General features: G+C 44.1%; 46 protein-coding genes (1 of these 46 running past the window's edge). 34 read left to right on the top strand and 12 right to left on the bottom strand.

Annotation, left to right across the window (positions count from 1 at the left end; genetic code table 11):
- The first annotated feature begins 187 nt into the window (after positions 1–187).
- The 5 genes from NRIC_RS15710 (at position 188) to NRIC_RS15730 (ending at position 8,913) form a co-directional block, all read left to right on the top strand.
- Positions 188–949 carry a winged helix-turn-helix domain-containing protein gene (locus tag NRIC_RS15710; RefSeq protein ID WP_175580132.1) on the top strand — a complete coding sequence of 254 codons (762 nt, stop codon included), beginning with the start codon at positions 188–190 and terminating at the stop codon, positions 947–949.
- 78 nt (positions 950–1,027) lie between these two features.
- Complete coding sequence (locus NRIC_RS15715) at positions 1,028–2,722, top strand: SpaH/EbpB family LPXTG-anchored major pilin (protein ID WP_146623660.1); 1,695 nt, start codon at positions 1,028–1,030, stop codon at positions 2,720–2,722.
- A gap of 55 nt (positions 2,723–2,777) precedes the next feature.
- Positions 2,778–3,596, top strand: coding sequence for a class C sortase (locus NRIC_RS15720; RefSeq protein WP_146623661.1), 819 nt, complete (start codon positions 2,778–2,780; stop codon positions 3,594–3,596).
- Positions 3,597–3,649: 53 nt separating this feature from the next.
- Positions 3,650–4,909 (top strand): pilin N-terminal domain-containing protein, encoded by a 1,260-nt coding sequence (locus tag NRIC_RS15725; RefSeq protein WP_146623662.1) that lies wholly within the window; start codon positions 3,650–3,652, stop codon positions 4,907–4,909.
- A 56-nt stretch (positions 4,910–4,965) separates the two neighbouring features.
- A complete protein-coding gene (locus tag NRIC_RS15730; protein WP_146623663.1) occupies positions 4,966–8,913 on the top strand; it encodes a SpaA isopeptide-forming pilin-related protein in 3,948 nt (1,315 codons plus the stop codon).
- Positions 8,914–8,965: 52 nt separating this feature from the next.
- On the opposite strand, the gene NRIC_RS15735 is transcribed toward NRIC_RS15730, so the two are convergent.
- Positions 8,966–9,763 (bottom strand): alpha/beta hydrolase, encoded by a 798-nt coding sequence (locus NRIC_RS15735; RefSeq protein WP_146623664.1) that lies wholly within the window; start codon positions 9,761–9,763, stop codon positions 8,966–8,968.
- Positions 9,741–11,336 carry a PucR family transcriptional regulator gene (locus NRIC_RS15740; RefSeq protein WP_146623665.1) on the bottom strand — a complete coding sequence of 532 codons (1,596 nt, stop codon included), beginning with the start codon at positions 11,334–11,336 and terminating at the stop codon, positions 9,741–9,743. Before NRIC_RS15740 ends, NRIC_RS15735 begins: the two co-directional genes overlap by 23 nt.
- A gap of 123 nt (positions 11,337–11,459) precedes the next feature.
- Here NRIC_RS15740 and NRIC_RS15745 point away from each other — a divergent pair, with 123 nt between their 5' ends.
- The 6 genes from NRIC_RS15745 (at position 11,460) to allD (ending at position 19,825) form a co-directional block, all read left to right on the top strand.
- A complete protein-coding gene (locus NRIC_RS15745) occupies positions 11,460–14,465 on the top strand; it encodes a bifunctional FdrA/YlbE family protein (RefSeq protein ID WP_146623666.1) in 3,006 nt (1,001 codons plus the stop codon).
- Positions 14,455–15,267: an oxamate carbamoyltransferase subunit AllH family protein gene (locus NRIC_RS15750; RefSeq protein ID WP_175580133.1), complete on the top strand. Its 813-nt coding sequence runs from the start codon at positions 14,455–14,457 to the stop codon at positions 15,265–15,267. The genes NRIC_RS15745 and NRIC_RS15750 overlap by 11 nt, the downstream gene beginning before the upstream one ends.
- 66 nt (positions 15,268–15,333) lie before the next feature.
- Positions 15,334–16,578, top strand: coding sequence for an MFS transporter (locus tag NRIC_RS15755; protein ID WP_146623668.1), 1,245 nt, complete (start codon positions 15,334–15,336; stop codon positions 16,576–16,578).
- Between the two features lie 5 nt (positions 16,579–16,583).
- Positions 16,584–17,516, top strand: coding sequence for a carbamate kinase (gene arcC / locus NRIC_RS15760; protein ID WP_146623669.1), 933 nt, complete (start codon positions 16,584–16,586; stop codon positions 17,514–17,516).
- A 19-nt stretch (positions 17,517–17,535) separates the two neighbouring features.
- Positions 17,536–18,771 carry a dicarboxylate/amino acid:cation symporter gene (locus NRIC_RS15765; protein WP_146623670.1) on the top strand — a complete coding sequence of 412 codons (1,236 nt, stop codon included), beginning with the start codon at positions 17,536–17,538 and terminating at the stop codon, positions 18,769–18,771.
- Positions 18,761–19,825, top strand: coding sequence for an ureidoglycolate dehydrogenase (gene allD, locus NRIC_RS15770; protein ID WP_146623671.1), 1,065 nt, complete (start codon positions 18,761–18,763; stop codon positions 19,823–19,825). The genes NRIC_RS15765 and allD overlap by 11 nt, the downstream gene beginning before the upstream one ends.
- 116 nt (positions 19,826–19,941) lie before the next feature.
- On the opposite strand, the gene ndk is transcribed toward allD, so the two are convergent.
- Together ndk and NRIC_RS15780 are read right to left on the bottom strand one after the other, a co-directional pair.
- Positions 19,942–20,346 carry a nucleoside-diphosphate kinase gene (gene ndk, locus NRIC_RS15775; RefSeq protein WP_146623672.1) on the bottom strand — a complete coding sequence of 135 codons (405 nt, stop codon included), beginning with the start codon at positions 20,344–20,346 and terminating at the stop codon, positions 19,942–19,944.
- Between the two features lie 63 nt (positions 20,347–20,409).
- A complete protein-coding gene (locus tag NRIC_RS15780; RefSeq protein WP_146623673.1) occupies positions 20,410–22,791 on the bottom strand; it encodes a phosphoketolase family protein in 2,382 nt (793 codons plus the stop codon).
- Positions 22,792–23,262: 471 nt separating this feature from the next.
- On the opposite strand from NRIC_RS15780, the gene NRIC_RS15785 reads away from it, so the two are divergent.
- From NRIC_RS15785 to NRIC_RS15845, 13 genes are all read left to right on the top strand, one after another.
- A complete protein-coding gene (locus NRIC_RS15785; protein WP_146623674.1) occupies positions 23,263–23,937 on the top strand; it encodes a hypothetical protein in 675 nt (224 codons plus the stop codon).
- A gap of 53 nt (positions 23,938–23,990) precedes the next feature.
- Positions 23,991–24,935, top strand: a complete 945-nt coding sequence (locus tag NRIC_RS15790) for a sugar-binding transcriptional regulator (RefSeq protein WP_146623675.1) — start codon at positions 23,991–23,993, stop codon at positions 24,933–24,935.
- Between the two features lie 182 nt (positions 24,936–25,117).
- Positions 25,118–26,260 carry a tRNA epoxyqueuosine(34) reductase QueG gene (gene queG, locus NRIC_RS15795; RefSeq protein ID WP_146623676.1) on the top strand — a complete coding sequence of 381 codons (1,143 nt, stop codon included), beginning with the start codon at positions 25,118–25,120 and terminating at the stop codon, positions 26,258–26,260.
- A gap of 535 nt (positions 26,261–26,795) precedes the next feature.
- Entirely contained in the window at positions 26,796–27,632 is an 837-nt protein-coding gene (locus NRIC_RS15800; protein WP_146623677.1) for a class II aldolase, read from the top strand.
- A 29-nt stretch (positions 27,633–27,661) separates the two neighbouring features.
- On the top strand, positions 27,662–29,563 hold the full coding sequence (locus tag NRIC_RS15805; protein ID WP_146623678.1) for a BglG family transcription antiterminator: 1,902 nt from the start codon (positions 27,662–27,664) through the stop codon (positions 29,561–29,563).
- Between the two features lie 20 nt (positions 29,564–29,583).
- A complete protein-coding gene (locus NRIC_RS15810) occupies positions 29,584–30,006 on the top strand; it encodes a PTS sugar transporter subunit IIA (protein WP_146623679.1) in 423 nt (140 codons plus the stop codon).
- A 22-nt stretch (positions 30,007–30,028) separates the two neighbouring features.
- Positions 30,029–30,505 carry a PTS sugar transporter subunit IIB gene (locus NRIC_RS15815; protein ID WP_146623680.1) on the top strand — a complete coding sequence of 159 codons (477 nt, stop codon included), beginning with the start codon at positions 30,029–30,031 and terminating at the stop codon, positions 30,503–30,505.
- A 25-nt stretch (positions 30,506–30,530) separates the two neighbouring features.
- Complete coding sequence (locus NRIC_RS15820; protein WP_146623681.1) at positions 30,531–31,295, top strand: PTS mannose/fructose/sorbose/N-acetylgalactosamine transporter subunit IIC; 765 nt, start codon at positions 30,531–30,533, stop codon at positions 31,293–31,295.
- Entirely contained in the window at positions 31,288–32,118 is an 831-nt protein-coding gene (locus tag NRIC_RS15825; RefSeq protein ID WP_146623682.1) for a PTS system mannose/fructose/sorbose family transporter subunit IID, read from the top strand. The genes NRIC_RS15820 and NRIC_RS15825 overlap by 8 nt, the downstream gene beginning before the upstream one ends.
- Positions 32,119–32,134: 16 nt before the next feature.
- Positions 32,135–33,178, top strand: coding sequence for a zinc-dependent alcohol dehydrogenase (locus tag NRIC_RS15830; RefSeq protein ID WP_146623683.1), 1,044 nt, complete (start codon positions 32,135–32,137; stop codon positions 33,176–33,178).
- Positions 33,179–33,195: 17 nt separating this feature from the next.
- A complete protein-coding gene (locus NRIC_RS15835) occupies positions 33,196–34,659 on the top strand; it encodes a xylulokinase (RefSeq protein ID WP_146623684.1) in 1,464 nt (487 codons plus the stop codon).
- Position 34,660: 1 nt separating this feature from the next.
- A complete protein-coding gene (locus NRIC_RS15840; RefSeq protein ID WP_146623685.1) occupies positions 34,661–35,212 on the top strand; it encodes a DUF4428 domain-containing protein in 552 nt (183 codons plus the stop codon).
- A complete protein-coding gene (locus NRIC_RS15845) occupies positions 35,206–36,084 on the top strand; it encodes a class II fructose-bisphosphate aldolase (protein WP_146623686.1) in 879 nt (292 codons plus the stop codon). Before NRIC_RS15840 ends, NRIC_RS15845 begins: the two co-directional genes overlap by 7 nt.
- A 61-nt stretch (positions 36,085–36,145) precedes the next feature.
- On the opposite strand, the gene NRIC_RS15850 is transcribed toward NRIC_RS15845, so the two are convergent.
- From NRIC_RS15850 to NRIC_RS15875, 6 genes are all read right to left on the bottom strand, one after another.
- A complete protein-coding gene (locus NRIC_RS15850) occupies positions 36,146–37,762 on the bottom strand; it encodes a BCCT family transporter (protein ID WP_146623687.1) in 1,617 nt (538 codons plus the stop codon).
- 204 nt (positions 37,763–37,966) lie between these two features.
- Positions 37,967–38,773 carry a pyrroline-5-carboxylate reductase family protein gene (locus tag NRIC_RS15855; RefSeq protein ID WP_146623688.1) on the bottom strand — a complete coding sequence of 269 codons (807 nt, stop codon included), beginning with the start codon at positions 38,771–38,773 and terminating at the stop codon, positions 37,967–37,969.
- Between the two features lie 58 nt (positions 38,774–38,831).
- Positions 38,832–40,217, bottom strand: coding sequence for an MFS transporter (locus NRIC_RS15860; protein ID WP_146623689.1), 1,386 nt, complete (start codon positions 40,215–40,217; stop codon positions 38,832–38,834).
- 45 nt (positions 40,218–40,262) lie between these two features.
- The gene (locus tag NRIC_RS15865; RefSeq protein ID WP_146623690.1) at positions 40,263–41,063 is read right to left on the bottom strand and encodes a glycyl-radical enzyme activating protein; all 801 of its coding nucleotides are present in this window, start codon (positions 41,061–41,063) and stop codon (positions 40,263–40,265) included.
- A gap of 23 nt (positions 41,064–41,086) precedes the next feature.
- On the bottom strand, positions 41,087–43,465 hold the full coding sequence (locus tag NRIC_RS15870; protein WP_227873829.1) for a glycyl radical protein: 2,379 nt from the start codon (positions 43,463–43,465) through the stop codon (positions 41,087–41,089).
- A 111-nt stretch (positions 43,466–43,576) separates the two neighbouring features.
- Positions 43,577–44,482 (bottom strand): sugar phosphate isomerase/epimerase family protein, encoded by a 906-nt coding sequence (locus NRIC_RS15875; protein ID WP_227873830.1) that lies wholly within the window; start codon positions 44,480–44,482, stop codon positions 43,577–43,579.
- Positions 44,483–45,021: 539 nt separating this feature from the next.
- Here NRIC_RS15875 and NRIC_RS15880 point away from each other — a divergent pair.
- The 3 genes from NRIC_RS15880 (at position 45,022) to NRIC_RS15890 (ending at position 48,138) form a co-directional block, all read left to right on the top strand.
- On the top strand, positions 45,022–46,761 hold the full coding sequence (locus tag NRIC_RS15880; protein ID WP_146623692.1) for a sigma-54 interaction domain-containing protein: 1,740 nt from the start codon (positions 45,022–45,024) through the stop codon (positions 46,759–46,761).
- A gap of 338 nt (positions 46,762–47,099) precedes the next feature.
- Positions 47,100–47,414, top strand: coding sequence for a PTS sugar transporter subunit IIA (locus NRIC_RS15885; RefSeq protein ID WP_146623693.1), 315 nt, complete (start codon positions 47,100–47,102; stop codon positions 47,412–47,414).
- A gap of 73 nt (positions 47,415–47,487) precedes the next feature.
- Positions 47,488–48,138, top strand: a complete 651-nt coding sequence (locus tag NRIC_RS15890; protein WP_146623694.1) for a GNAT family N-acetyltransferase — start codon at positions 47,488–47,490, stop codon at positions 48,136–48,138.
- A gap of 296 nt (positions 48,139–48,434) precedes the next feature.
- Here the strand turns inward: NRIC_RS15890 and NRIC_RS15895 are convergent, their stop codons facing one another.
- Entirely contained in the window at positions 48,435–49,412 is a 978-nt protein-coding gene (locus NRIC_RS15895; protein WP_146623695.1) for an AraC family transcriptional regulator, read from the bottom strand.
- Positions 49,413–49,540: 128 nt separating this feature from the next.
- On the opposite strand from NRIC_RS15895, the gene NRIC_RS15900 reads away from it, so the two are divergent.
- From NRIC_RS15900 to msrA, 7 genes are all read left to right on the top strand, one after another.
- Positions 49,541–51,259, top strand: coding sequence for a purine-cytosine permease family protein (locus NRIC_RS15900; protein ID WP_146623696.1), 1,719 nt, complete (start codon positions 49,541–49,543; stop codon positions 51,257–51,259).
- Between the two features lie 11 nt (positions 51,260–51,270).
- A complete protein-coding gene (rhaB, locus tag NRIC_RS15905; RefSeq protein ID WP_175580134.1) occupies positions 51,271–52,725 on the top strand; it encodes a rhamnulokinase in 1,455 nt (484 codons plus the stop codon).
- Between the two features lie 12 nt (positions 52,726–52,737).
- The gene (rhaA, locus tag NRIC_RS15910; protein ID WP_146623697.1) at positions 52,738–53,997 is read left to right on the top strand and encodes an L-rhamnose isomerase; all 1,260 of its coding nucleotides are present in this window, start codon (positions 52,738–52,740) and stop codon (positions 53,995–53,997) included.
- A 21-nt stretch (positions 53,998–54,018) separates the two neighbouring features.
- On the top strand, positions 54,019–54,855 hold the full coding sequence (gene rhaD, locus NRIC_RS15915) for a rhamnulose-1-phosphate aldolase (RefSeq protein ID WP_227873831.1): 837 nt from the start codon (positions 54,019–54,021) through the stop codon (positions 54,853–54,855).
- Positions 54,852–55,163 carry an L-rhamnose mutarotase gene (gene rhaM / locus NRIC_RS15920; protein ID WP_146623699.1) on the top strand — a complete coding sequence of 104 codons (312 nt, stop codon included), beginning with the start codon at positions 54,852–54,854 and terminating at the stop codon, positions 55,161–55,163. Before rhaD ends, rhaM begins: the two co-directional genes overlap by 4 nt.
- Positions 55,164–55,313: 150 nt before the next feature.
- Positions 55,314–56,471 (top strand): lactaldehyde reductase, encoded by a 1,158-nt coding sequence (gene fucO, locus NRIC_RS15925; protein ID WP_146623700.1) that lies wholly within the window; start codon positions 55,314–55,316, stop codon positions 56,469–56,471.
- A 210-nt stretch (positions 56,472–56,681) separates the two neighbouring features.
- On the top strand, positions 56,682–57,497 hold the full coding sequence (msrA, locus tag NRIC_RS15930) for a peptide-methionine (S)-S-oxide reductase MsrA (protein WP_146623701.1): 816 nt from the start codon (positions 56,682–56,684) through the stop codon (positions 57,495–57,497).
- 38 nt (positions 57,498–57,535) lie between these two features.
- On the opposite strand, the gene NRIC_RS15935 is transcribed toward msrA, so the two are convergent.
- Positions 57,536–57,671 carry the 3' portion of a helix-turn-helix domain-containing protein gene (locus tag NRIC_RS15935; protein ID WP_146623702.1) on the bottom strand. The gene runs 1,322 nt beyond the window's last position, so only the last 136 of its 1,458 coding nucleotides appear in the window; its start codon lies beyond the right edge, outside the window; the stop codon is at positions 57,536–57,538.

A 57,671-nucleotide genomic window follows, 5' to 3' on the forward strand; every position in this document is an offset into this window, starting at 1 on the left:
TGTTTTTCAAAAGAACAAGTAAGACAGAGCTTGTTCTTCAGCTTAAAAAGGATCGTCAATCTTAAGTGTATCTGGGAGTGTCTATCAGATGAACAAATAACTGTTTTTTATTAGTGAAATTTAATTTGATTTTTTGAATGGTTAACCAAAGAAAATGAAACGCCTGGATGACGGAAGGAGACGAGGTATGAAAATCATCATTTTAACGAAAAATATTTTAGCCGAACAACTCTTGCAAGAGAAACTTCAACGCTTGAATTACGAAGTATTTGTTTCTAGTCATTTGTTTCAACCGGGGAATTCGCAAGAAACGGTGACTGCCATGATCGAGTATTTTCCTTTCATCATCTTTAGCGAAACCTTATCTGATGCAGAAACGTTAAGTATACTTTCCTTGATCGAGGTGCAAAAGCATAAGATCTACCGCAAGGGAGCGAAGGGTCTCAAGCGTGTCGATCAAGAATATTGGCAAGAAAAAGGGATTCATGGCTGGCTTTTGCAGAGCTTTGAGATCGAAGAGATTCGAGAGCTTTTTTCACAAGCAATTGCCAAACAACAAACGTTGCAATTGTTAAAACCGCTAAGCACAGAGCGAGTCGTTCCATCGTCTAAAATCAGACGGCCGCAACGCGAGAAAGATCCGATGCGCTTGGACGAATGCGGATTCAGAAATAATGAACGTAAAATTATCGAGGCTCTAGCCAGCGAACGAGGACAGATCGTTTCTCGGGAAAAGCTGTGCCTCATTTTATGGGACAAGGAGGCGACCAATTCCAAATTGGCTCAGCTATCCTATTTAGTCAAAGGCATTAAGCAACGCTTTAATGACCTGGGGATTCATATCGAGTTGCTTCAGACCAGCTGGGGAAAAGGGTATTCCCTAACCAGTACGTTTTATGACTATTTCTCACTAGAGGAAGTTCAAAAGACGGAAGAAGCACTTTATTAATCGGTACCACCATTTCATTCGGTATAGATTTGTCAAAGACAAATTTATCAAAATAAAAAGAGGAAAGAGGGAAAAGAAATGAGAAAGCTAGGCAAGCTATTAGCGGTTGCTGCGTTGATGCTCACGACACTAGGCAGTGGCGTAAGCGCATTGGCTGCTGATCACGATGCTATTCAACCAGTTTCTGGAGACTTAACCATCCATAAACATTGGGCAGAAGATAGCAGTCAAATTGGGGATGAAGGAGACGGTACGGAACTTACCGGAGCGGATGCAATTACCAACCCGCCTGTCCAACACGTGCAGTTTAATGTGTACAAGTTAACACCAAAAACAGCAGGGACAGATCCAGTCGTACCTCCTTCAGAAAAAGATGGCGCTGTTTACACGAAAAATTCGTCATCGACTGAATTATCTGTTGCGTATAACGGAAATACGTATGTTTACACAATGACTAAAGAAGCAGGCGTTGCGAAAACGGATGCAAACGGGGTCGTGAAACTGACTGGTTTGAAAGGCTTCTATTACGTAGAAGAAGATTTGGCTGCCAGCCAATCACCTAAGCCAACGATTCCAGATGGTTCAGGCGGCACCAAAGAGGTTCAAATCGCTTCACCAGTAAAACCATTTGTGATCTCAGTACCAATGACGACAACTACAGAAGACAGCTGGAATACGGATGTCCATGTCTATCCGAAGAACCAAGGGCAAACACCAACGAAGGATATGGATGGCGCAAGCAAAAACTCTGTCAATGTCGGCGACAGCGTAAACTACGATATTCGAGTGAATATTCCTGGGGATATTGAAGACTATACGGTTTACAAAATCAACGATAAGTTAGATCCTGCACTAACGTACACAGCAAGTTCTGCAAAAGCATATGTCTATAAAGATGACGGTGCTGGCGGATGGACAAAAGTGGAAATTCCAAACGTTGGAAATGTAAATTACACGGTAACGAACCCAGACCCAACACCGACAACTGGTAATGAGAATACTTTGACAGTTGACTTTACTGCTGCAGGTCGTGATGCCTTGCAAGCGTATATGGATCCAGCAAATGGAGGATACACGCACGTAGGCATCGAATTCACCGTTACGGTCAATGAAAAGGTCAAAGACAAACCAAATTACACCGTGAAGAACAAAGGGGAAATCGAGTTCAACAACGGCTTGTCATCTGAAAACGACAAAGTTCCGACAACTGAAACAGAAACCAACGTCGGTGAAGTTATTATTGATAAAAAAGATCAAAAGGGCAACGCATTAGCAGGCTCTGAATTCCAAATCGCAAAAGACAATACTGCGGCTAAAGCAGGCGACTTTATCAAAGTGAAAGTCGATGCAAATGGAGACATTACAGATCTTGTATACCCTGGTGAAGCAGACTATGCCACAGCATTAGACTGGATCATTCGTCCAGGCGAAACAGACGCTTCGAAATTAGGCGTAATCAGCGGCAAGTATTATGCAGCAACCTTCAAGAATCTGCAAACACATTCAGGTGTGGATGACGCACGTGTGGCATTGAAATACTATGTTGTGGAAACTCTGGCACCAGACGGCTACAACCTTCTAGGTGAACCAGTGGAGATCGACTTTGCCAATGAAAATACGACGACTCACGTTGTCACAAAAGAAGTAGTCAACTCAAGAGGCTTCAAACTTCCAGCAACTGGTGGAATGGGTCTAATCTTGATCACGATCGCAGGTATTGCCTTGATCGGTCTTGCAGTAATGGTAGTTTTACCAAAAAGACGCCATTCGTAAGAACTAATTAGTGGGGGAGCCTTTCCCCCACTCATTTTTTGAAGGGAAGACAGGCATGAAACGGATTATTTTGGCAGTATTCATTTTGCTTATCGGAGTAGGTGTATTAGGGTATCCTGCTTTGAGCAATTATCTTTCTGAAAAAAATGGGAGTTATGCACTAGACACGTATGAAAAAGAAGTTAAAAAGCAAGACAAGGAAAAACTAGAAACGGAATGGAAAAAGGCGCAGGCCTTTAATGAAACCCTCGCAGGGAATCCGGTCCATGACCCGTTTATTGAAGGGTCTGGCTATGCGATTCAGAGCAATTATTTCGACTTATTGAATGTGAACGATACGATGGGAAAATTAGAAGTCCCGAAGATCAATGTAGAAATGCCGATTTATCATGGTACGAGTGAGAAAACCTTAGAGCGCGGCATTGGTCATTTGGAAGGCTCCTCCTTACCAGTTGGCGGACCTAACACCCATAGTGTTTTAACTGGACATACCGGGATGACCACTGGAAAAATGTTGACTAATTTGACGGAAATGAAAAAGGGTGATTTGTTTTATGTTACCGTCCTCAACAAAGTATTGGCTTATAAGGTGGACAAGATCCAAGTCGTCTTGCCGGAACAAACCGACGCCTTGAAGCTGATCAAAGGAGAAGACCATTGTACGCTGTTGACTTGCACGCCCTACGGTGTCAATTCACATCGATTGTTGGTCAGAGGGGTTCGCACGAAGTATGTACCAGAAGAAAAAGCGAAAATAAAACCAATTGAAAAAACCTTCGAAAACCGTAAGGTGATGATCGCTGCGATTGCAACATCTGCGGTGATGTTGATTTTAATTGGGATTCGAATATATGTTGTTTACAAAAAAAGATAAAAATGATCGCTCACATCATTAGAGGATAGACGTGAAAGGGGGAAAATGAAACGATGCAAAAGAAACTGGGCAAATTTGTTCTTTTTGTTTGTCTGTTGCTGCCGTTAGTCTCGATACTGACCGGAATGAAGGGAACAGCGGCTGAAAACGACGTTCAGATAGTAATCCATAAACGAGTATTGCGAGATGCCGATCTGCCAGAGTTTACACCTCATCAAAATGACGGACATGAAGCCAGCCAAGAGACAGATATCCTTTCAAAAACGTCGTCATTGGATGGAGCCATTTTTGACGTATACGATGTCACCCGGCTGTATCAAGAAAGCGGGCTGGAGGAGCAGGCTTTTTTAGAGCAGTTCAATGAAATGAGCTGCAAGTTCGCGGCTGACTTTTTGCGACAGCGCAATGTGACACCGATCTATCAAGGTTTGAAGACGGATTCTGAAGCAGCAGACGGTGGGGTACTGAGATTCAACGTGGCCAGCTACAATCAGGAAATGTCTGCGAATGCAGTCTATCTGATCGTAGAGACTGGAGTGGACCCAGCCGCTGGTGTGACTGTTGATCTCAATCAAACGACACCACTGGTAGTGATGCTGCCAGTCTTGGATCCATTAACCAATCAGGCCATGCAAACCATCCACATCTATCCCAAAAACATCAGTTACCTGCGCAGTCCCTATTTCTTCAAAATCGGAAGAAAGACAGATGGTACAGAGCTTCCATTAGCCGGTGCGGTTTTTGTGTTGTACCGAACGAACAGTGAAGGCAACAGAGAGTATCTGGACATGAGCCCAACAGCTGAGTTGAAAAACAAGTGGATTCCTTCAAGTGATCCAGCCAGCGATCCGGCCATCAGTCGATACACATCTAATTCGGATGGATTGGTCGAAATGAAGGATCATTACTTGCCAGCAGGAACCTATTATTTAGAAGAGATCCAAGGCGTCGAAGGGTACAAGATAACCGAGGAACAGATTCCTTTAGTGATTCCGGAATCTGAGAAGGACGCCGAGGGGAATGCCCAGTTTGTCATGATCAATGGGCAGCAGATGGAGGAAAAGGTGAACGACAGGGTGCCAGAGAGTGCAATGACGAAAAAGGAACCGCGGATTTACAACGACGAGGTACCGAAAAAGGAACTGCCGAACACGAAAGGCGATCCGCCGTCCACCCCAACCTCGACCACCTCAACGTCGAAATTCTTACCAAGAACAGGGGAACAACGAACACTGCTATTAACCGGAATAGGGATGCTTTTATTGTTTATTGTGGGGGTCTACCAACGAAAGCAAAAACGTTCTAAACAATAACCGTATCCAATAAATAATTTAGCTAGGTACAGAGGGAAAGATCGCGGGGTGATATTTTGGACAACAAAAAATGGCTAAAAAGAAGTAGTTGGTTAATAGTTGCATTCGTTTGTCTGGTCTATATTTTTACGTTTCCAAGAGGGACGGTTTTAAGGGCCGAGGACACTTCTACAGGAACAGCAGAAACCGTCCGAACAACGCAAACGACAAAAGCAAAGAAAGCAGCAAAAACAGCCGCATCAACAAGTACAAAGGAAAGCAGCAAAAGCAAAGAAACCCGAAAATCAAAGTCTTCCACAGATAAAGAAGAGACAACGGATTCGTCAACGACCTCTGTGAAAGAGACGGAGAAAGAGGATGAAAAAGAACTAGTCAAACCCAAAGGAGTCAACCCATACTCGATAGCCGACAGGGAATTCATTCCCATCATTGGACAAAACAAATACGGCAATCCGCCAAAAGTAGAGATGATGGAAGACTTTAAGGTGGAGACGTTAAGCAGAGCACCAAAGGCTAAATCAGGGATCGGTGTACAAAATACCGGAACGGATCGAGCGAACCGATTGGAGGTAACCAATTGGAATATCTTGGACAGCGCCAATCAGCCGATTTCGGCTACTCATGCAGCCTTGGGGGGAGAAAATTACACACTGACCTTTGACTGGAATATGGTACTGCCAGAAGGTCAGACTTTAAAAGCAAATGATTATTTCCGAATCAAGCTGCCCAAAAATGCCATTATCGGCGGATGGGAACCGAATCCAGCAGACTTTAGTGATTTTGCCGCACGCGTAAACGGCCAGGATGTCGTGATCGGAAAATGGCGGGTCACTGAAGACCCCAATCCAACTGTGGCAGGAGAAAAATGTGTCGAGGTCATTTTCAATGAAAATTGTGGTCAATTGGCCATTAACAGTATCACTGGGATTCGCTTTACAACGGCGACAGGATCATTGAAAAACTATACCTTGAAAGAAATTTTGCAGGATGTAACTTTTGGAGGGATTACCAAGTCAATCCAATTTATGGCGAAGAAAATGATTCTTTCTGATGGCTGGGACGCAAAATTTGCCGCACAGGTCAGTAATAATCAGGTACACTGGGAAATTGGTGTCAACGTGGCTGGTTCAAATGAATTGGCTGGAGATAAAGGCGACTGGCGAAGATATCCAGACGTAGACTCAGGCTTTGGGATGCAAGGAGACGCACAGCCTTATGATTGGGGTGAACATTTTACTGATATTGATGGCACCTTTGTAGAGGATCAGTTGGACCCAGGTGTGACGATCCAAGCCTTGTATATCAGTGCGAAAACCTACTTGCCAATGGATATGCCGCCAACAGACCATAGTGTCGCACATCTTCAGCATGGCGGAGTGGCTTCTAAAGAATCTGCCTACGAATCCTATCTATTGATGGATACCGGAAATGGTCCGATGTATCGAGAAGATGGCGCGCATACGGATGCGTTGAAATACATTCAAGGACCAAAGCAGGAACATTCCTTTAGGTTGATCAAGCAAAATTCTGGTGAATCTGAAGCTGATTTTAAAGCACGTGTCAAGAGCGCTCCTCGGCAATATGGAATCTATACTACTGGCAGCGGAGCATCCGCAGCCAGGAAAGTCATGATTCATTTCGGTAAAATCGGAAAAAATGGCGACATGCCAAAAATGAGTGATTTAACTGATGAAAAGTATTCAAAATCAGGAAGAGACTATTTTAATCTTCGTACAGGTCAACCTGTAAAAATCTCTGATTTTGCTGTAGATGCCGCCGATTATGCCATCAAAAACGGTTTTTATGATGAAAGTGACCGAAAAATGTTGGAGGACTATTTTACGATAACCTATGGGGATTCGAATTGTATTGATGGTCAAGCAGCTACTTTTTTTGTGAGTATGGTGACGCAGTATCCGCCAGAATCACTCTCTGGACAAAAAATCAATACAGCCAATCTGCCTATGACCAGCGGACAGCTGGCGGGTGTTCCTGTTGGGGATATCTATGGTTTTGCAGACTTGACTAACCCCTACGCTGAAATTGTTTTGAACTCCAATTCGGCCATGCTGTTAAAATTGGATCAGGACACGCAAGAAGCTTTAAATGGCTTTCAATTTAAACTGCAAAAAAACGAGGGCGGTGTTTGGCAGGATGTTCAAACCGGGCTTGTAACAGGACAAATATATGATGATAGTTCTAAAAGCTTTGAGGGTGGGATTCGAGTAGACAGTCTCGCCACAGGAACCTATCGTTTTGTCGAAACCAATTGCCCGATTACCTATGATCCTACTGAATCCGTCGATTACAATAGTTCACTGAATGCAGTAGTCTCAAAAGAATTTACGATACCGGGAACGAATCAGTCCAACGTCGTCTACGTTCGGAACAAGAAAAAGCCGGTTGCCAAGTATAAGATCGAACACTATGTTCAAAAATCAACAGACAGCGAAGATATTAGTAATTTTGAATTACGCGATACAGAAGGTCCGCTTTATGGAATGGTGGGGCAATCAGTTACTGCAACTCCGAAAATATATGTTGGATACGAAGAACGCAATTGTTCTTATACCGTCCGTACCGGGAATATTTTAGCGGATGGGTCACTAGTGTTGAAGCTTTATTATTTCATTAATGAAGACTTTATTCCATTCACACTGTACAAGGTCGATGAAAACAATCAAGTGATGCCTTCTGACAGCAACAAAAAGGTCGAGTTTCAGCTTTACAAGTACATTGGAACAAATCCGGCTGGAGCGGTAGGAGATCCAAACGCGCCACCAGATGGTACTTCTTGGCAATACATCAAGAATATCACGACTGATGATCAGGGTAGAATCCGAGATAAAACGATTGACATGAATGGAGAATCTTATGCCTTGGTTGAAACGGTTAGTTATCCTGGCTATCATGTACCTTCCAACACAGAAGCCTACTGGGTGATACACACTGCTGGAGGATTACCAGTATGGATCACAACAAAAGGAAGCGATAATCCCGGAGTCAACCATACCTACGATGGGAATGGGCGGTATGCCGGGCAGATCAAAAATCGGCGTGTCGGAGAATTGACTTTCTACAAACAGGATGAAGAAGGCAACAAAATGCCGTCAGACAGTCAAAAGAAAGTTGGGTTTAAGATCTATGAATTCCTTGGCAATGATATAGGCTGGAATACACCGGAGAATCAAACCAATTTAAACAATACGATGTATTGGAAAAAAGTAAAAAATGGAGATACGTTCTACACCGACAGTACCGGGAAGGTTACAACGGGAGAAACATTCAAAACGAAGAAAATCTATGCGGTTCAAGAGGTTGAGACCTATCCAGATTTTACTTTTGAAGCAACAGGCTTCTGGGTCTTCCGTTCTAATAATGATTTGACCTTCCAAGAAAATCTTAGTTATGTTGGACAGATCAATCCAGGATATGTGAAGCCGAGTGAATCGGATACCGGCTACCATCATTTGATCAACAAAAAGAACCTGAAAAACTTCACCTTTATTAAGGAAAACGAGAAGAAGGAAGCACTATCTGACGTTCATTTCGCTCTCTACCAAGGAAAAACAGGCAAAACATGGACAAGTGAAAATACGGACCCGCTGCATGCAGATACGTATTGGGATTTGGACACGCCTGTGGGAACAGACATCAGCGGATTGGATGGAAGGGTCAGCTTTACCCAATTAAAGAATGGCCGTTATTTATTGATGGAAACCAAAGCGAAGGTCGGCTATCAGTTGCCAACAGGTCAATGGGTAATCGAGGTGACATCAAGCGGAATCACAATCACAGCGCAAGGCAATCCGCTGCCACCAGCCTTTTACACCACCAATAGCGGTACTGAGATCGTCTATCATTTGCCGAACTATAAAAAATTTGTTATGCCGCATGCCGGCAGTGCAGACAAGTTGATCAATACGATCGTCGGCATCACGATCTTAGGCAGTTCAATGATGGTTATGTGCGGAGCTCAGAAGGATAAACGGAAGAAAAGTTAAGAATACATGAAAGCCTATGAAATGATTTTACTCATTTCATAGGCTTTTTGTACTAGTTCAACCATTGCGACAGGCGTTCAAACACAGTGGAGACTTGATTGTCTGCAGTTTGTTTAAGAAAATCGTGCTCCAGGTAATACACAGGAACGAACACACTTTTTTCATGGTACTTGGCCAGCTGCTTGCTGTAGCGAAACGGGACTTCCTGATCAGCGGTACTGGCACTGCCGAAAATCGGCGGAAATTCAGCTAGCTGCTCTGCTGATAGTGCGAAATCGGTCGATTCAGCCTGATAAAACTCAGTCAGCTTGTTTTGCTGTACGCCGTAAAGATAAAGCAGATACCGTTGCAGCTGCGGGTCATCCCAAACGCTGTCTTCCAACTCAAAAGCAGGAAGCATTTCTTCTTTTATAAGAGGAACATTCAAGTTTCTAGGTGTTTGGATAAAGCTCAGGTCAGTGTAGCCATAGAAATTGATCAAATAGTCAGGCAAAGCTTCCTGCTGCTTCAACAGCTCGCTGGTCAACAAGAACATCAAATAGCTGCCGGCAGAGCGTCCGCAAAAGATAAACGGGGCTTTTTTGATATAGCTATCCTGAATTTCCTTATAGGTGTGTTTTAGCGCAGCCAAAATGTCAGACAATCCGCTATTTGGTGCTAATAAATAATCAAGAGCGATCACGCCAAAACCCTTGTTTAAAAATACCTCTGCCAGCTTTTTTGGTAAGTCGCTTTTACTGCCGTAGACGAGCCCCCCGCCATGAAAATAAACTACGAACTTCTGAGGTTTTGCTGTTTCTGGCATGTAGAGGTGAATCGAGCTGCCATTAGCCAACCGATGTGCGTTCATGATGGATTCCTCTTTTCTTCAGCTTCAATAGATAAGTTCCTGTCTCATAATTTAACAGCTGGAGCGGATTTGTCAAATCGATCGCGAGCAGCTCTTCCACACGTCCCAGACGATAGCGAATCGTCTTAGGGTGAAGAAAGAGGGCTTCTGCTGTCCGTTTGTAATTGCGGTTATTCATAAAAAAGCTGTGAAGCGTTTCGAACAATTCATAGTGCTCCTGGTTAAGCTGAATCAATTTTTGAGGAATGATCGTATTGATCTCAGCCATTTTGTTTTCCCGAATAAAGTAGCGAAAGATCCCGATGTCTGCCAATTCCAAAACACTGTCGATATAATACGCTCGATTAAAACGAATGATATCCAAGCACTCCAATAACACTTCCTTCAGGTCTTCTTTGTTTTTGATGCTGCTGATGGCGAAGGTCAGTCCAGGCAGGCTATTGAAAGTCTCTCTAAATGAATACAGCAAATCAGCCTTCGTTAGTGCTTCTTCACGAGTTGGAAAGTTGTACAATACGACTGAATAATCATGATGTTCAAAGAAAATCACATGCCTTTTCATTCGTCTCAGGCGACTCAAGGTCTCTTTTTTGATCGTCTGGCTGTCCAAACTTTTTGTGGAGAAGGCAACTGCTTGGTAATAGGTATGGCGATTTAAATTGGCTTCATTCAATAAACTATCCAGCTCATCTAAATTACTGGGGGTATTCTGCAAGATCGCGTCAGCCAAGTTATTCATTCGAGCATAGCGTTCCCGCTTGATCAGATATTCCATTTGCAGTTTTTCCTGAATAATATCTATGGCATTTTCGATGATCATCATATCGGTTTCTTTGAAGTCGTTTTCTTTTTGATACACCAGAAGAGTACATTCGCCGAAATACCGATTGACGATCTGGACCTTCAACGCATAGAGTTCTTTAGCATCGCGATGGGAAAAAAGCGTCAGCAACTCGTAATTGTTTTTGGTAAATTCACTGCTTTTTAGATGGACAGCGTTGGTCACCACTAAGTCATCTTGAAGATAGCCTTCCTTAATATTTATGCGATGGGAAGGAATCTCGAGCCGGCAGCTTTTATTGATGATCAAATGAAACTCGCTTAGCAATTGGTCAAAGGAAGGCAGATTGCGCTCGATTTTGGTAAAACGCTGCCGTACCTCATAGTACGTTCGCAAGACGTGACTTTGGTGATTTAATAAGGGTTCATAAATGGACAGCATGATTTTTTCATAGGTCAAATCTTGAGAAACCTTGATTAGCGGAATCTCAAATTCAAAGCATAGATCGATCAGCCATTCAGGGATCATTGAGATCAATCGATCGACTTTAACGATCAATCCACTCACGCCGATCAGCTGCATTTTTTCAAAAAAGATGCGCAGCGCTTGCGGAGTTAATTCATCAAAGGCGTAAAATGAAGTCAAAATCAACTGATTCTTTTTACTCCATTTCTCAATATCCAACGCCTCCAACACCATGGCAGATTCCACTTCATTTTCCAATCCAATATCCTTCGTTAAAACTTTGCTTGTTTTAAAAATATCTAAGGCAATCAACTCTTTTATTTTCATCTTTTTCTCCTTTTCCCACTTTTTGGATAAAATTCATACTTCTATTTTAGACTATTGACCAATGAAAACGCAAACAGAAATCGTTACAATAAACGTGTAAAGCAAAACAAAAGGAGGAGCATTATGTTACAAACAGTTATTTTAAAAAATAATTATCAAGACTCGATCAATCTCATGTTGCTGACAAACAGTATCAACGAATTAGCAGACGTTCAAATGAGCCAGATTATGATGGGGACAGATGCCAATAAAGATATTTTGAACAACACCAATCTGCTGACAGAAGAGGCTAAGGCAGCCTCACCAAACGACTTAATGATTGTGGTCGACAGCGAAAACCAACAGATTATGGATGAGGTCCTGCCTGCAGTCAATGAATTTTTAAATGATTTGTCTTCAAACAATCAAGAGACGCAAAAAGCTGCAAGCTCATGGCAGGAAGCAATGGAGCATCTGCCAGATGCGAACGTGGCATTGTTCAGTATTCCTGGTGAATACGGAGCTGCTGAGATGGAAACGGCACTTAAAAATGGCTTGCATGTCTTTTCATTTACCGACAATGTTGCTATTGAAGATGAGGTTCGTTTGAAGAAATTGGCCCACGAAAAAGGGCTGCTGATGATGGGTCCCGACTGCGGGACAGGGATTATCTCTAGTATCCCAGTCGCTTTCACTAATGTGGTCTCCCCCGGTAATATCGGCGTCGTTGGTGCATCAGGTACCGGCATTCAAGAAGTGACGACGATCATTGACCGATTAGGAAACGGTGTGGTACACGCCATCGGAACAGGCGGACGAGATCTAAGTGACAAAGTAGGGGCAACAACCGTCAAGGATGCCATCGTCGCTTTGGAAAACCATGAGCCGACAGACGTGATTTGTGTGATTTCAAAGCCGCCTGCAAAAGAGGTTCGAGATGAAGTGGTTCAACTGCTTCAAAGTATCAGCAAACCAGTAGTAGCCATCTTCTTGGGTGAAAAACCAACTGCTCATGAAGGCAAAGTTTACTTGGCTCATACTCTTGAAGAAACCGCTAGAATCGCAGTTGACTTAGCCAATGAAGAAGCTGTCAAGAAAAATTATTTTGACCCGATGAGCAAACCAGAGGGAGCTTCTTTAGATGAAAACAAAGTGGTGAAGGGCTTATATTCAGGCGGAACACTGGCTGCTGAGGCAGGCATGATGATCTCTGAAGCCTTGAATTTGGAAGGGCTGATCAAGCAAGAAGGTTATATCTTAAAATCTCATGGGTACGATGTGATTGACTTAGGCGATGACATTTACACACAAGGGAAACCACACCCAATGATCGACCCAGAAGTACGGATCAACAAGATTCATGAATACGCGCAAGATGCTGCAACAGGAATTATTCTTTTCGATGTTGTTTTAGGTTATGGAGCTCACCCGGATATGGCAAGTGCTCTTTTGCCAGCTATTCAAGAGGAACAGGCAAAAGCAGCCGCTGAGAACCGGGAATTGTACTTTGTAGCTACCGTTGTCGGAACTGAAAAGGACCCGCAAAATTACCAGCAAACTGTTGCTCGCCTTAAAGAAGCAGGGGTGTTTGTAGAAGAAAGCAATGCAAAAGCAGTTCGCTTGGCTTTATTATTGAAAGGCATTGAATTAACGGAAGAAGACAAAGAAGTTGTTGCGTATACTGGCCAAACTGTAACCGTACCTGCTGTCAGCGAACAAGTGATGGAGCTGTTGAACACGAAGCCGCGGATCATCAACGTTGGCCTGCAAAGCTTCAACGAATCGATTCAAGAATACGGCGGAAAATCAGAGCAGTTCAACTGGCGTCCAAGAGCCGGCGGCAATAAGAAAATGATCAAGATCTTAAATGCCCTGGACGATTACGCGGAGAAAATCGAAGAAGAAAATCAAAAGGTCACTGAAAAAATGAAAAATGCACAGCCGTTTCTGGTTGATGTGGTACCAGCAAAATCGGTGATCCCCGAATTAAATGAAGCACAAAAAACCTTGCTGCATGCAGGGCCTCCAATCCGCTGGGAAGAAATGACAGGACCGATGAAGGGCTCTTGTCTAGGAGCAGCGTTGTTCGAAGGCTGGGGCGAAGATGAAACAGAAGTCCAAAAGCTTCTGGAAAATGGCGAAGTTCGTTTTATTCCTTGCCACCACGTTCAAGCAGTTGGGCCGATGGGCGGGATCACATCCGCAAACATGCCTGTTTTAGTCGTAGAAAACCGGTTAGACGGTTCACGCGCTTACTGTACGATGAACGAAGGGATCGGAAAAGTCTTGCGATTTGGGGCTTACTCGGAAGAAGTTGTCACGCGTTTAGGCTGGATGCGTGATGTATTAGGCCCAACCATTGCACAGGCTTTGGCAAAATCGGAGGATGGGATCAATCTAAGCGTGCTGATTGCGCGTTCGATCACGATGGGGGATGAGTTCCACCAACGAAATATTGCGGCTTCTCTGAATTTCTTAAAAGAAATCTCGCCATTGATTATCGAACTGCCGATCGATGAACAACAAAAATACGATGTCGTCAAATTCTTGGCAGACACAGATCAATTCTTCTTGAATATTATGATGGCTACAGGAAAAGCGATCGTTGATTGTGCACGGAAAGATACGAAAGGAACGATCGTCACCACCATGACACGAAACGGGGTCAACTTTGGAGTACGTATCGCGGAAACTGGAGATGATTGGTACACAGCTCCTGTGAATCTGCCAAAAGGCCTGTACTTTACTGGTTTTACTGAAGCAGACGGCAATCCAGATATCGGAGACAGTGCGATTACGGAAACGGTTGGTGTCGGAGCCATGGCGATGGTAGCTGCACCAGGAGTTACACGCTTCGTCGGTGCTGGCGGCTTCCAGGATGCCTTGGATATTTCAAATGAGATGGCTACAATTTGCGAAGGACACAATCCAACCTGGACGATCCCAACCTGGGATTTCCAAGGAAGCTGTCTGGGGATCGATATTCGGAAAGTTGTCGAAACGGGTGTGACCCCGATCATCAATACAGGGATCGCCCACAAGGATGCTGGTGTAGGACAAGTTGGTGCTGGGACCGTTCGGGCTCCTCTTGGCTGTTTTGAAAAGGCCCTTGAAGCTTATGCAAAAGAGTTGGGGATCGATGTGGAATAAACCAATGATCAGTCCATACCTCGTGCCGTTGGATCAGTACGGGAAAATCGGAAAGGTTCACAGCGATTTTGAACATTCCTTCAACATCGCAGTTGGAAAACAATTGATCAACGTAGGAAACTATCACAACTATCTTTCAAGTTTTGGTTTTTTCCTGCCTGATCCGCTTTTCCAAGAGCTTCATCCATTTGCCAAAGTCGGTAATGTCGTCAAAATAAAGCAAGACCAGCTCACCTTTTATGATCAAAAGGGTGTGTACAAACTGTCTTTATCGAACATGGAACTACGGATACTCAAAACCAATCCGTTGCCAGTGGATAAAGCTTACTTGAAGCAATTGGTTGAGCTGTTGGAGTCAGAAGCACTTGCTTCAAAAATTGGATTGGTGATAGATGCCAAAGCCGAGAAATATCTCCAACAACTGGTCAATGACGAAAGACCCGACTGGACTGAAATCAAAAAGTATCTGATCGGCAGAGGAAAGGGCTTGACCCCTAGCGGCGACGATCTGCTAGTAGCCTATCTGTTCATCATGAATCTTTTCTGGCAAGAGCGAGCGCAGGAGTTGGCGCTCGTCCTTGACCAGGAATTATCAACAACTGCAGTCAGTCAAAATTATTTGTGGGCTTGTCAAAAAGGCTATGTCAGCTCCCCTATTTATCAGCTGTATTCTGCGATCCAAGCACAGGCGGATCGCCAAACGCTTCAAGCAGCAGTCAAGCAAGTATTGCGTATTGGACACACTTCCGGCAAAGACATGGGTTTTGGTCTTTTGCTGGGACTCAAAGCAATTATTAAATAAACGATGCCAGTCCAACGTTTGCCGCTTGTTCGGTCTTCTTGAACACGAAAGAAAAGGAGAAAAACCATGGAAAATACAAAACAACAAAAAGCAGTCAAGGTCAGTGATACGTACTGGATCAAAGTCGTTGCGATCTTTTTTGTCGGTTGGATATTAATGTATGCCACACGAACGATCTTTAATCCGATCATGGGTGTCGTAGGAGAACAATTTGGATTAAGCAACACTCAATTAGGGTTAGCAAATAGTATCTTCTTTCTAACCTATGCAGTAGCACAGGTACCATTCGGTGTAGTCGGTGATAAAATCGGCCGGAAACTTGTGATCACAGTCGGGTTCTTGTTAATGGGGGCAATGACTTTCTTCAGCGGCTTAGCAACTACCTTTGTCATGTTCTTAGTCATTCGGGCGATCGCCGGGATCGGACAAGGTGCCTACTATGGTCCGCAATACGCGCTTTCCACTGAATCGATCCCCAAAAGCAAATTAACTTTAGGGACAGCGATCATCAACAGCGGAATGGCCTTCGGGACCTCCGGCGGATACCTGCTTTCTAGTAAATTAGTATTGGATAACGGAGAACACTGGAGTCGGCCATTCTATATCATGGCAATTCCTACCATTATCGTTGCGATTCTATTTTTCACAATGCTGAAAGAACGCGTGATTCGCCCAGAAGATCAAGCCGTTCAAGAAACAGCAGAACAAAAACCAGTTGAAAACAAGGTTTCATTCAAATCGATCGTTTCAAACAAAAATCTATTGGCAGCATTCATCCTTTGCTTTACCAGTATTTATGCCAATTTCGTAATCATCACATGGCTGCCGTCCTTCTTGATTGCTGAGCGGGGCTTTGCCGGAACCAGTGTTGGCTTCATCTCTTCTCTTGTTCCGTGGGCTTCGATTCCAGGAGCACTAATCTTTGCCCGTATCGCAGACAAATCAGGAAGCACTAAAAAATTAGTGTATCTGCTGGTTCCGCTGGCGATCTTATCCGTTTTCTCGATTGCTTTTGTGACAGACCGGACATTGTTGATCGCTGTACTGATTTTGTATGGATTGACTGGAAAACTAGCGCTTGACCCAATCGTTGTTGCATACGTAACCAAAAATGCACCCGCAGGCTCTCTTTCCACAACGTTAAGTGCCTACAATTTCATCGGAATGTCTGGCTCTATCTTAGCGCCTTACATCACCGGATTTTTGGCAGATTCACTAGGTTCGATGCAAGTTGGTTTCTACCTCGCATGCGGGTTGCTAGTGATCGGATTGTTGTTGTTCGCAGTATTAGCAAAAGACACGAAGGAGTAATCAGGATGAGTTTAAATGTAATTGCTTTAGGCGGAAATGCGATTTTAGAAAAGGATCCTTCTGATCAGGCTCAAAAGGAGACCGTTCAGAAGGCGGCAAAATACATTGCTGATTTTATTGAGTCTGGAGAACAGGTGGTCATCTGTCACGGGAATGGTCCTCAGGTCGGTAATTTGCTTTTACAGCAGAAAGCTGCAAATGGGGAAAAGAATCCAGCATTGAAATTGGATTCCTGCGTGGCCATGACAGAAGGCAGTATCGGCTATTGGATTCAAAATGCGCTATCCAATGAGTTTTTGCGAAGAAATATCGAGATGCCTGTGGTTTCAATGATCACACAGGTACGTGTGGATGAAGAAGATCCTTCCTTTAAAAACCCAACCAAGCCTATCGGACCTTTCTATACAAAGGATGAGGCGGTAAACGAGACAAAGGACGGGTCTGTCTTTAAAGAAGATGCTGGCAGAGGCTACCGAAAAGTGGTACCTTCGCCGATGCCGCAAGAAATCGTAGAGAAAAAAGCAGTACAGCAGATGGTGGCTGGCGGAATCTTACCGGTTTGTGCTGGTGGGGGCGGCGTTCCTGTGGTATTGAAGGAAGACCGTTTTGAAGGGGTAGAGGCAGTCAATGACAAAGATTTTTCAGCAAAGGTCTTGGCCGAAAACATCGATGCCGATCAGCTGATCATTCTTACCGGAGTGGACAATATCTATATCAACTTCAATACACCAAAACAAAAAGCTTTAGAAACCATTAGTGTCTCGGAAGCAGAATCTTATATTTCTGAGGGACACTATGCGGCAGGTAGTATGCTGCCGAAAATTGAAGCAGCGATTGCGTTTGTTAAGAACAATCCCCGAAGAAAAGCGATCATCACTTCAATTGAGAATTTGAAAAGAATCAAAGAAGGTGCTGGAACGACAGTAGTAAGCGGCTAGATAAGTGAGGTAGTTCATCATGAAAAAAGTTTCGATGATTACACAAATCGTGATCGCTGTCTTAGTTGGGATCGTTTTTGGGTTACTGCTGCCAAGTGCAGCAGTGCACCTAAAAATAATCGGAGATATTTTCTTAAAGTTGATGCAAATGGCGATCCCCATTCTTGTTTTGGGTCAAATCATTCAGGCAGTGGGTGGGATCAAAGCCAAAGAGCTGACCAGTTTAGGGATACGGACCATCATTGTATTTGGTGTTTCGTCTTTACTGGCGGCTGCTTGGGGCATCCTGATGGCGGTTGTTTTAAGTCCGGGAAGAGGTGTAGCAATCGATGGGTTGTCAGACCAGTCGATACAGGCACAAGAAATTTCCCTAACGGAGACCTTGACAGGCTTTTTCTCAAAAAATATTTTTGAATCACTTGCGCAAGGCTCGATTATTCAAATCATTGTTTTTGCATTGTTCTTTGGATTGGCCCTCAGCAAATTTATGGACAGCCATCCGAAGTCACTCTTGTTTCAAACGATCATAGATTTTAATGAAGTTATTATTATGATTATTCGCTATGTGATGTACTTGGCGCCTGTTGGAATCTTCGCTTTGATTTCTTCGACGATCAGTAATTTAGGGATTCAGATCATTTTGCCGTTAATGAAGTATTTGCTGGTTTACGGATTAGGAACATTGCTGTTCTTAGGCTTGTGGGTACTGGTGATCAGTCTTTATTGCCAAGTCAATCCTATTCGATTGGTCAGAAACATGAAGAATATGTCGATCATGGCGTTAGCAACGACCTCCTCTGCAATCACTTTACCGATTGCGATGGAAGAATCACGTGAACAGCTGGGTTTGGGGGATCGTATCACGAACCTTGTATTGCCTTTAGGAATGTCCTTGAATAGCAACGGATCAGCGATGCACATGAGCATTACGGTTATGACGATCGCTCAAATGTATCAAATGGATTTTGATGTACAACGAATGATCTATTTGGCGATCACAGCAACCTTTGTTTCTCTGGCCAATGCTGTCGTTCCTGGAGCCGGCTTGGTTTCACTGGCGATCATCGTCCCTCAAATGGGCTTGCCGATCGAGAGTATTGCGATCTTTGCTGGAGTAGAATGGTTTGTCGGTATGCTGCGTACTATCTTGAACGTGAATTCAGATGTTTACTCGGCCATTATCGTCGCAAAATCTGTTAATGAAATCAGCTATGAGACATTCAACCAGAAAGGAAGCACCGCAAATGAAAAATGAGGTAGAGGTGGTCGACGCGGCAAGACTTTTCGACTTGATTCAACAAAAGCTGGTTAAAGCAGGGTTGCCCAACACACAAGCAAATGAGGTCTCAAAGCATTTAGTATTTGCGGATGCTTGCGGTATCCATTCCCATGGCGCAGTGCGTGTCGAGTATTATGCGGAACGAATCAGCAAAGGCGGGGTTACCTTGACACCGCAGCTGGCCCTTGAGCAGACCGGACCGGCTACGGGAATTTTCCATGGAGACAATGGGATTGGGCAATATGTTTGCGATGAAGCGTTAAAAGAAGCGATCAAGCTGGCACATGACACCGGTCTTTCTCTTGTCGGTGTGTCAAAGATGAGTCACAGTGGCGCCCTTTCCTATTATGTGAAAAAGGCAGCTGAACAAGATCTTATCGGTATCGCTATGTGTCAATCAGATCCGATGGTCGTGCCTTTCGGCGGCAGTGACAATTATTTTGGCACCAACCCAATTGCTTTTTCTGCGCCACGCAAAGAAGCACCGCCTGTGGTGTTTGATATGGCGACGAGTGTGCAAGCTTGGGGCAAGATTTTAGATGCGCGTTCTAAGAACGAACAGATTCCGAGCCACTGGGCAGTTGATGATCAAGGGAAAGCCACTACGGATCCCTATGAAGTCAAAGGATTATTGCCGATTGCTGGACCAAAAGGCTACGGCTTAATGATGATGGTTGACGTTTTAGCAGGGACGCTGTTAGGCTTGCCATTTGGTAAACAGGTATCTTCTATGTACACCGATTTGACCGAAAAGAGAAATCTAGGGCAAGTGTTTTTAATGATCGATCCTAAACGGTTCACGGATCTTGACGATTTTAAAGAAAAAATCGATCAAATGGTGGAGGAGCTGCATCAGACCTCTCCAGCTCCAGGCGTTGAAAAAGTTTTATATCCTGGGGAATTGGCTCAGATCACCTATGAGAAGTACATGCAGCAGGGAATCCCGATCGCTACATCGATTTATCAATACCTGATCAGTCCAGATGTCCACTACGATCAGTTTAGCGGCAAAGATTCCTTTGCGAAATAAATAGAGCGTGATGAGATACGTATCGAATCATTGTGAAGATGGGGCGATACGAAGTTGATTTAAGAAAAAAAGGTCTGTTCCTATCAATGAGAAGGAACAGGCCTTTTTAAATGGCATTATAAATGAGAAAAAAAGCGTTGGATCTCTACTTCAGCACTCTCTTTCGAATCGGAAGCGTGAACGATGTTTTCAGTCGTACTGCTGGCAAAATCACCGCGAATGGTCCCTGCAGCTGCATTCAGCACATTGGTAGCGCCCAACAGTTGTCTGACTAGAGCGATGACATCTGTGCCTTCTAATAGAAGAAAAACGACTGGACCTGATGTCATATAAGCAATTAAATCAGGGAAAAACGGTTTGTCCTGTAAATGGGCATAATGCTCTTTGGCTACTGCTTCGGTCACTATTCCTTGATACATTTCCTTGATTAGCAGATTTTTATCTTCGAACCGTTGAATGATTCTGCCTGTTAGTTTTCGTTTCACGCCGTCTGGTTTGATAATGACTAAGGTTTGTTCCATGTTGTTCATCTCCTTTTATGTGATAGAAAAGAGGTTTAGCTTACACTAAACCTCCGAATGCTGTTAGCCTTGAAGAACAGCGACTTTTAATGCTTCCCATTGCCAATTCTCAACCTCTGGAATGTCTGTTCCATTGGCACGAATATAGTCATAGTGGTATTGGAGTGTTTCATCCATTTTAGCAGAAAATGCTGCTGCTTGGGAACCTAATACGGCGTTTGCTGCATCTTGTGCCAAGTGGAAGCGATCCATTTCGCTAAAGACCCGCATATCAAATGGGGTGGTGATATCGCCATTTTCCCGATAACCATGAATATGAATATTGTGATTGGTACGATCAAAGAAGATGTCTCTAATCATGCCTTCATAGCCGTGGAAGGCAAAGACGATCGGTTTGTCTGCTGTAAACAGTGCATCAAATGCTTCATCGCTCAATCCCCGCGGATCAACCTCTGGGTGGCGCAGCTTCAAAAGATCCACCACGTTAATAAAGCGGATTTTCAAGTCAGGGAACTGCTTGTTCAAGATCGAAACCGCTGCTAAAGCTTCCAGGTTAGGCTCGGTTCCAGCTGCGGCAATCACCAAATCAGGTTCGCCGCCATCATCGGTACTGGCCCAATCGATGACCTTCAAGCCTTTTTCTACCAACTCTTCGGCTTCATCCGCTGAATAGAATTGCGGACGAGGATGTTTGCTGGATACGATCAAATTGATGACTTGTTTGTCCTGCATCGCTTTATCCATAACCGCCATCAAGCTGTTGGCATCTGCTGGCAGATATTCCCGAATAAATTCCGGTTTCTTCTCAGCCAAATGGGTCAATACCCCTGGATCTTGGTGGGTGTAGCCATTGTGGTCCTGTTGGAACACAGTAGACGTTGCGATCACATTCAAGGCAGGGTATTCTTTACGCCACGCATGGGCACTGGCTTTGCGCATCCATTTGAAATGCTGCGTTAACATCGAGTCTACTACGCGCAAGAACGATTCGTAACTGGCAAAGAACCCATGACGTCCTGTTAGTACATAGCCTTCCAAAAAGCCTTCTGCTTGGTGCTCGGACAATTGGCCATCAATGACACGCCCCACGGAGGATTGCCACTCATCGGTGCTGTCTTTTGGCTCCAGCCATTGACGATCTGTCGCTTCAAAGACTTTGTTTAAACGATTGGACTTGGTTTCGTCTGGTCCAAAGATTCGGAAATTGGTTGGGTTTTCGATCACCATATCTCGTGCCTGCTGCCCAAAAATAATCATATCCTGTGCCATTACAGCCCCTGGTGTCGAGGTGTCAATTGCATATTGTTTCCAATCCGGCATCTTCATCGGTTTTGGATCGATTCCACCGTTGGTAATCGGGTTGGTAGACATCCGTTTGTCGCCTTTTGGCGAGAGGGCCTTTAGTTCCTCAACGATTTTGCCGTTTTCGTCAAACAGCTCTTCTGGACGGTAGGATTTCAACCAAGCCACTAATTTGTCAATGTGTTCCATATGCTCAGATCCCACTGGGATCGGCACTTGGTGTGCTCGGAAGGTCCCAGCGATTTGTTCGCCATCCCAGGTTTCAGGGCCAGTCCAGCCTTTTGGCGTGCGGAAAATGATCATTGGCCATTTTGGCATCGCTGCCTCTTTCGCATCGCTCTTACGGGCTTCGCTTTGAATTGTTTGAATCTCTTCAATCACAGCGTCCAAGGTTTCAGCCATCGCTGGATGCACTTGTTCTGGATCTGTGCCTTCAACGAAATACGGATTCCACCCCATCCCTTCAAAATAGTTTGCTAAATCTTCGTTGGATTTGCGGGAAAGAATTGTAGGATTGGAGATTTTGCCGCCATTCAGGTAAAGGATCGGCAAGACCGCACCGTCATTGACCGGATTGATAAAGACATTGGAAAACCAGCCGCTTGCTAGAGGCCCTGTTTCCGCTTCGCCGTCTCCGACAACTGTTGCGGCAATTACTTCAGGATTGTCTAAAATGGCTCCCGTCGCATGAGACAATGCGTAGCCAAGTTCGCCGCCTTCATGAATCGAGCCTGGTGTTTCTGGTGCCGCATGTGAAGCGATTCCGCCAGGGAAAGAGAAGACTTTGCACAGGTTTTTCAAGCCTTCTTCGTCTTCTGTGTAGTCAGGATAAATCTCTGTATAGCTGCCATCGATATAAGAGTTGGACACCATCACTTGGCCGCCATGTCCAGGGCCTTCCACATAAAACATGTTCAGATCATACTTGTTGATGGCCCGATTTAAGTGTGCATACAAAAAGTTTTGGCCGGAAATGGTGCCCCAGTGACCGATCGGATGGGTCTTCACATCTTCTTTTTGAATGGGCCGGCGCAATAGAGGATTGTCCTTTAAGTACATTTGAGCCACCGAGATATAATTGGCGGCCCGCCACCAGGCATCGACCTTTGCAAGATAGTCTTTGGAATCGAACGTAGTTGTCATGATAGATCTCCTTTGTAGTAAAATTTACTTTTATTGTTTGGGTATAATATACCTTTATCTTGTGAACTTGTAAACTATTTTTTTGTAAAAAAACAGGTTTTTGTAATTTCTAGATATTAGTAATTGCTTTTTATATTACCTATATTGGCTATAGCTAAGAATAAACTATTTTAAAATAACGGGTATAATATACCTTAATTAAATAATTTGCAAAAGATTTGCGCCATACAAAAAAGTCATTTTGGCTGGAAAAATGAGAATCAGTCAAGATGGGGCAGATTCATCAGACAAGCAAACTCGTTGTTAATATTTTCACAAAAAGGGTTGACGAAAAAAATTTTCTATGGAATAATACGAAATTAATTAGAAAACCTCCTAGGACGAATCCGTTTTCTGAACAAACAAAAAGCAATTTTTTTTGCTTTTATTTGTGATTATTTTCACCAATATGGATTGGAAGGAAGAAAAACTATGCAAAAAAAGCAAGTAAGCATTCCCTTTTACTGTGTCAACTCACAGGTTTTATGGAAAGAGGAAGCAGCGGTTGAACATGCGGTGCTGATTGATCAAAAGATAGCTGAGCTTGGCATCGATGCAATTTTTACTGCCTGTGCGAGAGATATTGCGAAAATCAACCAAGCAACGAACCGGCTTTTGCTTGGTGTCGTCTTTGAGGAGCATTCGATCAAGGAGCTTGAACGGTTAAAAAAAGAGGGCGCAGATCTTTTGATCCTCGACCAAACCGGTTCTTCCGATCAATTAAAAAAAGTTTTGAAGGCAGCTCAAGCGCTGCAGTATTTGACCTTGCTGCGTACGGAAAATCCATACGACCTGTCAGCAGCCTTATTGGACCATTTAGACATTTTAAAATGGAAATTTGCCAATAAACGAGCAGCAGAAACTATTTTTAATGATCCTTCTGCGGAGCAAAAGCAGCTGATCAGACAGCTGAAAAAAGACTATCCGCAGTTGTCTATTATTTATGGTGCGGATGCAATTTCGGCGAACACCGTGCTGAATGGATTGCTGGCAGGAATGGACGGTGTGGGTGAGGTCGATTGCACTGAAAGCACGCACAAAACTAGACGGGAAATGCTTAAGCTGGTCCACGATTACAAAAATGTTCAGACTTTTTTGAATTCATAGCAGGATTGACGTATACTCTTCATAAATCAATCGACATGACTATGGAGGCACCGATGAGTTTAGCAGATGACAAAAGATTGCTGGTAGAGATTTCTTCGCTGTATTATGAACAGGGACTAAAGCAGGAAGAGATCGCTAAGAAAGTTAAAATCAGCCGTTCATTAGTATCAAAATATTTAGTAAGAGCCAGAGACGAAGGCATTGTGGAGATCATTATCCATGACAGTTACGCTAGTCCCTACCGATCTCTGGAAGAAGAGCTGCAGAAAAAATTTGTGCTGAAGGAAGTACTGTGTGTCGATACGGCCGACCGTGGCATTCAAAACAAATTGTTGGGGATCGCAGCAGCCAAATATTTGTCCAGAGTCGTGAAGCCGGGCTATACAATCAGTGTTTCCGCAGGTACGACTGTTCATGAAGCTGCTGTTAATTTTCCAAAACAACAGCACCCCACTCTCACATTTGTACCGTTAGTCGGCGGAATGGGGATGGAGCATATCACGATTCAGTCTAATCGGGTTTGTGAGTTGTTTGCTTCGCGCTGCGGAGGAAAAGTGACGGAGCTGCATGCGCCGATTACAGTGGACGACAAGGAAGCCAAAAGAGTGTTATCTAGTCAATCCTTTATCAAAAAAGTTTTTGAAGAAGGTCAGGCGGCGGATATTGCGTTAGTAGGTATTGGCGGCATCCCTATCTATTCTACGCTAACGGATGCGTATTTATCTGACCAAGTGAATGAAGATTCCGAGTATTCGCAAGAAAAGATTGCTGGAGACATTTGCTATAATTTTATTGATCATGCAGGAAGACTGGCTGACTGCTCGTGGAATGAACGGGTGATCGCCATCGATCTGGAGAAGCTCAAACAGGTTCCGTTGAAAATCGCGGTTTCTGGTGGAAGGGAAAAAGTTGAGGGCATACGAGCGGCACTCGCCGGGAAATTAGTGGATGTGTTGATTACAGATGAAAAAACAGCAAGAAGATTGCTGGAACCTTAATCAGCTATTTTTCTGCATTTTAAGCTTTGCCTATTCAGTATGAGGCACTTCTTTCTTAGAGGTGTCTCTTTTTTTCGTAAATTTACTGTTGCTCAGCTATAATACAAGAAGAAAATACCGTAAACCAAAATGGTCTCTAGGATCGACAGCCATTTTAAATTTACTGAAAGAAGGGTCTAAGAATGTCGCTGAAAGAGCGAATTATTGCAGAAAGCCAACGATTGGGTATTGATAAGATCGGATTTGCCTCTGCTGAGCCTTTTACAGAGCTGGAGGCGTCGCTTCGGGAACAAAAGGCACGGGGATATACTTCCGGCTTTGAACATCCGGTGATCGAAGAACGAATCTATCCAGAGAAAACCTTTGAACAGCCCAAAACGATTATTTCAATCGCCTTAGCGTATCCAACGAAAGCACGAGAGACGGTTCCCAAAGATGAAAAGCGCGGTATGTTTGCCCGGGCTTCTTGGGGAATCGACTACCATGACATCTTGCGCGATCGATTGAATCGGCTGATCGATTTTATTCAAACAGAAGCCAAGACACGTCAGGAATCAGAAAATTGGCGGTTCGCCCCTCAAGTGGATACAGGTGAGCTGCTTGATGTATCTGTTGCTCAACGAGCTGGTCTTGGATTTATCGGTCGCAATGGGTTGCTGATCACAGAGGAATTCGGTTCGTTTGTCTATTTAGGGGAAATCATCACCAATATTGAATTTGAAGTGGATGACCCTATCCCTTTTGGCTGCGGGGACTGCATGCGTTGTATAAATGGATGCCCAACCAAAGCATTGTTGGGAGACGGCCGGATGAACGCGCAGCGCTGTCTTTCCTATCAAACACAAACAAAGGGGATGATGCCGGATGAATACCGAAAAAAAATGCGCAATGTCATTTATGGCTGTGATATTTGTCAATTGGTTTGTCCCTACAATCAGGGAAAGGACGTCCATTTTCATGAAGAAATGGAGCCTGAGATCGATACCGTTTATCCTAAACTAAAACCGATGCTGCAGCTGTCCAACAAAGAATTCAACAAGCAGTTTGGTCATTTGGCTGGCTCTTGGCGCGGCAAGAAACCGTTGCAGCGCAATGCGATCATTGCTTTAGCGAACCTAGGCGATCGCAGTGCTTTATCAGAAATTTTTCAAGTGGCAAAAGACGATGTTCGGCCGGTTCTTCGTGGAACAGCGGCTTGGGCCATTGGACGTTTAGGCAAAAAGGAAGCTGAAAAGTGGCTGGCTTCTTTGCAGGAATTGAAAGAGCAGGAACAGGATGAAGCAGCGTTGCTGGAGATAGAGAAAGCGCTGGAGATGCTGGAATAAAAGTAATAGAGTAGTGAAACAAGGAGCGCCCTCGTTTTTTGAGGAGTGCTCCTTTTTTGGATCATTGATTGAAATTTTATTAATAGCGACACTAAAGTTTGCGATAATGATGGAAGGAGGGAGTATGAATCATGAAGCTCGGACGGTTTTATGAGTTTGAAAATACCTTGATTCGCTAAGAAAGATAATCAAAAAATGCAGTTAAAGAAGAGAGACAAACTATTTTGCGTAAGTCTGACGAGTAGACTCGTCATAAAAGAGATCACTAGTTGCTGTACTAACGAACAATTGCATGAATCATCCTGCACTTTGACGGTTGTACAAAGGAGGCTGGTCAATCGATTTCGGTATTCGGCTTCGTAAAGGCAAAAAAATTGGTTGATCGTGAGGATATTCCATTAATGGGAGTGGAGAGGCTTATAAAAAGTCCTTATTACCATTATTGATTGCATGAATCATCTTGCAACAAGTATGATCCTTGAAGGTTCTTTTTCAGTTTAAGATGTACATAGAAAGAGAGAAAGAAGGTCATAGGATGCAACTAGTGAATGGGTACAAGCTAATGGAATATGCAAAGACAAACGGCTTGGTGCTGCCCGCATTTAATACGACTAATTATGAATTGACAGCTGCAATCATCAAGGGGTATGAAGCAACAGGCTTGGGCGGCTATATTGCGATCTCATCAAGTAATTTGAAACTTTCCAGTCCTAAAATCATTGCGGACATGGTCAAAGCAGTCATGAAGGACGTTTGCACACCGATTGCCCTGCATTTGGATCACGGAAAAAGTTTTGAAGACGTGAAAGCGTGTATCGATGCAGGATTTACTTCGATCATGGTAGATGCTTCTCATCTTCCGTTCGAAGAAAATATCGAGGAGGTCAAACGAACGGTGGAGTATTGTCATTTTTACGGGATTCCAGTTGAGGCGGAATTAGGCGCGATCGGCGGAAAAGAGGATGACCATATCTCTGAAGAGGATGCGAAGACAAATCCAGCGGATGTGCAGGAATTTGTTGAACGGACCAACATTGATTTATTGGCAGTGGCCATTGGAAATGTTCATGGGATGGATATGCAGCCGCAGCTGGACTTTCCATTGCTGGAGGAAATCGCTCAATTGTCATCTGTTCCTTTAGTTTTACATGGAGGATCAGGGATTCCTTTTGACCAGGTGAGGAGAGCCAAAAAACAGAACCTGATCAAAGTCAATTATGGATCTGATCTGCGGCAAGCCTTCATTCGAACCTTCGGCCAAGCCTACGAAAAAAATCACAACGAATTCGACATCAATTCATTATCCAAACAAGCCATCGTGAATGTCGAAGAACGTGTGAAAGCAATCATTGCAGAAGTAAACGGAAAATAGTTTTAAAAAAGTAAAGGAGGGGGAATATCGTGTTAACGAAACGACAAAAAGCAATCATCAAAGAATTTGAAACACACAGCCCCTCTTTTTTAACTGCTGAATATTTTGTTGATAAATTTGGTGTCAGCATGCGAACCATCCAATCAGACATTAAAGCCGTTCGAGAAGAACTAGCAAAAAACGGGTATGCAGAATTACGGTCTGTCGCTTCAAAGGGAAGCAAGCTGCTGATCCATGATTCTCAGATGTACCAAAAGATGCTGTCTGAAGGAGAAAATTCGTTCGAGCAGCATCAGTCAGACCGGGTTCGAAAATTGTGTCTCTTATTGTTGAATTGTAAGAAGCCACTTAGTCGTCCCTATTTAATGGAACGCCTGTTCATTGCTTCCTCAACGTTAAATTCGGATTTGAAAGAAGCAGACAAGCTTTTGTCAGGCTATCAGCTGGTGATTGAACGAAAAAGAAATTCTGGTATCGCCATCGTCGGCAGCGAGTACAACAAGCGAAAATGTTTGCTGAAATTGGGCCATATTGAAATGCACCAAAACCAAAGCAGCATAGCGAATCAAGAGAATCTGCGTCAGGATATTGAGAAAATTTTAGTCAGTATTCTGTTGAAACACCACTACCATATTTCAGAGACGCTCTTTCAAAATCTGATCGTCCATATCGAAATGGCGATCAAACGGATGAACAGCGGGTTTTATATTGGTTCTAATGAGCTGGAGGTATCTGAAGTATTTGATTCCGAGATCGAAGTATCTGAAGAGATTTTTGATCGATTGTCAGAACGCTGCCATTTTAAAGTTTCGCAAGAAGAGATCATCAATTTGGCGATCTATATCAAAGGAAAAAGCGATTATGAGAATGATGATTACATCTCAGAAGAGGTCAATGCTTTTATTCTGCATTCTCTAGACGAGATCAACGAGAAATTCGATATCAACTTTACTCAGGAAATTGACTTACGGATCTCACTGGCCTTGCATTTGATGCCTTTGCTGACCCGAATGGAATATAACATCCAAAATGAGAATCAGCTGTTGGATCACATCAAGCAGTCGTTTCCATTAGCATTTGATATTGCTGCTTACATGTGTCTGCTGCTGCAGAAAAATATCGACAAACGAATCGAAGAAAGTGAAATTGCCTATCTGGCAATTTACTTCAATCAATATTTAGCGAAATACAACGATATTTCTGGGAAAAAACGTATTCTGATCATCACTAGCTTGAAACGCAGCGAAAGTGTTTTACTGCGGCAACGCTTTGCCACCTGGTTCGCGAATGAGATCGCTATTTTGACTTTGTTGAACACTCACGAAGTCCACTCGATCGACGTAGAGGATTACGACGTGATTTTTACTACCGAACAGACGGAATTGACTGAGAATATCGGTGCGATATTGATCAGCTTCTTCCCGAGTGAGGCAGAATACTCGAAGATCAAGCTGGCTATTGACGGATTTAATGACAAATTTGAGATCGTTAATTTGTTTGACGAAGAACTGTTTCGCTATGGCCGATTTTCGACCAAACAAGAGGTTTTAGACAAAATCTGTTCTATTTCTGTTTCGAAGGTCGGTGATAAGGTCTTCCAACTGAGAGAAGCAGTGGGGCTTCGAGAAGGATTGGGCAGCAGTTATTTTGGCAATGGAATCGCTCTGCCTCATCCAATCAACCCGATTTTAGCAGAGACCTTTGTCTCAGTGATTTTGCTAAAGGATGAGCTGGAATGGGATTCCGACGGCAACAAGGTGCGTCTGGTCATGCTGGTAGCGATCGAAAAAAACAATGCCAAAGTTTTTCAATTGTGGAACTATCTTGGAAAAATTATTCAGGAAAAAGGGTTTGTTGACCGATTGATCAAAGAGCCTACTTTTGAAAATTTCAAAGAGAATCTATCACAGTTATTAGATGAATATATTTAAAAAGTTGAGGAGGAGTAGGAATGAAATTCATTTTTGTATCTCATGGCGACCTAGCTAAAAGTATGTTAGCCAGTGCGCAAATGATCGTCGGCGAACAGGCGGAGGCGACAGCATTCGGTTTGTATCCCAAGGATGATATTGGGGGATTGAAGGATCAGATCAAGCAAGCCATTGATGACTTTGGCGGAGGAAATGACGTGATTTGTTTTACCGATCTGTTTAGTGGAAGTCCTTTTAATGCAGTGGTCTCGATGATGGGAGAGTATCCGATCTACCATATTACTGGGATGAACTTGCCGATTGTTTTAGAGGCCTTTATGTCGAGAATGAACGACGAACTTACAGCACGAGAGATCGCAGAAAAATTATTGAAGCAGGCACCTGAGACGATCATCGACGTGAATAATTATCTAAGTGTGAATTTAGAAGAAGAAACGAACTAAAACGAGAGAAGGAGTGAATGAAATGAAGAACATTGTATTTGCAAGGGTGGACGATCGCTTGATTCATGGAGAGGTTGTGACAGCCTGGACACCGAGTTACAGCATCAACCACATTATTATCATTGATGATGTCGTTGCCAGCGATCCGTTTCAAAAGCGCATTTTGAAAGCGTTGGCGCCGACAAAGGTGCGGGTAGACGCCTTTACTACTGAGGAAGGGATCGTTGAGTTGAACAAGCCGTTCAATGAAAAGGAACGAGTTCTTCTGCTCACTAAAACGCCCATCACGTACGCGAAACTGGTGGAAGGAGGGATCGAATTACCCCAAGTGAATTTAGGGGGCATGGGGATTCGTGGTGAGCGTCAACCGTTTGTGAAGAATGTGGCTTGCGACAAGGAGGAGATCGAAGCCATCCGTCAAATGGTAGAGAAGGGGATTCATGTGTTTTATCAATTAGTACCAGAACAACGTCTAATTGAAATCACGAACTTATTGTAATTAATAGAAAAAGGAGGAAAAGTGTATGTCCATCGTTCAAGCGTTTCTTTGTGGGGTCGTTTATTTTCTGGCAATTGGGAATCTGCCATTCGTCGGGCTGTGGTCGTTGCAGCGGCCATTGGTCTGCGGACTGATCACAGGTATTATTTTAGGAGACCCGCTGACAGGTGCCATGACCGGAGCGTCTATCAACTTAGTTTATCTTGGCTTTATTTCCGCAGGGGGATCAATGCCAGCCGACATGGCTCTTGCAGGTATTTTAGGTACAGCCTTTGCTATTACTGGTGGGTTAGACGCGGAAACTGCCCTATCTGTTGCAGTTCCGATCGGTTTGTTGGGAACCATCGTTTGGTATGGTCGAATGACTTTTGGTTCTGTTTTTGTTCACGTGGCGGATAATTATATCGAAAAAGGAGAGTACCATAAAATTTGGCGGGCGAATGTCCTGTTCCCACAATTGATGACTGCATTAATGACGATTATTCCTTGTGGTCTAGCTGCTTACTTCGGTGCAAGCTATATTTCTGGTTTTATCGAGGCATTGAGTGGAACGGCATTGACGATTTTCACAGTTATTGGCGGTATGATGCCGGCACTCGGGGTAGCGATCACGCTGCAATACATTTTTAAAGGGGAAGCACGAGTATTCTTGTTCTTAGGATTTATCTTGGCAACGTATTCAGGACTGGATCTGTTGCCGTTAGGTGTAATCGCAGGATTGTCTGCATTGATCTACGTTCAAGCGACAAGTCATAAATCTGATTCAGAGGAGGAAGAAATCTATGAGTAAAGAAGTGGAAGGAAGTTTGATTCGTAAAAAGGATTTGTTCCGCTCTTGGCTGATTTGGGAAAATCTGCCGCAAACCTGCTACAACTATGAGCGAATGATGGGGCAGGCAGTGGCTCATGTGTTTGTTCCGATCTCCAAACGGCTGCACAACGATAATCCAGAGAAGAAAAAAGAAATGATGAAACGGGAGATCGAATTTTTCAATGTTCATATCGAATTTGGTGCTTGTATCATTGGGATGATCATTGCTCTGGAGGAACAAAAGGCCAAAGGAGTAGAGATCCCCAGTGAGTTTATTACCAGTTTGAAAACCTCCTTGATGGGTCCTTTGTCAGGGATCGGAGATACAATTTTTCAAGGGGTATTGATTCCGATTCTATTGGCGATCACGATCGATTTGACACTCAAAGGCACGATTTGGGGTTCGATCATCTATGCGGTAGCGATCATTGCGATTGCTTGGGGCATGAGCTACGCTAATTTCATGTTTGGCTATCGAGCCGGAGCAGATGCGATCATGGACTTTCTCGAGAAGGGTATTTTAAACAAGGTTCTTCGCGGTGCTGAGATCATGGGTTGTATGGTAATGGGCGGCTTGATTTCCAGCTATGTAAAAATGCATGTGGCTTTAGAGATCGCCAGCTCCACCACGACATTCAAAGTGCAGGAGCAATTCCTGGATGCCGTCATGCCTAACATTTTGCCTTTTGCATTCACAATGCTGATCTTCTGGTTGATGAAACGCGGCTGGTCATCATTGAAGGTAATTGGCTTAATCGTGGTCGTCGGTATCGTCACTGGATTCTTAGGAATTCTAGGATAGATTGGAGATTTTTTGAATGAAAGCCATCGTAGAAACTGGTGTCAAGCAATTGGAGATTCAAGAATTGCCGACTCCTGTGATTAAAAAAGATGAAGTTTTAATGAAAATTCGAGCGAATGGATTATGTACCAACGACATTCGCGACTATTTGGGGGACACGGTTTACTCGTTCCCCCGAGTAGGCGGTCATGAATTTAGCGGGGAAGTCGTTGAGATCGGTTCTGAGGTCGATCCAGCACATTTCCAAGTGGGCGACCACGTTGTGAAATACATTATCCCCTCTTGCGGTGAATGCCATTATTGCAAAATCGGGCGTGAAAACCTCTGTGTTGAGGTGGCTTCATCCCCAACCTTCCAAAAACCCGACGGTATTTCAGGATTTTTTGGAATGGCTCAATACATTGCTGTGAAGAGTCGCGACTTGTATAAATATCCTAAAGAAGTTCCTTTTACGCACAGTGCTTTTACTGAACCATTGGCGTGTGTTGTCAACAGTGTAGAACGTGCGAAGATTCTATTCGGACAAGATATCGTGGTTATCGGTGGTGGTGTCATGGGTCTAATGCATGTGATGCTGGCGAAGTTGCAGGGAGCGCGAGTCATTGTCAGTGAACCAAATGCTGAAAGACGTACACTTGCAGAAAAACTAGGAGCCGATGTGACGTTTGATCCGACACAGGGGGATGCAGTTGCTTTTGTGAAGCAACAAACAGAAGGACGCGGGGCAGATGTAGTGTTCAATACGACAGCTTTGCCGATCATTGCTCAACAGGCCATGGATTTCACGGCTACTGGCGGACAAACCTTTATGTTTAGTTCTTTGCATCCCAACGATCCTGTTCCAACGAACATGGGCGCGTTGCATTCTTATGAAAAAGTCATTACTGGAACAGTCAGTCCAACGATTCGAACCTTTTATCGTTCGGTACAGTTGATTGCTAAAGGATTAGTCGATATCACGCCGTTGCTGGATAAGACCTTTGAGTACACGGACGCTGTAGACGCTTTTGAATACGCATTAAAACCAGAGACATTAAAGACGATCATCACCTTTGACTAAAGAAAGCAGGAGTAGCGATGAACCAAGCAATCTATGTAGGACTAGACATCGGAACGACAGCGATCAAGGTTTCAGCTGTCACACGCCAACTAGAGGCGGTCTACGAGGAACAGTATGCATATGATTATCTTACTCCGCAAAAGGGCTGGACTGAAATCGAACCGGATACTTGGGTAGAGATCGTGTTGGAAGGGCTCAAGGATATGTTCCAACAGATCCCTGCTGAAACGGTCGCCGGTATCGGAATCACCGGACAGATGCATACGACCGTGTTTGTAGACAAACACGGTCTTTCAGTTCGGCCGGCTATTCTGTGGAATGATAATCGCACGAAAGAACAGATATCACATATTAAACAACGATTGGAAACAACGAAGCCCTCCGCGCACATTGCTAAAATCGTATCGACGGGAAGCCCATTGGCCAGTCTTTTATGGCTGAAGGAAAATGAACCAGAGAATTACCAGAAGACGGCCAAAATTCTAATTGCAAAGGATTATGTCAAGCTAAAATTAACCGGCACTTATTCCACTGATTATTGTGATGCTTCAACGTCCTCTTTGTATGATTTGACAAAAGATGACTGGTCAAAAGAGGTGCAGCAACTCTTTGAGTTCAACGAGTCACTTTTTCCCGTGATTAAACCGGCCTCAACGATTATTGGCCAGTTGACTTGTGAAGTATGCACATTATTAGACATCGAAAAACAGATTCCGATGGTATCTGGAACAGGAGACAATGTTGCTTCAGCGCTTGTATCAGGCAGCTTTGAGCATGACCAGCCTCTAGTGTCTTTAGGAACCTCGGGAGTCGTAGTGATTCCTAATAGTCATCATCAGTTAAAACAAACCGGCAAAAATGTGGTGGCAAAAATTACGGAAGATGATCAATCGATCATTACGCAAGGGACCGTTCAAGCAGGAGCGAAAGTAAATAGCTGGTGGATGGAATCGATTCTACATAGCGACCATTACTCAAAAGCGCAAGCACAAATTCCTAAAGAGCTTTTAGGAGAGAACGAGGTGCTCTTTTTCCCGCATATGAATGGCGAAAAAACATTGTTTTCCGACCCTAGCTTAAAAGGAGCTTTTGTGGGACTTGGGCTGGAGACGACTCGCGAAGAAATGTATTTGGCTGTCTTAGAAGGACTGGCCTACGGAATTCGACAATTGTTCCGATCTATGAAAAATGATGAACAGCCCGACTATTTTACGATTGTCGGTGGTGGCGCAAAAAGTGAGCTGTGGATCGAAATTTTTGCAAACGTCTTAGGCCGCCCAATCAAACGTGTCCTAGCTTCCCAAGAAGCGGTCCACGGGGCTGCAATCTTAGCGATCATGGGTGTAGAAGGTCATTTTACCTTTCCAGATAGTGAATTTCAGATGATCGAACCTCACACATCCTTAATAAAAAAATACGATAAAGCTTACCAAAAGTATTTAAAACTGACGCAAATGATTTTACTTGCAGGAGGGAAATGAAATGAAAGAGTGTCTACTCTGTGATCGTCCATTAAAACTAATTAAGTTCAAATCTGCAGAAGGCTATGTATGTAAACAATGTTACGAGAAGGTCAGCTTAAATTTTACTCAAACGATCAAAAATCAAACAAAGGCAGAGCTTCTTTCTACATTAGAAAACACCGAAGAAGCAAACGACTCTGTCTCCTTTGAGATCACTCGAAAGATCAATCAATACATCCTTTTCGACGACAAGCACCAGCAACTGTGCTTGCCAAATCATAAAAAATATACAAAAGATGAGTTGAAACCGGAAGTCTATCCCTTCTCAGCAATCGTGAATTGTCAAATCGACGAAGAGCAAGTCGAAAAAGTAGTCAAGAAAAAGAAGCAAGCGTTAGGCTGTATTAAAGTAACGCTTGTGCTTCAAGAGGAAGATCAGATTTCAAGGGATATCTGGTTGATACCGAATTTGATCAGCACCTCCAGTATGCCGTACAAAACAATGCGATCCTTGGCTCAAAACATCGTTCAAGAGGTGGAACGGTCGAAACAAGAGGTGGCTGTATGTTAGCGGGATTACGAGGGGTTCTTGCCAACGCGCGAGCTGAAAAAACAGCGATTGCTGCCTTCAATGTACCAAATCTGGAAATGGTTCGGGCTGCCATACAAGCGGCTGAGGAATTGGAGAGACCTGTCATTTTGCAGCATGCGCAAGGACATGACTCACTGATTCCGTTGGAAGAAATTGGCCCGATCATGCTTGATTATGCTAAACGAAGCAACGTACCTGTAGTCGTTCATCTCGATCATGGCAAAAGCTTCGATGCGATCGTTCGCGCTATGAAAATGGGGTTCACCTCGGTCATGATCGACGCCTCTGACTTGCCATTCGAAGAGAATATTGCTCGTACAAAAGAGATCGTAAAAATTGCCCATAGTTTGGGTATCAGTGTTGAAGCAGAGTTAGGTCATGTCTTCACCTCTTCTCTAGGTGGAGGTGAAGGACGAGCACCAGATGATGAAAAAATAGGTGAAACGGATATCTATACGGATCCTAAACAAGCCAAACAGTTTGTTGCTGAAACCAATGCGGACTGTTTAGCTATTGCATTCGGAACTGTGCATGGGATTTATTTGAAAGAGCCAAAATTAGACCTGAATAGAGTAAAACAAGTCTATGAGGAGGTTGGGATCCCCCTAGTGATGCATGGCGGATCGGGTGTAAGCGAAGAAGACTATCAGATCGCTATTGATAATGGGATCACTAAAATAAATTATTATACGTATGCTAACAAAGCAGGAGCGGCAGCTCTTGCTCATTATTTGGCTCAGCATTCGAAGGAGTACTTTTTAGAGGACTGTGTTGAAATGACGACAAAAGCGTTGAAAAGTGACTATCAAAAAGCAATCAACAGCTTTAACAGAGGAGCAACCTCCTACTGAGTAAAAAGCACCTCATCCGGACAGAGTATTGACAAAAGACTCTATTCGGATGAGGTGTTTTTTACTGAACGGTTTTTTCATCCATGATTGGATTTACTGCACCACTCGAAATTGTTTTAGATGTCTCTTGCTTCGGGTCTTTCTCTGGAAGCATCTGATTTTTCAAGGTCAAAAGATACGATGATTGTCGGAAGACTTCAATGAAACACCAGGCTGTAGGGATCGTCATCAGAATGCCGCCGATGTTCAGTAGGCCTTTCACAGAATCCATTCCTCCAGAAGAAACTAGTAGAAACGCGATGGAGGTGACAATGACTCCCATCAAAATCTTGATGTTCTTTGGCGGTTCGTCATCGATCTGCATCGTGCAAACACATAAGGAAGACAGAACGGAGCACATCGGGTCTGCCAGTGTACAGAAAGAGCAGATCACAGCGATCAGGAAAATAAACATCGCGATTCGTCCAAAAGGCAAGGTAGCCAAGACTTGATAAACAGTGGTCTGCATACCGCTGGTACGGATCATCTCCCAGATGTCCAGTTGGCCAGAGGTTTGAACGTGCATAGCCATTCCACCAAAAACACCGATCCAAACAATACAAAAGACGGAGGGCACCAAGATATTCACCATCAAAAACTGGCGAACCGTTCGGCCCTTAGCCATGCGCGCTAAAAACATGCCGATGACCGGCGCATAGATAAAGAAGGAATTCCAAATAGTGATGCTCCATTCATTGGCCCATTGGTCCTGCGGCGCCAACGTGTTGTTTCGGGTGATCATGGTGAAGAAATTGTCAAACATATAACCAACGGATTCAGTGCCTATTTTACCGATAAACTGAGCGTCGCCGGCAAGCAGGAGATAGACCAGCAGACAAGCAAAAATGACCATAGTGATATTGGATAAATTTTTTAAGCCTTTCGACATACCGGCAATGCAGGTCAAAATGAAAAACATCCCAACTCCGATCGCTAGAATCAGCCAAATAACTGGACCCTGCCGGAGATTAAAAATACTTTCAAAGCCGGCACCTAATTGAAGCAGACCAGCACCCATCGAATTAGAAACGGCACTCGCCAGACAAAAAATCGCAACTATGTGGATGAGGGCGTTTAGCCAGGGAATTCGACGTTTGAAGGTACACTCAACGAGCGAACCGAACGATAGATTTTTTTTCAGATTGTAGGAGATCAGTGCGAAGAGGACTCCGCATAATGAATATAGACAGTATTGGACAAAGGTCCAGTCAAACATGGCTTGGCTGACCGCAAAAATCGCAGCTCCTCTAGAACCCGCTTCTACGCCAGCGGATACTGGTGGAGTCATAAAATGAAACATCGGCTCGCCCAGTGCCCAAAACAGAACCCCGCAGCCAATACCGCCGCAGATGGCCATGAAGCACCAGTTATGAAATTTGAAATCGGGCTTGGCCTCGGGGCCGCCGATCTTTATGTCACCAAACTTGAATAAAATAAGAGCTAAGGCTGCAAAAATCGCGATGACGGACAACGTGTTGATAAACCAGCCGAAGTTATCACCGACAAAATAGATGGCATTGTTCAACAAGGAGCCGAATTGCTCCTGAAAGAAGATGCCAAAAATGATTTCAACCAGCAGGATACCCATCGCCGGGAAAAAGGCCACCTTGTATAACGTGTATTTCGGTTTCTTATCCATACGTACCTCATTTCAGTTTCTTGTATTTTATTTCACATGAGCGAATAGATAAAGTTGAGTTTTGGGGAAATGCTTTGTATGTAGCGTTCTTTTCGCCCTAGTTAAAGAAGGGATGATTGCTTAAAGGTGCAAGGCAACGCTTTGCGAAACCTTGCACCTATTAGTATATCCGATTTTGTCTTCAAAAAATTGGAAAAAGTGAAATTATAATTTGCCTAGGTTTTTCGCTTGAGCGACACAAGCCTTGATACCTTCAGACCAAGTATCATCGAAGCCCAACTCAACCATTTTGTTGATAGCAGCTAAGGTAGCGGCACCTGGGAGCAATAATTTTTTCTCTAAATCTTTTGGACTTTCCTCTGAAGTCATCAGCATTTCAGCACTGCCCTTCATGGTTTGAGCAAAGATTTGTAGCGCGGTATTGCCATCGATTCCCATGCTGACAGCTTCTTTTACGATGACATCAGCAATGTGGTAGAAATACGCAGGTGCTGCACCGCCAAATGGAATGATGTCATCAATTAGATCGGTTGGCATTTCTTCAACGATTCCGCTGCTGGTTAAGAAGTGATACGCTTTTTGATAGTCTTCCTCAGTTAACGCATTTCCTCGAGCGACAGCATAAGCACCCATTCCAACCTGAGCAGTTAAAGTAGGTACACATTGAACAACCTTCGCATCTTCGCCTAAGTTTTCGCTGAACCATTCGGTACTAATGCCAGCAGCCAAAGTGATAAATACGTTTTTATCTGAATAGACAGGTTTTACCTGCGGCATGATGGAGCGAATGATTTGCGGCAAGACTGCTACTACAACGACCTCAGAGTTTTCTACTAATTCTTCAATAGAATCGTAGGTTTGATATCCTTTTGAACGATAGTCTGCTAAAACCTCGGCATTGATATCAAAGATTCCAATTTCACTTGCTTGGTAGTTTTTGCTCAAAGCCACTCCTGACAAAATGGCTCTGACAATGTTTCCTCCACCAATACATCCAATTTTTGTTCCCATATATAAATCATCCCTTCTTTATAAATACCGAGAGCACCTGCTCCCGATAATCCCCAAATTATTGTGTAAGATCTTCTGCAATTGGTGCAGCCACTTCTTGCCTTCTTTTTGCTGAATTGTTCATGTTTGCTGCATCGCTCAAATTCATATCCTTGGTTTCAGGTGCCATGACAATTGAAAGCACCAACCCCGCTACTGAAATTCCAGCGCAAATGTATAAAGAGGTTTGCAGGCCTAAGTTTTCCAAAACGACTGGTGTAAAGAATGTTGAAACGGCTGATAAAATTCGAGTTAATCCGGTAACGAAGCCTACAGCAGTCGCGCGGATCTGCGTAGGGAACAGCTCGTTAGGGTAAACGAATTCGTGAGAGCCGCCTGCGGTATTGGAAGCACCGAACATAACGAACAAGGCCAGTACCATCCAAAATGGCAGATTTGTATTTGCTGTAAAGCCTAGAATAGTTAACGCGATGGTACATATTAAGAATGAAGCAATTAACGTCGGACGGCGGCCAGCTTTATCCATATACAAGAAAATTGGAACTAAACCAATCAAGTACAAGCAGTTGATAATCGCTGAACCTAAGTACTGCAGGTTGCCGTCAGCGAAGCCCATTTGTTCCATAATGGTAGGCAGGTAAGTACCGATGGCGAAAACTGGAATGATTTGCATGGTCCAGAAAGCTGCCACAAAGAATACCCATTTGCCATACCCATTTTTGAAAATATCCGTAAAGGAAGATTTTTCTGGTTCAATGGTTGGATCACAATCTAAAATGACATTGTCGCCGATTTTGGCTAAAATAGCAGGAACTTCATCCCCACGACCTTTGTTGGTCAACCAGCGAGGTGATTCAGGCATGTTGCGAATGGCAACGGACCAGCCAAAGGTTAATACAGCACTGCTGACCAGCATCCAGCGCCAGGCACCGTCTCCTAAAGGCAGCATTAAGTAACAGACGACATTTGATAATGCGTAACCGATAAACCACAACGCGTTCAAGAAGCCGACAACGTTTCCGCGGTTTTTTTGCGGAGCAAACTCTGCTAGGTAAGGTCCAGCAATGGAGAAGGTTGCACCGACTCCTAATCCTAAAACGAGTCGCAGGATAAAGGCTTGCATGGAGTTTGTTATAAAAAATTGCAAAATAGCTGCTACAGTCAAGAAGATAAAATCGTACATATAGATCTTTTTACGTCCGATTAAATCGGTCAGATAGCCACCGATGATACTTCCGAAAACCATGCCTAATAGTGTGCCCATTCCAATTAATCCAGACATAACGGGGGTCATTGAGATTTGTGTCCCCATTACAGACAGAGCGATCGTTACGGATCCGATCACGTAACCGGTAACCAGTGGGCAGCCTGAACAATAGGCAATTAATTTGAGATGGTACTTATTAAAAGGTACGGCATCCATTGTTACTTCATTGGTGTTCATAGTGTCCTCCTATTTTGATTCTTAATTTTCCAACGTTGGAGATAATTACATGACAGTATCTACATAGTTTCCTAGGATTGATAGGCAATGCTCCATATGCTCAGCTGATGGCGGCTGCAAATCGGCTAAAGGATAGGTGCGGCCTAAGCGTTTATAGGTTTCAGTCCCTAATCGATGATACGGAAGCAGTTGAACATGGTGAAGATGTGTTAGCTTCGTACAAAAGCTGCCGATACCTCCTAATTCTTCGTCTGAATCGTTGATTCCAGGAATAATCGGAATCCGCACGATCAAACGGAAAGGGTGTTCCAGCTCATTGGTTTTCAGCAGATTGTCAAAAATTCGACTGTTGTCACCGCCGATGTATTTTTTGTGTCCTTCTGGTGAGAACATTTTTAAATCGACAAAAGCAGTATCGACATAAGGCAACAGGGAGCTGACAGCCTCCCAAGGTGCGTAAAAGGTGGTCTCGATAGCTGTGTTGATGCATTCTTCCCAGGCTGCCTTTAACAATTCACGGGAAAAAACAGGCTGGGAAAGCATCTCGCCGCCGGAAATGGTCAAGCCGCCACCGGAATGGAAGTAGCAGCAGGAATCTTTGCGGATTTCCTTCATGACATCTTCAACCGACATCACTTGACCATAGGTGCAATGTTGCGCGTGTTCAACTTTAAAGGATTGACTTTCTGGGGTAGAGCACCAAAGACAACGTAGTGGACAACCCTTAAGAAAGACAACTGTGCGAAACCCATCGCCGTCATAGACGGAGCCTCGTTCGATTCGCAGCACCATTCCGGTTGTTGTCGCTTGTTCTTTCGTTCTTTTTCCTACTAGTTGTTCAATCATGGTGATCTCCCCTTTAAGTAAATTTAGCTAACCCAGCCACCAATGGCAGTTCGACCAATAATTTCATCTTGGACTTCTTTTCCTAGTTCAATGTAGAAAGCAGTATAGCCGGCTACTCGGATTAACAGGCCACGATGATTTTCAGGATGCTTCTGGGCATCGATAAGAACTTCCCGATCGACCACGTTAAACTGCACGTGGTAAACATCTAAGGTACATAAGGTTTTCAGCAGGTTCATCATGTGAGAAATTCCTCGTTGTCCTTCTAAAATCGATGGCTCCAGCTTCATATTTAACTGAGTTCCTTGTGTGTAACGAGCATGTGGAATATGACTGACTGATTTCAGCAACGCTGAAGGACCGTTTTTGTCGGTTCCGCCAGTTGCGCCGATGCCGTCAGTTAATGGAGTCCAAGCTTTACGGCCAGAAGGCAACGCGCCAACCCAAGCGCCAATTGGTGTATTTCCAGATACTGGCAGCATTCCGGTAGTCATTTTGCCGAACTTCGTATCGTATTTCTCAAACTCATCAACGACGTAAGTGAAGACTTCCCCAACGATCCAGTCAGCACGTTCATCGTCATTTCCGTATTTAGGTGCTTCTAAGCAAAGCTCTTGAATCTCTTCGTAGCCTTCAAAGTTTGCTGCTAGTGCTTGGCATAATTCCTCCATCGAAACTTTCTTTTCATCAAAGACTAAGTTACGTACGGCAGCTAAGGAATTAATGATGTCGGCTTGACCCACGGTAATGACACCGCCGCCGCAGTTGTATTTCGCACCGCCCATGCTGTAGTCAGTGGCTGATTCTAAGCAATCTGGGAAGCCTAGGGACAGCACCGGAACGGGACGATAATTCATACTCAAGTAGTCTAAGAGTTGATTCCCTGAAACGATCACATCAACGAAATAGCGAATGTGGGTTTTAACAGCTTCAAAGAAATCATCAAAGGTTTTAAAGTTTTTCGCATCTCCTGTTGAAACCGAAACGCGTTCTCCTGTTTTACGACTAACACCGTCGTTTAACGCCATTTCAATGATGCCGCCCATGTTTACATCAGCCATGTCGGTGTATTGCTTCATCCGGCCGGAAAGGTTGGTTTCCACACAACCGCAAGGGTTCCAGTCCCAAGCTTCGCTTAATGGCACACCTTTATTCAGCATCATGCGGATACCTGCATCGTCATGGTAAACCGCTGGCATCGTAAGTCCCATCCGATTAGCTTCACAGGCTTTTTGCAGGAAGGAATCCGGATTTTTGGCAATGCTGTAGCGGACTGACATGTTTGGTTCCTTTAACTTCACGTCCATGGTTGCTTGAATGACCATGTAAGATAGCTCGTTGACTGCATCGTTGCCGTATTGATCGATCCCGCCAGCCGTAACTTGAATCGTCACACAGTAGCCAGCCGCAAATTGGGCAGTTACTTCGTCTTGGAACAGGCTTAATTCAGCGATCTTGATCCATAGGCAATCTAACAATTCTTGGGCTTCATCTTTGGTCATGACGCCATTGTCGATATCGGCTCTGAAGTAAGGATACAAGTACTGATCGATCCGACCTAAGTTATAAGAGGAAGCATTTTGCTCCATGTAAATGGCATATTCGTAGAATAGAATACTTTGTAAAGCTTCGTGATAAGAAGTTGCTGGATGCTCTGGTACACGACGACAAACGGCCGCAATTTTTTCTAATTCGGCTTTACGAGTAGGATCCTCACAGTCAGAAGCCATTAATTCGGCTAAATCGGCATGGCGATTCGCCAGCGTGATAATCCCGTCGCAGACAATAATTTCAGATTTCAAGAAATGAATTTTTTCTAAATCGCCAACCTTGGCATCATCCAGCTTAGCTAAAGCAGCTACCGCTTTTTTGCGAATGCCGCCGATTCCTTCAGAGAGAATCAAATCCCAGGCAGGTGTTGTTTCGCCGTAACCACGCACTGCTTTACGGTCGATGTAAATCATGCCGTTATCTCGTAATAATTTCATATCCTCTGGCGCCATCGCTTGCCAGCGATCCAAGACACAGCGGTTTTTCCAATAATCAGATACTTCTTCCTTAAAGACTTTTTTGCCTTCCTCGCTAAGATAAAACGGGTCAAATTTTCGAGTGCTGATGGTATCTAGCTCGCGGTCCAAGATGGAGCATGAGCTGTCGGCACATAAAATTCCGGCCCGTGGTTTGAAACCAGCACCGCCGACTAATAGCTCGTCGTCTAAAATATAAATATTTTTCTTCTGGCATTGATGTAAGTAACCCGTCGCCTTTTGAATGATCCAAGGCTGACCTTCTGTTTCTTTGAAGCCTTCTGTTAAGTACTTGGCATTATAGACATCCATGTCTACCCGGGTATTTAAATAGCGTTCCCGCAGTCGATCGATTCGATCCATGTAATTACTCACGGTTAAAACTCCTTTTTTATTGGTTTTTCCTTTAGGTTTCTCACAGATCAGCTAATCTGTGAGAAACAAAGGATGAAATATATACGGTTGTTGCTTGGGACAACAACTCTGTTACGCTTTTGCGTGAACAGGTTGGTTTACTTCACGCACGCCGACTTTCAAGGTGTTGCGCAGGTAATCAATACTATCTAAGCAAGCCTGCATTTCTTTTTCACGCGCCACTTCTAACGTTTCGTTGCCGATTTCGTATTCTACTTCGAAGGTAATGCGATCAAGGGGTGCATTTTCTCTTAAGGTACGCAAGATTTTCGCGCAGTCTAGGTCGCCTTTACCGATTGAAGTGCCATAAGAATGTACGCCGTCTGGATCAACAACCAATTCAATGTCACAGAAGTGGCAGCAGTTAGCATATGGCGCCATTTTTTCGATACATGCTTCAGGACCCTCAAGTACGTTCATCGCGTTCATGGTATCCACGCAGGCACCAACCTGTGGGTGGTTTAATTGTTTTACTAACCAGATCACTTCATCGGCGTAAGCATCGCAGTGGTTTTCGATAGACAATGTTAAACCTAGTTCTTCTAATAATGGCAGATTTTCTTTGAATTCGTCGTAACGAACAGCCAATTGACGCATTACGTCAGGATGCATGCAAGTACCGTAAAGTGGGCGAGGACGTTCGATATCAAGGCTGAATTTCACTAGGTCAGCACCCATTGCCTTCGCATTAAGCAACGCGTCCTTAACAGTGGAGTTCACACGAGGATCACATGGTGCGTCGAAGGAAACGTTATATTCTAAGTAGAGATCATGTGCTTTGGCAGCTGCTTTCACTTCAGCTAAGCGTTCTGGGTCCAATGTCACTAGGTCAACGTTGGTGATATGCAAGCCGTCTAAGCCCCATTCAACTGCTAAATCCATTAGCTCTAACAAATTGATTGATTGTTCAAAGGCGTGATCTTCCTGGAACCCCCAGCTTTCGCCTAGCCCGCTTAAGTGTAGTGTGTACGTGTGCATTCCTAGTTTGATTGGTCTGTTTGTGTCTTTCATGGTTTGTAGCTCCTTTAGTTTTTATTTTTTTCAAGTATTCAGTTCCAATGAATCTAGAGGAAACAGCATACTTGAGTTTTTCCAATTGCGATTGAAACTATTTCACAATCTAACTTGTGAAACTTTACCTATAAATTGATACATTTGAAAAGCTGTAGTGAAAATCAACTATTGGGTAATCTCAACGCTCGTTTGAAATTATTTCACAAATAGTGATGTTCCTTAGTTACTACTTATTCTTTTCGATCTATCATTAAGCAAGTAGTATGCCAATTATATTTTTTAGTTGAAATTGTTGATTTAAAGCTCTTTTAGAGGCGGGAGATGAAAGTCAACTAATGCTAAAGGTGCAAAAGTGCAAAAAAATACCGCAAAAAAATTTGCGTTTCTTGAAAAAGTGCAAAAAATTTTGCTTTACTTTGTGATCGAATGTATTTATGATGGAAGTGAGTAAAGCGATGAGAAATGAATAGGTTAAAAAAAATTACTTCAAAAGGGGAGAGAGGATGAGTTATGCAGAAATCATGGAGGTCATTTCTCAATGTGGCCTAGGTGCTGTGCTGCTTTCGAGAGAAAAGCGGATTTTGGCGATCAATGAGATGGGCGATCGTCTGCTACATGGCGAAGGGCGTCTAGTGGGGGCCCTTTTACCGGAAAAAGCTGCCTTATTGTGTCATGAGTCGGATGAACCTTGCTACGTGAACATTGCTTTTGGTGAGTATTTGTGCCGATGTCCGGCACCAGAAGTGACAGATCTGCCGGACGATAGTGAGTTGATTGTTTTTCGAGTCGCGACTAACGATGCCTGCCATGATATGCTGATCACGGTGTTGAACGGCATTAGTGAATCGGTCATTTTATTTGATGGCGAGGGCCGGATCTACCTTCTGAATGATGCGGCCGTTGAGCTGGATTCGATTGTTACTTCAGATGTTTTAGGCAAGCATGTGACTGAGGTTTACCAAGTAGAAGAGGGACAGTACCTCAAGATTCCTCAGGTTATTGAGGAAAAACAGCCGGCTATGAATTTCCGCCAGCGTTATACGACTTGTTTTGGCAAGAAGGTGGATATCGTTGCCAACGTCATTCCGATCGTGCAAAACAGTCAAACCTTGGGAGCCTTCAATGTGATGGAGGACTGGTCAGCCACCAGTGAACTGCATAAGAAAATCATCGACCTGCAGGATAAGCTGATCGTAAAACCGAAACTTTCAAAGGACAAAGGGAAGCCAACGCTGACCGCCAAATTTCACTTTGAGGACATCATTCACATTAGTCATGAGATGAACAAGATGGTGTCCCGCTGCAAGCAAATTGCCCAATCGGATTCTTCGGTGATGATCTATGGTGAAACGGGAACGGGTAAAGAACTGTTGGCTCAGAGTATCCATAATGCCAGTAAGCGTGCGCAAGGACCATTTTTGGCGATAAACTGCGCTGCCATTCCAGAAAATTTATTGGAGGGCTTGCTATTTGGAACGGAAGAAGGAGCCTATACAGGAGCCGAATCGCGAGCGGGTCTTTTTGAACAAGCCAATGGCGGAACATTATTATTAGATGAAATTAACTCCATGAGTATTATCTTGCAGGCTAAACTGCTGCGGGTATTGCAGGATGGAATGGTTCGCCGAGTGGGAGGGATCACAGAAACCCACGTGGATGTACGAGTACTGTCGAATATCAACATTCCGCCTTATCAGGCAGTGGATCAAAAGATCATTCGCCAGGATTTGTTTTATCGTCTGGGTGTAATCAACATCAGCATTCCGCCATTGCGGGAGCATAAAGAAGACATTCCGCTGCTGTCGAAAAATTTCATCCATCGTTTCAATAAAAAACTGGAGCGCAATGTTCGCAACATTGACCAGGCGACCTTGGCTTATTTCAATGCCTATGATTGGCCGGGAAATATTCGTGAGCTGCAGCATGCCATCGAATCTGCGATGAATATTTTGCCTAACGATCAGTCCTTGATTACCGCCGAATATATCCCTGAGCATATTGTCCAATCTGCTAAAGTGGCACCGCATACGGAGCATAAAATTGAAGAGGCGGGCAGTTCGTTAAATAATACGCTGAAAAACATTGAATTCCAGATGTTTCGCAATGCTTTACTGGCCAATAAAGGCAACATTTCAAGAACCGCTCGAGCATTAGGTGTTAGCCGACAGACCTTGCAATACCGAATCAAGCGCAGCGGGATTGATGTGAAGGCGTTGCTGGCAGAAGAGTTGGAAAAACGGTAGTGGGAAAGTTTTCAAACAAGTTAATGAAAGCGTCGGAGTAGAGTGTAGAGGAACGATTTTTTAAGGGAGAAAATCGTTCTTTTTTGCGGTAATTTTATAGAAGAGGATTAAAAAAGTCGATTCGAATCAGGTAAATGAATTGTTCCCTGAGCTTCAGCTTCCAAAAAATAAAGATTTTCAACATACAGTTACAAATTGGCGTAGACGATGAGCAAACAACAGTCTTTTGTAAACCTGAAGCAGGCTTCAGAGGGCTCTGTTCGTTCTTTTCATGTGGTATGATGAACAAGAGCAAATGTTCTGGAATAAACTAAAGTATCGTTGAAGACAGGAGGGCAATGATGGATGAGCAGGTCTTAGAAACGATCATGGGATTGATCATTTACAGTGGAAATGCGAAAAGTGATGCGATGGAAGCCATCGCGGCGGCGAAAACGGGAGATTTTACTCAAGCAGAGAAGAAGATGATCAGCGCCGAGGAATCCTTAGTCCAAGCGCACCGTACTCAAACCGAGCAGCTGGCGGAAGAGGCAAAGGGAAATCATATGGCGGTTACGTTGTTAGCGGTCCATAGTCAGGATCATCTGATGACGACCATGACTTTTATTGACATAGCAAAAGAGATAATCGAGTTGTATAAGCGAGTTGGTTAAGAGAAACTGGAGATGGGAAAACAGTCTCTTTTTTCATGCTATACTGAGTAGTGACAAAATGGGAGGTTTGCAGATGAAGATTACGATTCGCAAGGAAGAGGAAAAGGATTATCGGAGGATCGAAGAGATTACGCGGGAGGCTTTTTGGAATTTATATATTCCGGGGGCGATGGAGCATTATATTGCCCATAGCATTAGAAAGCACCCGGATTATCTGCCGGAATTGTCTTTTGTGATTGAGCTGGAGGGGGACATTATCGGGAGTATCATGTACACACGTGCAAAGGTCGTGGATTCTGCCGGTCAGGAACATCCATTGATTTCCTTTGGCCCGGTCAGTATTTTACCGAAATATCATCGTCAAGGGTTTGGCCGGATGTTGATTGAACATTCAATCGACGAAGCAAAAAAACAAGGATACAACGCGATCATTTTAGGCGGATTCACCTATCATTATCATCCTTATGGGTTCGAAGGTTCGAAAAAATACAACATTGCGATGCCTGACGGGAAGTTCTACACCGGAATTATGGCGCTTCCTTTATACGAGGGAGCGTTGGATCAGATAAGCGGGACGGTTCATTTTTCGGAAGCGATGTATCCTGATGAAGCAGGATTTGCAGAATATGATGCGACTTTTCCGGAAAAAGAGAAAAAGGTATTGCCTTGCCAGGCCAAGTTTGAAGCGGCTGTGAGTGAGATTGATACGGAGAGTTATGAATAGGATAAGCTAAAAAACATAGTAAGATTAGAGGCTGTGACAGCAATGTGCAGCCTCATTTTTTATTTGAATTTTTGCAGGAGTCCTTCCGTCAGCCCATAATAACCTTCAGAATAATAAGGCCGTCATCAAAATCTGCAGCTCATGTTCTTAACATTAAAAGGTTCAGTCCAGTGGGCCTGGCTGTCTTCTGGATCCAATGTTCAAAAGTTCGGTTAGTTATTCCCATTTTAGTCCTTTCTTCTGATTGTGGGACAGTTTTTTATGTCTGCTCATCCGCACACATAGTCTGCACCGAATTATTTCATATCCCGCACCCGTTGAGGGGTCTCGTTAAAATAGTGCTTGAATTTCTGATAGAACTGCGTTTTATTAGAAAATCCGACGTACTCGCTAATCACCTCGATCGGGACCTTGGTCGTCAGCAGCAGGTGATGGGCTTCGTGGAGCCGCTGTTCAATGATCAATTGCTTAAAGGTTTTTCCGGTTTCTTTTTTGATTAAATTAGACAAATAGTTACGATTGTATCCCAGTTCCGTCGCAAGTGATTGCAAAGAAAGCTCTTTTGCATTTTCTTCGATGCGCTGCAAAACTTTCAGTATCGTGACCGTGCTAGTGTTGGAGTGGTAGATCGTTGACAGCTGTGCATGGTAGACCTGCGAAAGTTGGAGAAACAGCACTTGAGAGAAGGCAGTCAGGACTTGATTGCTTAGCCGTGTCTCTGAAAAAAATTCTCGGATCATCTGTTCAAAGGTCAAATGGATCTCAGGATGGTCTGTAAGATCAAGCAGCAGATGATTTTCATGGTATTCAGAATCAAGTACGGTATTGAGTAAGAAGTCATAAGTGACACCTGTATTTTCAATATCGATCTGTTTAAATGCTGAAAGATTGATGTCTGAGGTTTTGAATAAAAAATTGATCAATAAGTCATTTTCACCTAAAGGAAATAATTCGTGCTGCGAATGGCAGTCCAACAACAGGACTTGTTTTTCTTTTAGAACGAGTTTTTCTCCATTGACCAGCTGCTTCGACTCCCCCTGCAGCATATAGTTAAATTCCATGAAATGGTGAGAATGCAAGGGATAATGGGCGAAACGACGGTGTTTTCGAATGATAATAGTTTTGTTTTCCATAAACAGCTTATTCTGGATTTTTAAATAGTTGTGATCCGGATAGTCTTTTTCTTCTTCAAATTCGTCGCACCATATACCGGTTTTTCGTTGCTGCCTTTCTAGTTCATCCAAGGGCAAAAAATAACTCTCAATTTTTTTCATTGGTTTCCCACCTGTATTTTTGATACTGACAGTCTAACATTTTGCCATTGTTTTGTAAACGGTATCATTCTATTCTAGGGATGTAAGTTGCAACGAATGAAGAATATATCAGCATGGAGGAGAGAGTCATGGAAAAAAATTATTATGCACTGGCTAGAGAAATCCCAGTGGAGGATCGGCCGATATCCAACAAGCGATTATCTGGGCTTGGCAATTTTTTCGGGCTGTATGGCGGCGAACATATTGCAGCGACTGAATTTGTTATCGGAGCTACTTTGGTTACGTGGGGTGTGAGTGCTACGAATATTCTGCTGGGACTGTTGGTTGGGAATTTGTTGGCCACTCTTACATACGCCTTGCTTTGTGCACCGATTGCGGTCGATACTAGGCTGACACTGTATTCGTATCTGAAAAAGGTTTTAGGACCGTATATGCAGAAGGTCTACAATTTTATCTGGGGCATCGCTTCGATTGCGATGGCTGCTTCGATGCTGACAGTCTCTGCTTCGGCCGTCAGGGAGATCTTCAATGTGCCGTTGCAAACAAAATGGTATCCGACTAGTGTGACCTTCGTAATCATCGTGATTGTTTTAGGGATTATCGTAACAGTAGTAGCCGCTAACGGATTTGATGCAGTAGCCAAGTTTGCTTCAGTTAGTGCACCATGGATGATTTTGGTGTTCTTCGTGGGTGCTTTGCTTTCGATTCCTACGCTGCTTCAGTCGGCTGGGGTCGCGAGCATTCATTCGTTTGGGGATTTTATGACAATCATGAACACCACAGTTTGGACTGGGACGCCTCTGCCAGGAAATCCGCAGCTGGGCTTGCCTCATGTGATTGCCTTTTCCTGGATGTGCAACCTCGCTTATCATGGCGGCTTGAATGACATGTCGCTCTTCCGATATGCTCGTAAATCAACGTATGGCTATGTTTCCGCAGTGGGCATGTATATCGGACACTTCTTTGCTTGGGGCTGTGCGGGGATTATGGGTGCAGCAGCTGCGTTAATGCTGGGAAAATCGCTGCTGGTTCTTGATTCTGGTGCGGTGACCAATGCAGTAGTTGGCGGCATGGGCTTGTTAGCAGTGATTTTTGCAGGTTGGACGACTGCGAATCCGAGTATTTATCGGGCTGGTCTGGCTTTTCAAACGATTTTTGATCTGGATTTGAAGAAATTGACGTATCTCGTTGGCGGCGTGATGACGGTTGTGGCTTGTCTGCCTATTACAGCCAATGTGATGACGATCGTGAATATCATCGTACTGGTGGTTCCTTCCATCGGTGCCATTGCGATTACAGAACACTGGATCTTGCCAAAATTTGGAGCTACGCGGTATTGGTCAATGTATCGTAAAGAAAAGGTGAATCGGGCTGCCTTGATTTCTTGGTTGATCTCTCTCGCGTTTGTAGTGGTGATGACAATATCGCAAGCGCTGCATTCTTATTTCCTGTTTTTACCTACTTATTTGCTGGCGATGGGATCTTATGTGTTTCTAGCTTTAGCCATGGGAGCCAAGGAGGATTATTCCGCAGAGGTTCTGGAAGAGTCGCGGATTCAATCTGCTTTGCAGGAGCTGATCGAGGAAGAGGAAAAAGATGTGTTGGACAATCGACAAACCAAGGTGCCTAAGTTGGCTCGAATTTTACAGGGATCTTCCTTTGTCTTTTTAGGAATCATTTTGCTGGTCACCGTTGCATCGCTTACTGACATGATCGATAATCAAAGCTTTCGCACGATCTCTATGATCCTGACCTTGTTGTACTTTGTTTGCGGAGCAACTGGAATGTATGTCAGAGAACGAGCTCAAGAGAATGAAGCTGCTGCTCAAGTCGAAGAGCAGCTTTAAGGAGGATTTTAGTGAAAAACGATTATATTGCTGTTGACATAGGGGCTTCCAGCGGTCGTCTGATGCTGTCCCGATTCGAAAAAGGAACCTGGTCGATGGAAGAGCTCCATCGCTTTAAAAATGGGTTCAAAAAAATCGGCGCAAATGACTGCTGGGATGTGGACAATTTACTGAAAAATATAGTGATCGGTTTGGAAAAAGCTAAAAAGAAAGGGATTGATACCTGCTACTTAGGGATCGATACTTGGGGTGTGGATTACTGTTTGCTGGATGAGCGGAATCAGCTGATTGGCGCTCCGATCTGTTACCGCGACAAGCGCACGGAATCCGCGATCGAAGAATTTGACTCTGTTCTTTCTATTCAAAAGCTGTATCAAAAAACCGGCATCCAGCTCCAGCCCTTTAACACGATTTTTCAGTTGTTAAAAGAAGAGCGGTTGATACATGCTCGAAAACTGTTGCTGATTCCAGATTATTTAGGGTTTTGTTTGACTGGAAACATGGTTCTTGAAAAAACCAACGCGTCCACGATGCAATTGTTGAATCTAGATACCAAAAAATTTGATCCGGAGCTGCTCTCGATTTTAGGGATCACAGAAGCGTTGTTTCCGCCACTGGTCGAACCGGGAACGACGGTTGGTCCACTATTGAAGCAAAACTTTCCAGATTATGATCTGCCAGAGACTACCATTCTGTCTGTGGCTTCTCATGACACAGCATCAGCGGTTGCCGCTACCCCAGGCAAGGGGGAAAACTGGGCGTATATCAGCTCTGGTACTTGGTCCTTGATGGGAGTGGAATTGACAGAGGGAATTGCCAATGAGGCTGCCTATCAGGAGAACTTTACCAATGAATGGGGTGTGCAGGGAACGATTCGCTTCCTCAAAAACATTATGGGCATGTGGCTGATCCAAGAGGTTGCCCGCATGCAGGAATATCAGTACTCCTACGCAGAGCTGGCAGAAATGGCTGGTCAGGAGCCAGCGTTCCGTTCATTGATCGAGGTAAATGATCCACGGTTTTTGAACCCTGAAAATATGATCGAGGCGATTCAAGCCTTTTGTCGTGAAACAAACCAGCCGGTACCGATGAGCGCTGGAGAGCTGGCGCGCTGTGTGTACGATAGCCTCGCACTTTGCTACGCCTGTGAATTAAGCAAATTGAAAAGGATCACTGGTAAGGAGATCCGTCAATTGCATATCGTTGGCGGCGGCTCGAAAAATGACTTTTTGAATCAGCTGACGGCAGATGTCTGCGGAATCGATGTCTATGCAGGGCCGGATGAAGCCACTGCCATTGGAAATACTTTGGTACAACTGGTTGCTGCCAACGGATTTGGGACATTAGAAGAAGGGCGGGAAAGCATTGCTCGTTCGTTTGATCTGAAGCGATTTATTCCCGCTTTTTCAGAAGACATTATCGAAGCTTTACAAACATATCAAGCGTTTCATATGGTTGCGCAATAAAGGAGAAAAAACATGAGTAAGACGATTGAAGAAAGATACCAGGAAGCCAAAGCACGTTATGCAGAAATTGGCGTCGACACAGATCAGGCGCTGAAACAATTACAGAAGATCAAAATCTCCATGCACTGCTGGCAAGGAGATGATGTCACGGGATTTTTGAATCCTGACGGGGAATTGACAGGAGGGATCATGGCAACTGGAAACTATCCTGGAGCAGCCCGCACACCGGATGAATTGCGCAAGGATTTGGAAAAGGCCTACTCATTGATTCCGGGAAAACATAAACTGAATCTGCATGCGATCTATCTTGATACCGATGAACCAGTTGATCTTGATCAGATCGAGCCGAAGCATTACAGCAAATGGGTGGAATGGGCGAAAGAACAAGGAATCGGACTTGACTTTAATCCCACCTTCTTTTCGCATCCGATGATGAAGGACGGCTATACTTTGGCGCATCCAGATCAAGCAGTTCGCGAGTTTTGGATCGAACACGGCAAACGAAGCCGCAAAATTGCTGCGTATTTTGGAGAAGCGCTGCAGCAGACCTGTATCAATAATTTTTGGATGCCCGACGGAATGAAGGACAATCCGATCGATCGTCTGGCACCGAGAAAACGGTTGATGGATTCACTCGATGAGATATTTACGGAAACCTTGAATGAGGCCTATACGCAAGAGGCGGTAGAGAGCAAGTTGTTTGGGCTTGGTGCCGAAGCATATACGGTGGGGTCCCATGAATTTTATATGGGCTACGGATTGACACGGGACAAACTGATTTGTTTGGATGCTGGTCATTTTCATCCTACTGAGGTTATTTCCAACAAATTGTCTTCTCTGGCGCTTTTCAGCAAAGGAATCATGCTTCATGTTTCTCGTCCGGTTCGCTGGGACTCTGATCATGTCGTGATTATGGACGATGAATTACAGGAAATCGCCAATGAGATTGTCCGCAATCAGCTGCTGGAAAAAACCAATATCGGCTTGGATTTCTTTGACGCGACCATTAATCGGATCGCTGCTTGGGTCATTGGCACGCGAAATACCCAAAAGGCCCTGCTAAAAGCCTTGCTGGAACCAGTCGAAGAGTTGAAAGAAATGGAGCTAGCCTTTGATTTTACCAGTCGTCTAGTATATACCGAAGAATTGAAAGATTTTCCTTATGGGGATGTATGGAACTATTTCTGCTGCCAAAACAATGTACCGGCAGGTCTGGATTGGCTGGAAGAAGTTCGTACTTATGAAAAAAACGTTTTAAGCGCACGCAGCTAAATGAATCAGGAGGGAAACGCCTTGAGTAAAAAAGCAATATTGACTGCACCTTTTGTTGAAGAAATGGTGGAGGTAACGAGTAATTTATATCGCTTAGGTTGGGATGAGCGAAACGGAGGAAACATCACCTATTTGTTAGAGGAAAAAGAGGTGGCTGAGTATTTGGATCTCCAAAGCATTCAGCGTACAATTCCAATGAATTTTGATGGATCAGCCCTGCGAGGCCGCTATTTCATCGTCACTGGATCAGGTAAATATTTTAAGAATGTTGCAAAGGATCCGGCACTAAACCTAGGAATCATTCGAGTGGCAGAGGACGGGGAAAACGTAGAATTATTATGGGGCTATCATGATGGAGGGGTTCCAACCAGTGAATTGCCTGCACACCTGATGAGTCACATCGCTCGTCTGGAGGTTGATCCGGAAAATCGAATCGTCATGCATTGCCACGCCACGCATCTCTTAGCGATGACTTTCAGCCATGAATTAACTTCAAGAGCAATCACACGAACTTTGTGGCAGATGTGCACGGAATGCCTGGTGGTCTTCCCAGAGGGGGTTCAGGTCTTACCTTGGTTGATTCCGGGATCGAATGAGATCGGAGAGGCGACAGCTGAAAAAATGAAGGAAAGCCGGTTGGTCTTGTGGTCGTTCCACGGGATTTATGGCGCGGGCAAAAACATGGATGAAGTATTTGGCTTAATCGAGACGGCGGAAAAGGCTGCCGAGGTGTACACCTATGTTTGCGCCCAAGGAGGCATCAAACAGATGATTTCGGATGAGCAATTTGAACTGTTGGCACAACAATTCGGGGTAGTACCTAACCCAGAATTCCTTGAAATCGGGGTGGTTCAATGATCAAAAAAGCCATTCGGATGAAGCTGTTTGAAGGTCAGGAGGCGGAATATACCAAGAGGCATCAGGAGCTTTGGCCGGAAATGCGGCAGATGCTAAAGGAACACGGCGCGCTTTCCTATTCTATTTTTCTGGATCGCCAAACAAATGAACTGTTTGGCTATCTGGAAATCGAAGACGAACAAACCTGGCAAAAAGTGTCTAAAACGGCCATCAATCAAAAGTGGTGGACCTATATGAAGGACCTAATGGAAACGAATTCGGATCATTCGCCCGTGACGGAGGAATTGGTCCATGTGTTTGAGCTGTAAAGAGGGAGTGATCCCTTTTTTGCTGCACACTGTTATGTGAAAAATGACACAATAATGGCATGAAAGGACAAAATAATAGGATTGTTCTGATAACGCTTTCTTGATAATATGTGAATGTAAACACAATATAAACGACAAGGAGAGAATAAAATGACAGTAAATCGCATGATTTTAAATGAAACCTCGTATTTTGGCAAAGGGGCCATCAATGAAGTGGCCGTAGAAGCAAAAAGACGCAATTTCCAAAAGGCACTGGTCGTGACGGATAAGGATCTGATCAAGTTTGAGGTGGCGACACGCGTGACTGCTTTGCTGGATGCAGCAGGCTTGGCTTACGAGATTTTTGACGACATTGTACCCAACCCAACGATAGCAGATGTCCAAAATGGAGTGGCTGCCTGCAAGGCTGCTCAGGCGGATTACATTATTGCGATCGGCGGCGGTTCACCGATCGATACCGCAAAAGCAATCGGCATCATTGTGGAAAATCCTGAATTTGAAGATGTATTGAGTTTGGAAGGAACAGCAGCGACGAAGAAACCATGTCTGCCGATTTTGGCTGTACCTACCACGTCTGGAACAGCAGCAGAGGTGACGATCAATTACGTAATCACGGATGAGAACAACCACCGTAAGTTCGTTTGTGTTGATCCGCATGATATACCAGTCGTGGCCTTTGTCGACAGTGATATGATGATGGGCATGCCGAAGGGATTGTGCGCTTCAACAGGGATGGATGCCTTGACCCATGCGATTGAAGGGTTTATTACGAAGGGCGCTTGGGAAATGACGGACATGGTCCATATCAAAGCGATTGAGATTATTAGCCGTTCGCTGCGCGATTCTGTAGCTGGCAATCAGGAAGCCAGAGAAGCAATGGCTTTGGGACAATATATTGCCGGCATGGGCTTCTCCAATGTTGGTTTGGGATTGGTTCATGGAATGGCGCATCCGTTGAGTGCATGGTATGATACGCCGCATGGTGTGGCTTGTGCGACCTTGCTGCCGCTGATCATGGATTTCAACAAGGAGTATACCGGCGAGAAATACCGGGAAATTGCAATAAAAATGGGAATTGACGGGGCTGCGGAAATGCCGCTTGAGGCGGTTCGCGATGCAGCCGTTCAAGCAGTCAAGCAGTTAGGGATCGATGTCGGTATCCCGCAAAGCTTGACTGAACTGGGTGTGAGGGAAGAAGACATTCCAAAAATCGCGGAGGATGCCTTCAGAGATGTCTGCTCACCAGGTAATCCACGTGATGCTTCACTCGAAGAGATTATCGAACTGTATCGTTCAATGATGGACTAAAAAGATAAAAAAGACCTGATCCTCACGGAGCAAAGTGATTCGCTTCAGTAGGGATTAGGTCTTTTTCTTGATGAATCCTCAGCGTCAAGCCCAAAAGTTAACAGAGGATTCAGCCGCGAATCAATCGTTCGATAAATTTTTAATCATGTGATAGATTTCAGGTGAAGTCAAAAAGAAAGCCCTGTGGTATTGGGTCAAAGGGGAATTCACATGAAATTTGAACAGACAGATCTACTAAGAGACATGTATAATCTGATATTGAATCCTCACACGAGAGACTGGGAACGCTCTCGACTAGTGGTCGCTAAGGATGCGTTGGAAAAAGGCGCCAACGTCGTTCGTCGGATCGATGCTCTAGAAGCAGAATTGCGACCTTTAGCCACACGCAACACTCTAACTCCTGATGTAGCTGATTTTTATGCGAAAATAACCCATGCCCCCTCAGCGAACGAAGTCTATGATTTGTCTAAACACACGGTGGAAGCGGCCTATCAAGAACGAGCGATTTTTGCGGGAGGATGCTTTTGGTGTATGATCGAACCCTTTGAAACCAAAGCAGGGATTGTCTCGGTTTTATCTGGGTACACTGGAGGAACTGTAGAACAACCGAGTTATGAACAGGTCAGTGGAGGCTACACGGGGCATGTGGAAGCTGTCGAAATTATTTTTGATACCCGAATCATCCGTTATCAAGAATTAGTCGAGCGTTATTGGCACCTGATCGATCCAACAGATGCGTTCGGTCAATTTCAAGACCGAGGGGCGCAATACAAGCCGATTATTTTTGTGCAAAATGAAGAACAGCGGCGGATCGCAGAAAAATCGAAGCAGGCAATCATTGATTCGCAGCACTATAAGAAGCCGATCGTAACAGAAATCCGACCTGCCAGCATCTTTTGGCCAGCTGAAAATTACCATCAACAATTTTACAAAAAACACCCGCACCGCTATAAACGCATCAAACAAGCCCGGCAGCAATTGTTAGTCTATCAGAAGCTTACTGGAAAGCTCCGAAAAAAATCCTGATTAAGAGGGACTGCGCCATCACTGTCGAAGCTTCGCTTTTAATAAGTGTCGAAAAGAAAATCTACCAGTTCGCTCTCAAAATGGCCTTTCAAACGGTCAATCAGAAAATAAGGCTGTTGTGTGTCAGTCAATAGATCGGCCGAATGAGTGACATACAGGTCGATTGCCTCATTG

It is taken from the genome of Enterococcus florum (assembly GCF_004309355.1).
Classification (GTDB): Bacteria; Bacillota; Bacilli; order Lactobacillales; family Enterococcaceae; genus Enterococcus_A; species Enterococcus_A florum.

Coding starts and splice junctions, on each gene's coding strand:
- NRIC_RS15710 (WP_175580132.1), top strand. CDS start 188: ATGAAAATCATCATTTTAACGAAAAATATTTTAGCCGAACAACTCTTG.
- NRIC_RS15715 (WP_146623660.1), top strand. CDS start 1,028: ATGAGAAAGCTAGGCAAGCTATTAGCGGTTGCTGCGTTGATGCTCACG.
- NRIC_RS15720 (WP_146623661.1), top strand. CDS start 2,778: ATGAAACGGATTATTTTGGCAGTATTCATTTTGCTTATCGGAGTAGGT.
- NRIC_RS15725 (WP_146623662.1), top strand. CDS start 3,650: ATGCAAAAGAAACTGGGCAAATTTGTTCTTTTTGTTTGTCTGTTGCTG.
- NRIC_RS15735 (WP_146623664.1), bottom strand. CDS start 9,763: ATGAACGCACATCGGTTGGCTAATGGCAGCTCGATTCACCTCTACATG.
- NRIC_RS15740 (WP_146623665.1), bottom strand. CDS start 11,336: ATGAAAATAAAAGAGTTGATTGCCTTAGATATTTTTAAAACAAGCAAA.
- NRIC_RS15745 (WP_146623666.1), top strand. CDS start 11,460: ATGTTACAAACAGTTATTTTAAAAAATAATTATCAAGACTCGATCAAT.
- NRIC_RS15750 (WP_175580133.1), top strand. CDS start 14,455: ATGTGGAATAAACCAATGATCAGTCCATACCTCGTGCCGTTGGATCAG.
- NRIC_RS15755 (WP_146623668.1), top strand. CDS start 15,334: ATGGAAAATACAAAACAACAAAAAGCAGTCAAGGTCAGTGATACGTAC.
- arcC (WP_146623669.1), top strand. CDS start 16,584: ATGAGTTTAAATGTAATTGCTTTAGGCGGAAATGCGATTTTAGAAAAG.
- NRIC_RS15765 (WP_146623670.1), top strand. CDS start 17,536: ATGAAAAAAGTTTCGATGATTACACAAATCGTGATCGCTGTCTTAGTT.
- allD (WP_146623671.1), top strand. CDS start 18,761: ATGAAAAATGAGGTAGAGGTGGTCGACGCGGCAAGACTTTTCGACTTG.
- ndk (WP_146623672.1), bottom strand. CDS start 20,346: ATGGAACAAACCTTAGTCATTATCAAACCAGACGGCGTGAAACGAAAA.
- NRIC_RS15780 (WP_146623673.1), bottom strand. CDS start 22,791: ATGACAACTACGTTCGATTCCAAAGACTATCTTGCAAAGGTCGATGCC.
- NRIC_RS15785 (WP_146623674.1), top strand. CDS start 23,263: ATGCAAAAAAAGCAAGTAAGCATTCCCTTTTACTGTGTCAACTCACAG.
- NRIC_RS15790 (WP_146623675.1), top strand. CDS start 23,991: ATGAGTTTAGCAGATGACAAAAGATTGCTGGTAGAGATTTCTTCGCTG.
- queG (WP_146623676.1), top strand. CDS start 25,118: ATGTCGCTGAAAGAGCGAATTATTGCAGAAAGCCAACGATTGGGTATT.
- NRIC_RS15800 (WP_146623677.1), top strand. CDS start 26,796: ATGCAACTAGTGAATGGGTACAAGCTAATGGAATATGCAAAGACAAAC.
- NRIC_RS15810 (WP_146623679.1), top strand. CDS start 29,584: ATGAAATTCATTTTTGTATCTCATGGCGACCTAGCTAAAAGTATGTTA.
- NRIC_RS15815 (WP_146623680.1), top strand. CDS start 30,029: ATGAAGAACATTGTATTTGCAAGGGTGGACGATCGCTTGATTCATGGA.
- NRIC_RS15820 (WP_146623681.1), top strand. CDS start 30,531: ATGTCCATCGTTCAAGCGTTTCTTTGTGGGGTCGTTTATTTTCTGGCA.
- NRIC_RS15825 (WP_146623682.1), top strand. CDS start 31,288: ATGAGTAAAGAAGTGGAAGGAAGTTTGATTCGTAAAAAGGATTTGTTC.
- NRIC_RS15830 (WP_146623683.1), top strand. CDS start 32,135: ATGAAAGCCATCGTAGAAACTGGTGTCAAGCAATTGGAGATTCAAGAA.
- NRIC_RS15835 (WP_146623684.1), top strand. CDS start 33,196: ATGAACCAAGCAATCTATGTAGGACTAGACATCGGAACGACAGCGATC.
- NRIC_RS15840 (WP_146623685.1), top strand. CDS start 34,661: ATGAAAGAGTGTCTACTCTGTGATCGTCCATTAAAACTAATTAAGTTC.
- NRIC_RS15845 (WP_146623686.1), top strand. CDS start 35,206: ATGTTAGCGGGATTACGAGGGGTTCTTGCCAACGCGCGAGCTGAAAAA.
- NRIC_RS15850 (WP_146623687.1), bottom strand. CDS start 37,762: ATGGATAAGAAACCGAAATACACGTTATACAAGGTGGCCTTTTTCCCG.
- NRIC_RS15855 (WP_146623688.1), bottom strand. CDS start 38,773: ATGGGAACAAAAATTGGATGTATTGGTGGAGGAAACATTGTCAGAGCC.
- NRIC_RS15860 (WP_146623689.1), bottom strand. CDS start 40,217: ATGAACACCAATGAAGTAACAATGGATGCCGTACCTTTTAATAAGTAC.
- NRIC_RS15865 (WP_146623690.1), bottom strand. CDS start 41,063: ATGATTGAACAACTAGTAGGAAAAAGAACGAAAGAACAAGCGACAACA.
- NRIC_RS15875 (WP_227873830.1), bottom strand. CDS start 44,482: ATGCACACGTACACACTACACTTAAGCGGGCTAGGCGAAAGCTGGGGG.
- NRIC_RS15880 (WP_146623692.1), top strand. CDS start 45,022: ATGAGTTATGCAGAAATCATGGAGGTCATTTCTCAATGTGGCCTAGGT.
- NRIC_RS15885 (WP_146623693.1), top strand. CDS start 47,100: ATGATGGATGAGCAGGTCTTAGAAACGATCATGGGATTGATCATTTAC.
- NRIC_RS15890 (WP_146623694.1), top strand. CDS start 47,488: ATGAAGATTACGATTCGCAAGGAAGAGGAAAAGGATTATCGGAGGATC.
- NRIC_RS15895 (WP_146623695.1), bottom strand. CDS start 49,412: ATGAAAAAAATTGAGAGTTATTTTTTGCCCTTGGATGAACTAGAAAGG.
- NRIC_RS15900 (WP_146623696.1), top strand. CDS start 49,541: ATGGAAAAAAATTATTATGCACTGGCTAGAGAAATCCCAGTGGAGGAT.
- rhaA (WP_146623697.1), top strand. CDS start 52,738: ATGAGTAAGACGATTGAAGAAAGATACCAGGAAGCCAAAGCACGTTAT.
- rhaM (WP_146623699.1), top strand. CDS start 54,852: ATGATCAAAAAAGCCATTCGGATGAAGCTGTTTGAAGGTCAGGAGGCG.
- fucO (WP_146623700.1), top strand. CDS start 55,314: ATGACAGTAAATCGCATGATTTTAAATGAAACCTCGTATTTTGGCAAA.
- msrA (WP_146623701.1), top strand. CDS start 56,682: ATGAAATTTGAACAGACAGATCTACTAAGAGACATGTATAATCTGATA.